This is a genomic window from Duganella sp. 3397, from assembly GCF_031456625.1.
GTDB lineage: Bacteria > Pseudomonadota > Gammaproteobacteria > Burkholderiales > Burkholderiaceae_D > Rugamonas > Rugamonas phyllosphaerae.
In genome coordinates this window covers 283,853-340,726 of sequence record NZ_JAVDVB010000003.1, presented here as the reverse complement: position 1 = coordinate 340,726, position 56,874 = coordinate 283,853, and the positions used below count along the sequence as shown (strand labels likewise).

Annotated in this window: 48 protein-coding genes, 2 tRNA genes and 1 pseudogene (2 of these 51 only partly in view); 25 read left to right on the top strand and 26 right to left on the bottom strand. The window is 64.9% G+C overall.

The annotated features are described in order from the left end of the window. Nucleotides 1-506: pseudogene (locus tag J2X54_RS10215) on the bottom strand (type II toxin-antitoxin system HipA family toxin) (its annotated part extends 487 nt beyond the left edge of the window); the annotation flags it as partial. A gap of 346 nt (nt 507-852) precedes the next feature. Then, nucleotides 853-2,007: an NAD(P)/FAD-dependent oxidoreductase gene (locus J2X54_RS10210; RefSeq protein WP_310180272.1), complete on the bottom strand. Its 1,155-nt coding sequence runs from the start codon at nt 2,005-2,007 to the stop codon at nt 853-855. 64 nt (nt 2,008-2,071) lie between these two features. Between J2X54_RS10210 and J2X54_RS10205 the strand changes: the two genes are divergently transcribed. Further along, entirely contained in the window at nt 2,072-2,755 is a 684-nt protein-coding gene (locus tag J2X54_RS10205; protein WP_310180270.1) for a TetR family transcriptional regulator, read from the top strand. 128 nt (nt 2,756-2,883) lie between these two features. Here J2X54_RS10205 and J2X54_RS10200 read toward each other — a convergent pair whose 3' ends face one another. From J2X54_RS10200 to J2X54_RS10165, 8 genes are all read right to left on the bottom strand, one after another. Then, on the bottom strand, nt 2,884-4,260 hold the full coding sequence (locus J2X54_RS10200) for an ATP-binding protein (RefSeq protein ID WP_310180267.1): 1,377 nt from the start codon (nt 4,258-4,260) through the stop codon (nt 2,884-2,886). 9 nt (nt 4,261-4,269) lie between these two features. Continuing rightward, the gene (locus tag J2X54_RS10195) at nt 4,270-4,950 is read right to left on the bottom strand and encodes a response regulator transcription factor (RefSeq protein ID WP_310180266.1); all 681 of its coding nucleotides are present in this window, start codon (nt 4,948-4,950) and stop codon (nt 4,270-4,272) included. A 16-nt stretch (nt 4,951-4,966) separates the two neighbouring features. Next, on the bottom strand, nt 4,967-6,430 hold the full coding sequence (locus J2X54_RS10190; protein WP_310180264.1) for an efflux transporter outer membrane subunit: 1,464 nt from the start codon (nt 6,428-6,430) through the stop codon (nt 4,967-4,969). Between the two features lies 1 nt (nt 6,431). Then, nucleotides 6,432-9,587: an efflux RND transporter permease subunit gene (locus J2X54_RS10185; protein ID WP_310180262.1), complete on the bottom strand. Its 3,156-nt coding sequence runs from the start codon at nt 9,585-9,587 to the stop codon at nt 6,432-6,434. 14 nt (nt 9,588-9,601) lie between these two features. Continuing rightward, entirely contained in the window at nt 9,602-10,825 is a 1,224-nt protein-coding gene (locus tag J2X54_RS10180; RefSeq protein ID WP_310180260.1) for an efflux RND transporter periplasmic adaptor subunit, read from the bottom strand. Nucleotides 10,826-11,008: 183 nt separating this feature from the next. Beyond that, nucleotides 11,009-11,084: transfer RNA gene (locus tag J2X54_RS10175), tRNA-Gly, on the bottom strand. Nucleotides 11,085-11,131: 47 nt separating this feature from the next. Beyond that, nucleotides 11,132-11,207 (bottom strand) — tRNA-Gly (locus tag J2X54_RS10170). A 48-nt stretch (nt 11,208-11,255) separates the two neighbouring features. Next, on the bottom strand, nt 11,256-13,418 hold the full coding sequence (locus J2X54_RS10165) for a TonB-dependent siderophore receptor (protein WP_310180258.1): 2,163 nt from the start codon (nt 13,416-13,418) through the stop codon (nt 11,256-11,258). A gap of 267 nt (nt 13,419-13,685) precedes the next feature. Here J2X54_RS10165 and J2X54_RS10160 point away from each other — a divergent pair, with 267 nt between their 5' ends. Then, nucleotides 13,686-14,612, top strand: a complete 927-nt coding sequence (locus J2X54_RS10160; protein WP_310180255.1) for a Gfo/Idh/MocA family oxidoreductase — start codon at nt 13,686-13,688, stop codon at nt 14,610-14,612. 61 nt (nt 14,613-14,673) lie between these two features. Here the strand turns inward: J2X54_RS10160 and J2X54_RS10155 are convergent, their stop codons facing one another. Further along, nucleotides 14,674-16,125, bottom strand: coding sequence for a polysaccharide lyase family 1 protein (locus J2X54_RS10155; RefSeq protein WP_070247459.1), 1,452 nt, complete (start codon nt 16,123-16,125; stop codon nt 14,674-14,676). 314 nt (nt 16,126-16,439) lie between these two features. On the opposite strand from J2X54_RS10155, the gene J2X54_RS10150 reads away from it, so the two are divergent. After that, nucleotides 16,440-17,459 carry a glycosyl hydrolase 53 family protein gene (locus J2X54_RS10150; RefSeq protein ID WP_310180252.1) on the top strand — a complete coding sequence of 340 codons (1,020 nt, stop codon included), beginning with the start codon at nt 16,440-16,442 and terminating at the stop codon, nt 17,457-17,459. A 24-nt stretch (nt 17,460-17,483) separates the two neighbouring features. Here the strand turns inward: J2X54_RS10150 and J2X54_RS10145 are convergent, their stop codons facing one another. From J2X54_RS10145 to J2X54_RS10135, 3 genes are all read right to left on the bottom strand, one after another. Further along, nucleotides 17,484-18,956, bottom strand: coding sequence for a chemotaxis protein CheW (locus J2X54_RS10145; protein ID WP_310180250.1), 1,473 nt, complete (start codon nt 18,954-18,956; stop codon nt 17,484-17,486). Between the two features lies 1 nt (nt 18,957). Further along, complete coding sequence (locus J2X54_RS10140; RefSeq protein ID WP_310180249.1) at nt 18,958-21,051, bottom strand: PAS domain-containing methyl-accepting chemotaxis protein; 2,094 nt, start codon at nt 21,049-21,051, stop codon at nt 18,958-18,960. A gap of 145 nt (nt 21,052-21,196) precedes the next feature. Continuing rightward, a complete protein-coding gene (locus J2X54_RS10135; RefSeq protein ID WP_070247456.1) occupies nt 21,197-22,078 on the bottom strand; it encodes a ZIP family metal transporter in 882 nt (293 codons plus the stop codon). Nucleotides 22,079-22,221: 143 nt separating this feature from the next. Between J2X54_RS10135 and J2X54_RS10130 the strand changes: the two genes are divergently transcribed. Beyond that, complete coding sequence (locus tag J2X54_RS10130) at nt 22,222-24,219, top strand: ATP-binding protein (protein ID WP_310180245.1); 1,998 nt, start codon at nt 22,222-22,224, stop codon at nt 24,217-24,219. Between the two features lie 24 nt (nt 24,220-24,243). On the opposite strand, the gene J2X54_RS10125 is transcribed toward J2X54_RS10130, so the two are convergent. Next, nucleotides 24,244-24,966 carry a Crp/Fnr family transcriptional regulator gene (locus J2X54_RS10125; protein ID WP_310180244.1) on the bottom strand — a complete coding sequence of 241 codons (723 nt, stop codon included), beginning with the start codon at nt 24,964-24,966 and terminating at the stop codon, nt 24,244-24,246. Between the two features lie 179 nt (nt 24,967-25,145). Between J2X54_RS10125 and J2X54_RS10120 the strand changes: the two genes are divergently transcribed. Continuing rightward, nucleotides 25,146-26,915 (top strand): EAL domain-containing protein, encoded by a 1,770-nt coding sequence (locus J2X54_RS10120; RefSeq protein WP_310180242.1) that lies wholly within the window; start codon nt 25,146-25,148, stop codon nt 26,913-26,915. Here the strand turns inward: J2X54_RS10120 and J2X54_RS10115 are convergent. Both J2X54_RS10115 and J2X54_RS10110 read right to left on the bottom strand, forming a co-directional pair. Beyond that, entirely contained in the window at nt 26,899-27,612 is a 714-nt protein-coding gene (locus J2X54_RS10115) for a succinate dehydrogenase iron-sulfur subunit (protein WP_070247453.1), read from the bottom strand. The two genes, J2X54_RS10120 and J2X54_RS10115, sit on opposite strands and share 17 nt — an antisense overlap. Before the next feature lie 9 nt (nt 27,613-27,621). Next, entirely contained in the window at nt 27,622-28,662 is a 1,041-nt protein-coding gene (locus tag J2X54_RS10110; RefSeq protein ID WP_310180239.1) for an SDR family oxidoreductase, read from the bottom strand. A gap of 207 nt (nt 28,663-28,869) precedes the next feature. On the opposite strand from J2X54_RS10110, the gene J2X54_RS10105 reads away from it, so the two are divergent. Further along, nucleotides 28,870-29,250 carry a hypothetical protein gene (locus J2X54_RS10105; RefSeq protein ID WP_310180237.1) on the top strand — a complete coding sequence of 127 codons (381 nt, stop codon included), beginning with the start codon at nt 28,870-28,872 and terminating at the stop codon, nt 29,248-29,250. Nucleotides 29,251-29,253: 3 nt separating this feature from the next. Here the strand turns inward: J2X54_RS10105 and J2X54_RS10100 are convergent, their stop codons facing one another. Continuing rightward, entirely contained in the window at nt 29,254-29,703 is a 450-nt protein-coding gene (locus J2X54_RS10100) for a MarR family transcriptional regulator (RefSeq protein ID WP_310180235.1), read from the bottom strand. A gap of 86 nt (nt 29,704-29,789) precedes the next feature. On the opposite strand from J2X54_RS10100, the gene J2X54_RS10095 reads away from it, so the two are divergent. The 5 genes from J2X54_RS10095 (at nt 29,790) to J2X54_RS10075 (ending at nt 35,709) form a co-directional block, all read left to right on the top strand. Beyond that, the gene (locus J2X54_RS10095) at nt 29,790-30,512 is read left to right on the top strand and encodes a siderophore-interacting protein (protein ID WP_310180233.1); all 723 of its coding nucleotides are present in this window, start codon (nt 29,790-29,792) and stop codon (nt 30,510-30,512) included. Between the two features lie 139 nt (nt 30,513-30,651). Next, the gene (locus J2X54_RS10090; protein ID WP_070247448.1) at nt 30,652-30,897 is read left to right on the top strand and encodes a hypothetical protein; all 246 of its coding nucleotides are present in this window, start codon (nt 30,652-30,654) and stop codon (nt 30,895-30,897) included. Nucleotides 30,898-31,196: 299 nt separating this feature from the next. Next, nucleotides 31,197-31,694 carry a gluconokinase gene (locus tag J2X54_RS10085; protein WP_070247447.1) on the top strand — a complete coding sequence of 166 codons (498 nt, stop codon included), beginning with the start codon at nt 31,197-31,199 and terminating at the stop codon, nt 31,692-31,694. Between the two features lie 91 nt (nt 31,695-31,785). Then, nucleotides 31,786-34,785, top strand: coding sequence for a TonB-dependent receptor plug domain-containing protein (locus tag J2X54_RS10080; RefSeq protein ID WP_310180231.1), 3,000 nt, complete (start codon nt 31,786-31,788; stop codon nt 34,783-34,785). 9 nt (nt 34,786-34,794) lie between these two features. Beyond that, nucleotides 34,795-35,709 carry an alpha/beta hydrolase gene (locus J2X54_RS10075; RefSeq protein ID WP_310180230.1) on the top strand — a complete coding sequence of 305 codons (915 nt, stop codon included), beginning with the start codon at nt 34,795-34,797 and terminating at the stop codon, nt 35,707-35,709. A 36-nt stretch (nt 35,710-35,745) separates the two neighbouring features. On the opposite strand, the gene J2X54_RS10070 is transcribed toward J2X54_RS10075, so the two are convergent. Both J2X54_RS10070 and J2X54_RS10065 read right to left on the bottom strand, forming a co-directional pair. Continuing rightward, the gene (locus J2X54_RS10070; protein WP_310180228.1) at nt 35,746-36,078 is read right to left on the bottom strand and encodes a coiled-coil domain-containing protein; all 333 of its coding nucleotides are present in this window, start codon (nt 36,076-36,078) and stop codon (nt 35,746-35,748) included. Between the two features lie 104 nt (nt 36,079-36,182). Beyond that, nucleotides 36,183-36,365, bottom strand: coding sequence for a DUF3606 domain-containing protein (locus J2X54_RS10065; RefSeq protein ID WP_070247443.1), 183 nt, complete (start codon nt 36,363-36,365; stop codon nt 36,183-36,185). Nucleotides 36,366-36,524: 159 nt separating this feature from the next. Here J2X54_RS10065 and J2X54_RS10060 point away from each other — a divergent pair, with 159 nt between their 5' ends. Genes J2X54_RS10060 through J2X54_RS10050 form a run of 3 tightly spaced genes read left to right on the top strand, consistent with a single transcriptional unit; the run spans nt 36,525 to nt 40,528 of the window. Continuing rightward, entirely contained in the window at nt 36,525-38,666 is a 2,142-nt protein-coding gene (locus tag J2X54_RS10060) for a TonB-dependent receptor (RefSeq protein ID WP_310180226.1), read from the top strand. A gap of 1 nt (nt 38,667) precedes the next feature. After that, nucleotides 38,668-38,997: a hypothetical protein gene (locus tag J2X54_RS10055; protein ID WP_310180224.1), complete on the top strand. Its 330-nt coding sequence runs from the start codon at nt 38,668-38,670 to the stop codon at nt 38,995-38,997. 1 nt (nt 38,998) lies between these two features. Continuing rightward, a complete protein-coding gene (locus tag J2X54_RS10050) occupies nt 38,999-40,528 on the top strand; it encodes a PepSY-associated TM helix domain-containing protein (RefSeq protein ID WP_310180221.1) in 1,530 nt (509 codons plus the stop codon). Here the strand turns inward: J2X54_RS10050 and J2X54_RS10045 are convergent. Together J2X54_RS10045 and J2X54_RS10040 are read right to left on the bottom strand one after the other, a co-directional pair. Continuing rightward, nucleotides 40,498-40,680 carry a DUF3606 domain-containing protein gene (locus J2X54_RS10045; protein ID WP_070247441.1) on the bottom strand — a complete coding sequence of 61 codons (183 nt, stop codon included), beginning with the start codon at nt 40,678-40,680 and terminating at the stop codon, nt 40,498-40,500. The genes J2X54_RS10050 and J2X54_RS10045 overlap by 31 nt on opposite strands. A gap of 138 nt (nt 40,681-40,818) precedes the next feature. Next, the gene (locus tag J2X54_RS10040; RefSeq protein ID WP_070247440.1) at nt 40,819-42,006 is read right to left on the bottom strand and encodes an ABC transporter substrate-binding protein; all 1,188 of its coding nucleotides are present in this window, start codon (nt 42,004-42,006) and stop codon (nt 40,819-40,821) included. 196 nt (nt 42,007-42,202) lie between these two features. Here J2X54_RS10040 and J2X54_RS10035 point away from each other — a divergent pair, with 196 nt between their 5' ends. After that, nucleotides 42,203-43,294: a porin gene (locus J2X54_RS10035; RefSeq protein WP_070247439.1), complete on the top strand. Its 1,092-nt coding sequence runs from the start codon at nt 42,203-42,205 to the stop codon at nt 43,292-43,294. 98 nt (nt 43,295-43,392) lie between these two features. Here the strand turns inward: J2X54_RS10035 and J2X54_RS10030 are convergent, their stop codons facing one another. Then, nucleotides 43,393-44,235, bottom strand: a complete 843-nt coding sequence (locus tag J2X54_RS10030) for an IclR family transcriptional regulator C-terminal domain-containing protein (RefSeq protein WP_310180216.1) — start codon at nt 44,233-44,235, stop codon at nt 43,393-43,395. A 144-nt stretch (nt 44,236-44,379) separates the two neighbouring features. On the opposite strand from J2X54_RS10030, the gene J2X54_RS10025 reads away from it, so the two are divergent. The 7 genes from J2X54_RS10025 to J2X54_RS09995 all read left to right on the top strand — a co-directional run bounded on the left by J2X54_RS10025 (nt 44,380) and on the right by J2X54_RS09995 (nt 50,366). Next, complete coding sequence (locus tag J2X54_RS10025) at nt 44,380-45,045, top strand: 3-oxoacid CoA-transferase subunit A (RefSeq protein ID WP_310180214.1); 666 nt, start codon at nt 44,380-44,382, stop codon at nt 45,043-45,045. Beyond that, a complete protein-coding gene (locus tag J2X54_RS10020) occupies nt 45,042-45,689 on the top strand; it encodes a CoA transferase subunit B (protein ID WP_310180212.1) in 648 nt (215 codons plus the stop codon). Before J2X54_RS10025 ends, J2X54_RS10020 begins: the two co-directional genes overlap by 4 nt. 11 nt (nt 45,690-45,700) lie before the next feature. Continuing rightward, nucleotides 45,701-46,903, top strand: coding sequence for a 3-oxoadipyl-CoA thiolase (pcaF, locus tag J2X54_RS10015; protein WP_310181157.1), 1,203 nt, complete (start codon nt 45,701-45,703; stop codon nt 46,901-46,903). A 116-nt stretch (nt 46,904-47,019) separates the two neighbouring features. Beyond that, nucleotides 47,020-47,886: a branched-chain amino acid ABC transporter permease gene (locus tag J2X54_RS10010; protein WP_070247507.1), complete on the top strand. Its 867-nt coding sequence runs from the start codon at nt 47,020-47,022 to the stop codon at nt 47,884-47,886. Beyond that, a complete protein-coding gene (locus J2X54_RS10005) occupies nt 47,883-48,920 on the top strand; it encodes a branched-chain amino acid ABC transporter permease (RefSeq protein WP_310180210.1) in 1,038 nt (345 codons plus the stop codon). Before J2X54_RS10010 ends, J2X54_RS10005 begins: the two co-directional genes overlap by 4 nt. Then, entirely contained in the window at nt 48,917-49,672 is a 756-nt protein-coding gene (locus tag J2X54_RS10000; RefSeq protein WP_070247434.1) for an ABC transporter ATP-binding protein, read from the top strand. The genes J2X54_RS10005 and J2X54_RS10000 overlap by 4 nt, the downstream gene beginning before the upstream one ends. Next, nucleotides 49,665-50,366: an ABC transporter ATP-binding protein gene (locus J2X54_RS09995; protein WP_310180208.1), complete on the top strand. Its 702-nt coding sequence runs from the start codon at nt 49,665-49,667 to the stop codon at nt 50,364-50,366. The genes J2X54_RS10000 and J2X54_RS09995 overlap by 8 nt, the downstream gene beginning before the upstream one ends. Nucleotides 50,367-50,375: 9 nt before the next feature. Here J2X54_RS09995 and J2X54_RS09990 read toward each other — a convergent pair whose 3' ends face one another. Continuing rightward, nucleotides 50,376-50,861, bottom strand: a complete 486-nt coding sequence (locus J2X54_RS09990; RefSeq protein ID WP_310180206.1) for a MarR family winged helix-turn-helix transcriptional regulator — start codon at nt 50,859-50,861, stop codon at nt 50,376-50,378. A 233-nt stretch (nt 50,862-51,094) separates the two neighbouring features. On the opposite strand from J2X54_RS09990, the gene J2X54_RS09985 reads away from it, so the two are divergent. The 3 genes from J2X54_RS09985 to J2X54_RS09975 are packed head-to-tail and all read left to right on the top strand — an operon-like array spanning nt 51,095 to nt 54,313. Further along, nucleotides 51,095-52,138 carry an aromatic ring-hydroxylating dioxygenase subunit alpha gene (locus J2X54_RS09985; RefSeq protein ID WP_310180203.1) on the top strand — a complete coding sequence of 348 codons (1,044 nt, stop codon included), beginning with the start codon at nt 51,095-51,097 and terminating at the stop codon, nt 52,136-52,138. Then, the gene (locus J2X54_RS09980; RefSeq protein WP_310180200.1) at nt 52,135-53,097 is read left to right on the top strand and encodes a PDR/VanB family oxidoreductase; all 963 of its coding nucleotides are present in this window, start codon (nt 52,135-52,137) and stop codon (nt 53,095-53,097) included. Before J2X54_RS09985 ends, J2X54_RS09980 begins: the two co-directional genes overlap by 4 nt. 19 nt (nt 53,098-53,116) lie before the next feature. Then, on the top strand, nt 53,117-54,313 hold the full coding sequence (locus J2X54_RS09975) for an ABC transporter substrate-binding protein (protein ID WP_310180197.1): 1,197 nt from the start codon (nt 53,117-53,119) through the stop codon (nt 54,311-54,313). 127 nt (nt 54,314-54,440) lie between these two features. Here the strand turns inward: J2X54_RS09975 and J2X54_RS09970 are convergent, their stop codons facing one another. Both J2X54_RS09970 and J2X54_RS09965 read right to left on the bottom strand, forming a co-directional pair. After that, on the bottom strand, nt 54,441-55,703 hold the full coding sequence (locus J2X54_RS09970) for an alpha/beta fold hydrolase (RefSeq protein WP_310180195.1): 1,263 nt from the start codon (nt 55,701-55,703) through the stop codon (nt 54,441-54,443). A 7-nt stretch (nt 55,704-55,710) separates the two neighbouring features. Further along, nucleotides 55,711-56,874 carry the 3' portion of a lyase family protein gene (locus tag J2X54_RS09965; protein ID WP_310180192.1) on the bottom strand. 213 nt of this gene lie beyond the right edge of the window, so the window shows 1,164 of its 1,377 coding nt (coding positions 214-1,377); its start codon lies beyond the right edge, outside the window; its stop codon occupies nt 55,711-55,713.

The window sequence follows — 56,874 nt, the reverse complement described above, 5'->3', positions numbered from 1 at the left end:
AATACCGATGCTGCCGATTGGTATGGGATGCGGCCGTCGTTGTCATCGCGATCAAAGCGGCGAATCACGGCAACTACAACTTCGGCGCCCTTGTCACCCAATAAGACGATGCGCGCAGAGGCAGCATCGATACCGGCCTTCGAGGCTAGTTTCAGTGCCAGCACTTCGCCCCGGGTCACGCTGCGTGCATCGTCCACGCTGGGGAATTTGCCTATCCCCAAGCATCCATCTTCATCCACGATCGTGCATTTCGGACGCATGCCGCCAAGCGAGGTGCCTCTGCCTTGCAGGTAGCGCAGGTCCTCGGCAGTCTCTCTTCCCCGCTCAACTGCGCGACTCGCTTCGTAGACGCGTGCCAGTTCGATCAGTGGCGGTGTCGTGCGGCACCCCTTGTTCACCGACCGCAACCAGGTGCCATCGGGGCCGCGCAAGCGGAGCGCGCCGACGCGGCTGAAGTCGTCCACGGCCAGCAAGTAGTCCAGCTCGGTCAGAGCAGGCAAACCTGGAGTCGTCATTGGCGGTGTCCAGCAATTGTTCCAGTGCCCTGATCTCGCCGAAGACATGCAGGGCGCGGGCGAAAAAATGCAATGGCACGCGCGCGTCGCCTTTTCCCATCCGCCGCACGGTGGAAATGGACGCACCCATGCGTTCGGCCAGTGACGCTTGTGAAATGTGGCGCCGACGGCGCGCCAGGGAGAGGTCGAGCCCGAATTTATGTATCGCCCGCTCGACCGGCAAGGGTAATGGCTGATCCATTAAAGTTCTCATCAGACTGTTTAATAGCTACAAGATCTCTGTATGGAACGGTTATAGGCCAGTTCCTAAAATGATTCACAAGCGTGCTACCGCATCTTACGAAGACAACCCATGAGTAGCGTCCTGCGCGAAGCTGCCAAACAACTCCAGCACCCCCCGCGGGGCCTGCGCATCAAAAAACATCGCCATATTCTGCGCCGATTCGCGCGCGCACGGTTCGCTGCGGGAAAACATAGCGGTCTCGTAACTGGCCAGCGCCGCCTCAAGGTCCTGGGGCCACGCTGCGATTGCCAGCCCCAGTTCGGCGCCATCGAGCAGCGCCAGGTTGGCGCCTTCGCCGGCGAACGGCGACATCAGGTGGGCGGCGTCACCGAGCAGCGTGACGCCCGGTACGCGATCCCAGCGGTGTCCGACCGGCAGCGCGTGGATGGGGCGTAGCAGCGGCGGGCCGTCGCAGCCGGTGATCAAGGCGGTGAGTGCCGGCGCCCAGTCTTCGAACTCGCGCGCCAGCAGGGCGGTTGCCTGCGCGGGGTTGGATAAATCGATGGCGGCCATCCACTGTTCGGAGCGATTGAGGGCGACATAGGAATGCAAACTGCCGTCGCCGTGCCGGTGCGTGAAGATGCCCTGGCCCGGTGCGGTGGCGATCATGGTGCCGTTGCCGGCCAGGCTGGCTCTGGCCCGATGGCGTTGTTCGGCATCTGCCATCGTGATCTCGACGAACGACGTGCCGCTGTAGGTGGGCACGTCCGCAGACACCAGCGGCCGTACGCGCGACCAGGCGCCGTCGGCGCCGACCAGCAGCGTGCTGACGACAGTGGCGCCGTTGGCGAACGTCACCTCGTGGCGACCTTCACCGGTGGCGCGTAAAGCGACGACCCTGTGGCCCCAGCGGATGCTCGCCGGCGGCAACGCATCGAGCAGCAGGCGCCGCAGCGCGCCCCGGTCCACCTCGGGCCGGTCGCCGTGGGCCAGGTCGGGCCGGTCGAGCAGTATGCTCCCGTTCTTGTCCACCAGCCGCTTGGCGTCCGCGCCGGCAATCACGATGCCGAGGAATTGCGCATGCAGCCCGGCAGCCTTGAGCGCGACCTGGCCGTTGTATTCGTGGATGTCGAGCAGGCCGCCTTGCACCCGGGCGTCGGGACCAGCTTCCGCTTCATAGATGGTGGCGGCGATGCCGTGCACGTGCAGCACGCGTGCGAGCATCAACCCGCCCAGGCCGGCGCCGATGATGGTGATCCGTGGTTGCATAAAAACCCCTTGGAATGACGTTCCATTATATTGGAATGTTATTCCATCTGTGTCAAGATGCGGCATGAACAAGAAAACCGCACCCAGGGCGCGGCGCGACTACATGCTCTCGCGCGAACGCATCATCGACGCCGCCATCGACCTGCTCGACCGTGAAGGCGAGCTCGGGCTGACCTTCCAGGCGCTGTCGGCGCAACTGGCCACCGGCCCCGGCGCGATTTACGGCCACATCGCCAACAAGGCCGACTTGCTGACCGCCGCCTGTGACGCCATCGTGGCGCGCGCCGTCGCCTCGCCGAGCGACGACGCCACGCCGCAGGCAGCGATCCGGGCGCTGGCGCTGGCGCTCTTCGACGCCATGGACGATCACCCTTGGGCGGGCGCCACCCTGATCCAGGCGGGCGGACAAATGCCGGTGGTGCGCATCCTCGAACGCGTGGGACAGCAGGTCAGCGCCCTGGGCGTGCCGCAGGTGGCGCATTGGGCCGGCGCCAGCGCGGTGGTCAACTACATCCTCGGCGTGAGCGGACAAAACGCCGCCAACGCACAACTGGCGCGCTCGCAGAAGGCCGACCGGGATACATTTTTAGCGGAAGTAGCCATTGCGTGGACCCGGCTCGATCCGGCGCAGTACCCGTTTACGCGCAGCGTGGCGGGGCAACTGCGGGGGCACGATGACCGCGAGGATTTTCTGGCAGGGGTGGACTTGCTGCTCGCTGGCCTGGTCTCGCAGGCGCAGATTTCGTAACTGGCGCGCCGGCATGGGATTCAACTTCCACTTCACTTTCGAGCCTGACTGGCGCGCCGCGCCGCTGGCGTTTCGGGTCCACGTGCCGTCGAGCGGGAGCAGACGCTACCGCTCGGCCACGCGTGGCATCACGCCCGCTGAACCGCCACCTGCAACGTCGCCCGCAACCCCGGCGCATTGTCCGCCAGCGTCAGGCTGCCGCCATGCAGCCGCGCCACCGCCGACACCACCGACAGCCCCAGCCCCACGCCCGGCGTACCGCGGCTGGCGTCTCCGCGGTAAAAGCGTTCCACCACTTTTGGCCGTTCATTTTCCGCCACGCCAGGCCCGTTGTCGGCCACCACCAGTTCGAGCGTATTGTTGGGGGCGTCGGCCAGACGGCAAGCGGTGATCGCGATCACGCCATGCTCGGGCGCGTACTTCAGGGCGTTTTCCACCAGGTTGCCCAGCGCCTGCGCCAGCAATACCGGGTCGCCCACGGTCGTCAAATTACCGGTAGGGACGAAGCTGAGCGCGATGTCCTTCAGTTCCGCCACCGGTAAATAAAACTCGGCCACCTCGGCGCCCAGGCGCGCCAGGTCCACGTCCACGAAACCGCCGCGGCGGCTGCCGCTGTCGATTTCGGCCAGCCGCAGCAGGGCGTTGAAGATACTCATCACGCGGTCGACGTCGTTGATGGCAGCGTCGATTTCGGCATAGGTTTCCTCGTCGGACGGGCGGGCCACCGACAGTTCCTCCAGCCGCGCGCGCAGTTCGGAGAGCGGCGTGCGCAGGTCGTGGGCGATGGCGTTGGAGACGTCCTGCACGCCGGTCACCAGGTGCTCGATCTGGTCGAGCATGCGGTTGACGGTTTGCGTGAGCAGCTGCAGCTCGTCGCCGTCACCCGGTTCTGCCAGGCGGCGCGAGAGCTGGCCTTCGATGATCGCCGACGTGGTCTGGCTGATGTTCTGCACGCGCGCGAGCAGGGCGCGCCGTATCATCACGCCGCCCAGTGCGGCCACCAGCAGTACCGCGACGGCGCAGCCCAGCAAGCCGTAGATGAACAGGCGTTCGAGCACGTCGAAGCGATTGAGGTTGCTGGCTACCAGCAGCCGGTAGCCCTTGGCCATGGTGACCTGCACCATCTCGATCCGGCGCGGCATGCCATCGACGTCGATGGTGGCCGAACTGCTGCCGTCCACGTGGGGCAGGTCGGCCGGCCAGCCGGGCAGGTTGCCGGCCAGCTTGACGCCGTTCGGCGCTGTAAACAGGATGATCTTGCGCACGCCGTCGTTGGTGCCCATGACCTGGCTGTCGATGGCGGCGGCCAGCGCGAACGGGCCGTTGCGGGCAAACAGGTTGCACATGCGGCGCGAATCGGCTTGCAGCAGGTCGGTGCGCACCTGCTCGATATTGGTGTTCCACGCCCACCACAGCGGCCCGGCAAACATGGCCAGCACCAGCAGGCTGATGACGGCGTAGCCGATGGCGATGGTGCGGGCGGAAAAGCCGGGCAGTTTCAGCATGGGGCCTGGTTACTCGCGGTCGGTCAGCATGTAGCCGGCGTTGCGCACGGTGCGCAGCAACGGCGTTGGAAAGCCGGCGTCGATTTTCTGGCGCAGCTTGCTGATGTGGACATCGATCACATTGGTCTGCGGATCGAAGTGGTAGTCCCACACGTTTTCCAGCAACATGGTGCGCGTCACCACCTGATTGGCGTGGCGCAGCAGGTACTCGAGCAGCTTGAATTCGCGCGGCTGCAAAGCTACCGGCTTGCCGGCGCGGACCACCTTGTGCGCCAGCAGGTCCATCGACAAATCGCCCAGTGTCAGCATGGTCTCCACCGACACGCTTTGTGAGCGGCGCATCAGCGCGTCCAGGCGGGCCAGCAGCTCGCCAAAGGCGAAGGGCTTGATCAGGTAATCGTCGCCGCCGCTTTTCAGCCCGCGAATGCGGTCGTCCACGCCGTCGAGCGCGGACAGGATCAGGATCGGCACCTGGTTGCCATGCATGCGCAGCGCTTCGATGATCGACAGACCGTCGATCCCTCCCGGCAGCATGCGGTCCATGATGATGGCGTCGTACGACGCGCTGACCGCGTGGTACATGCCATCCTTGCCATTGTCGGCGTGGTCCACCGTGTGCCCGGCCTCGGTGAGGCCCTTCTTGACGAAGCGGCCCACGCGTTCATTGTCTTCGACCAGTAAGAGCTTCACTGCTGTTCTCCGCCCGTCACGATGAAGGAATCGCGGCGCCGCTGTCGGCCGCTGCGGGAGCGTCGCCGGTGTGCTCGATCCAGCCGCCGCCCAATGCGCGGTACAGGCCGACTAACGCACTAAGCCGATTTTGGCGCGCCGTGATCAGGTTGATCTGGGCGTTATAGAGGTCGGTCTTGGCGGTCAGTACGCTCAGGTAGTCGTTGATGCCGTTGTTGTACAACATCTCGGCCAGGGTCACGCGGCGCTGCTGGGCATCGACGTTGCGCTGGCGTGCAGCGAGCTCGGTGTCATAGGTGCCGCGTGCGGCCAGGCCGTCGGCCACTTCGCGGAACGCCGTCTGCACGCTCTTGCGATATTCGGCCACGCCGATGTCGCGGCTGATGCGGGCGGTGTCGAGGTTGGCCTGGCGCGCGCCGCCATCAAAAATCGGCAGCAGCAGTTCGGGCGCGAATGACCAGGCGCCGGAGCCGGCCTTGAACAGGCCGCCCAGCGAATTGCTGGCCGTGCCGGCTGCGGCGGTGAGACTGATGCGCGGGAAGAACGCCGCGCGGGCCGCGCCGATGTTGGCGTATTCGGCGCGCAGCAGCGCCTCGGCTTGCTGCACGTCGGGACGGCGCAGCAGCAGGTCCGACGGCAGTCCGGTCGGGATATCGGCCAGCATGCTTTGCTGCGCCAGCGGCACCGCCGCCGGCAGGTTGTCAGGCAGCGGTTGGCCCAGCAGCAGCACCAGCGCATTCTCGGCTTGCGCGCGCAGGCGCACCTGCGCCGCGTGGTTGGCTTCGGCCTGCTGCAAGGTCACCTGCGCCAGCGATTCGTCCAGTTCCGACGTGGTGCCGGTGTCGTATTGCAGCTTGACGATGCGGTACGACTCGCGCGCGGCGGCCAGCGTTTCGTCGGTCACCTTGAGCTGTTCGTCGTACGCCAGCATGGTCAGATACTGCTCGGCCACCTGCGACACCAGCAGGATGTGCGCGGCCTGGCGCCCGTAGGCGCTGGCCAGGTACTGCTCGCGCGCGGAGTCGCTCAGGCTTTGCAGGCGCCCGAACACGTCGATCTCCCACGCGGTGTTCAGCATGACCGAATTGGTTTGCGTGGTGTTGCGGGTGTTGGCGGCGTTGCTGGTGGTCGAGGAGCGTCCACCTGAAGCTTCCGCGTTCAGGGTCGGCAAGGCAGCTGCGCGCTGCAACTGCAACGCGGCCTGGGCCTGGCTCACGCGCAGCAGGGCCACGCGCAAGTCCTGGTTGTTCTCGAGCGCGATGCGCACCAGCGTGTGCAGGCGCTCGTCGACCAGGAAGTTCTGCCAGCCGGTGTCGGCGGCGGCGGTCGCGTTCGTCGTGGTCGGCGCGTTGTACGCCGGGCCGGCAGGGTAGGCCGGCGTGGCGGTCGTGGCGTTGGTCGCGGGCTGCTGGTAAGTGGGCTGCAGCGAGCAGCCGGAAACCAGCGCCGCACCGAGAGCGAGTATAAAAATTTTATTCATGTCAGTGCGCCTCCGGTGTGGCGGCGACGGCAGTTGGCGAACCATCGCCTGACGGCTTGCGCTGCTTGATCTTGCCGGCGATGAGCACGAAGAACAGCGGGATCAGGAAGGTCGCCAGGAAGGTGGCGGTCAGCATGCCGCCGATCACGCCGATACCGAGCGCGTTCTGGCTGGCCGCGCCGGCGCCACTGGCAATCGCCAGCGGCAGCACGCCCAGCACGAACGCCATCGACGTCATGATGATCGGGCGCAGGCGCAGCTTGGCCGATTCCATCGCTGCATCGAGAATGGTGTAGCCCTGGATTTGCAGCTCGCGCGCGAACTCCACGATCAGGATGGCGTTCTTGGCCGAGAGACCGATCGTGGTCAGCAAGCCCACCTGGAAGAACACGTCGTTTTCCAGCCCGAACATGGTGGCCGCACCGAGCGCACCCAGCACGCCCACCGGCACCACCATGATCACCGAAACCGGGATCGACCAGCTTTCATACAGCGCGGCCAGGCTCAGGAATACCACCAGGATCGACAGCGCGTACAGCAGCGGCGCCTGCGCACCGGCCTGCGACTCCTGCAGCGAGATGCCGCTCCACTCGTAGCCGAAACCTTCGGGCAGCTGGGCGACCAGGCGCTCCATGATCTTCATCGCCTCGCCGGTACTGTGGCCCGGCGCTGGCTGGCCCAGGATCTCGGCCGACTCGATGCCGTTGTAGCGCGCCATGGCCGGCGCCCCCCACGACCACTGGGCGCTGGCGAACGCGGAGAACGGCACCATGTCGCCCGCCTTGTTGCGCACGTAAAGCAGCTTGATGTCGTCCGGGTTCATGCGGAACTGGGCGTCGGCCTGCACGTACACGCGCTTGATGCGGTTGTCGGTGTCAAAAAAATTGTTGACGTACCGCGAACCCCAGGCGGTGGAGAAGGTCTGATCGACGTCTGTGAGACTGACGCCCAGCGCCGCCGCCTTTTCGCGGTCGATATTGATTTTATAGGTCGCGTTGTCCGCCTGGCCCGTGTAGCGCACGCGGCCCAGCGAAGGTTCTTTCTTGGTCAGTTCCAGCAGCTGATCGCGGGCGCGGGCCAAAGCTTCGTGGCCGGCATTGCCGCGATCCTGCAACTGCAGCGAGAAGCCGGAAGCCGAACCGAGGCCGCGAATCGCCGGCGGTTCCACCGCCGTGATCTGGGCGCCCTGGAAGCTGGCGTAGCGCGCCGAGATGCGCTCGCTCAGCGCGGTCACACTGAGCTTGTCGTCTTCACGCTCGTCCCACGGTTTGAGGCGCACGAACAGGCGGCCCTGGTTCTGGCCGCGCTGCGGCTGGCTGGCGCCGTTGGTCAGGAAAGTCGATTCGACCATCGCTTTTTCGTCGGTGAGCAGGTAGTTGCTGATCTCGTCGAGCACCTTGCCGGTGGTTTCCAGCGTGCTGCCGGCGGGAGTTTGCACCTGCACGAACATATAGCCCTGGTCTTCCTTGGGCAGGAAGCCGCCCGGCAGGCGCAGGAACAGGAACAGCACTGCGGCGATCATCACCACGTACAAGGTCATCCACAGGCCACGGCGGCGGATGATGGCGCCCACGCTGCCCAGGTAGCGGTCGCGGGTTTTGTCGAAGCTGCGGTTGAACCAGCCGAAGAAGCCTTTCTTCTCGTGGTGATCGGGGTCGGGACGCTTGAGCAGCATCGCGCACAGCGCCGGCGTCAGGGTCAGCGCCACGAACACGGACAGCAACATCGACGCCACCACCGTCAGCGAGAACTCGCGGTAGATCGCGCCGACCGTGCCGCTGGAAAACGCCACCGGCACGAACACGGCGGACAGCACCAGCGCCACGCCGATCAGTGCGCTGGTGATCTGGCCCATGGCTTTTACGGTAGCCTCGTACGGCCCCAGGCCATCCTCGTGCATCACCCGTTCGACGTTTTCCACCACCACGATGGCGTCATCGACCAGCAGGCCAATGGCCAGCACCAGGCCGAACATCGACAGCGTGTTGACCGTAAAACCGAGCGCCGACATGATGCCGAAGGTCCCCAGCAGCACCACCGGCACCGTGATCGACGGGATCAGGGTGGCGCGGATATTTTGCAGGAACAGGTACATCACCAGGAACACCAGCACGATGCCTTCGATCAGGGTTTTCACCACTTCGTGGATCGACACCTTGATAAACGGCGTGATGTCGTTCGGGTACACCACGCGCAGGCCGTGCGGGAAGTAGGCTTTCAAGTCTTCCAGGCGTGCGCGCACGGCTTCCGCCGTGGACAGGGCATTGGAACCTGGCGCCAGCGAAATACCGAGGCCCGACGCCGGCTTGCCGCTGATGCGGACGTCGACGTTGTAGTTTTCTGGACCGAGCGCCACGCGCGCCACGTCGCCGATGCGCACGGCCGCGCCGTCGGGCTGCACCTTGAGCAGGATGCGCTTGAACTGTTCCGGCGTGCGCATCAGGCTCGCTTCGCTGATGGTCGCGCTCAGGGTCTGGCCCGGCACGGCGGGCGAGCCGCCCAGCTGGCCGCCGGAAATCTGCACGTTCTGTGCGACGATGGCCGCGTTGACGTCGAGCGGCGTGAGCGCATAGCTGCGCAGTTTCACCGGGTCGAGCCAGATGCGCATCGCGTACTGGGTGCCGAACAAGTTCATGCTGCCCACACCGGGAATGCGCGAGAGCGGATCCTGGATGTTCGATGCCACGTAGTTGGCGATGTCGAACTTGGTCATGCTGTTGTCGTCGGAGACGAACGCCGCCACCATCAGGAAGTCCGACGTCGATTTACTGACGCGCAGGCCCGATTGCTGGACATCGTTGGGCAGGCGCGGCACGGCCGATTGCAGCTTGTTCTGCACCTGCACCTGGGCGATGTCGGGATCGGTGCCGGCAGCGAACGTCATGGTGGTGGTGGACTGGCCGGTGTCGTCGCTGGTGGACGTCATGTAGAGCAGGTTGTCGATCGCGGTCATTTGCTGTTCGATCACCTGCACCACGGTGTTTTGCATGGTCTCGGCGGAGGCGCCGGAATAGGTGGCCTGGATCTGCACGGTGGGCGGCGAGACCGGCGGGTACTGCTCGACCGGCAGCTTCATCAGCGAGATGACGCCGACGAGCATGATCAGGAGGGCGATGACGATCGCGAAGATCGGACGCTGGATGAAAAATTTTGGCATTGTCGGTTCGTCCCTCAGCGCGCAGCGGCAGGGGCGGCGGTGCCAGTGGCGCCGGCGCCGGCGACGGCAGTGGCAGCCGGTGCAGCCGTGGTAGCAGGTGCGCCAGCCTTCACCTTGACCACGGCGCCGGGACGCAGTTTCTGGATGCCGCTAGTGACGATCCGCTCGTTATCCTGCAAGCCTTTTTCGACCAGCCAGTGGCCATCGACCAGCGCGCCGGTCTCGATGGTGCGTACCACCAGCTTGTTGTCGGCGCCGACCAGCATCACGGTCGCTTCGCCCTGGGCGTTGCGCGTGACCGCCGGCGCCGGCACGCGCATCACGTCCGGCCGCACGCCCTGGCTGACCGATGCGCGCACGTACATGCCGGGCAACAGCAGGTGGTCGGGATTTGGGAACTTGGCGCGCAACGTCACCGAGCCGGTGGCCGGATCGACGCTCACACCGGAAAACTCGAGCGAGCCAGTGCTCTTATAAGTGGTGCCGTCTTCGAGCTTGAGGGTGACGGTGGCGTGGTTGGCGCCATCGAGCTTGAGCGCGCCGGCGGCGATATCGCGGCGCAGCGCCAATCCTTCCACGCTCGACTGCTGCAAATCGACGTACATCGGGTCGATCTGCACGATGGTGGTGAGCAGGGTGGCCGAGCCGCCCTGCACGTAGGCCCCTTGCGTCACTTGCGAGACGCTGCTGCGGCCACTGATGGGCGCCGTCACGCTGGTGTAGCCGAGGTTGATCTTGGCGGTGGTGAGCGTGGCCTTGGCCGCTGCCACGTCGGCGGCGGCCTGCAACTGCGCCGCTTCGGCATTGTCGAACGCCTGCTTGCTGACGGCATTGCCGCCGACCAGCACCTTGTAGCGGTCCAGTTGTGCGCTGCTCGAGGCCAGGTTGGCCTGGGCGCGCTGCAAGGTCGCTTCGGCGCTGGCGACGGCAGCGCGGTACGGCGCGGGGTCGATCATGTACAGCGGTTGTCCCTGTTTGACGTCGGCGCCTTCCACGAAGCGGCGCTCCTGGACGATGCCATCGACGCGCGCGCGCACCTCGGCCAGCAGGAACGGCGCGGTGCGGCCGGGCAGTTCCACCTTAAGCGGTACGCTGTCGTGCCTGACCGCCATGACCGTCACTTCGGGAACGGGCGGCGGCGCGGGTTTTTTGTCTTCACCGCAGGCGGCGAGGGTGAGCGTGACGGTGGTAACGGCGGCAGCGAGCACGCAGCGGCGCGCAAGGGTGGTCAGGGGCATTGGTCGGTCCAGTTGGAATTTGGTCGTGGCGGTCGAAGTATTTCTGGTCGCACCGTACTATGCCGGGTGGCGGCTTAAATGGGCGTGTGCGATTCATTAAATATCGTTAATGTACCTGCGACAGTCGCAAAAAGACATCACCCAATGGCGACAGATGACACTAAAAACAAGTGGGGGGGAGACTGGAGCGGGAGAAGAGTCTCGAACTCTCGACCTCAACCTTGGCAAGGTTGCGCTCTACCAACTGAGCTACTCCCGCATTGGAGTGATGATTTACAGCGCCAACCCAGTCTTCCGAAAGAAAACTGGAGCGGGAGAAGAGTCTCGAACTCTCGACCTCAACCTTGGCAAGGTTGCGCTCTACCAACTGAGCTACTCCCGCATGGGGCGCTATTGTAACAACGTTTTTTAAAAGTTGCCAGAGCAAATTTTACCAGCGATACGTCACCGCCCCGATCACCTTGCGCGGCTCGCCGAAGAAGCAGCGGTACGGGCAGGCGGCGATGTAGTTCTTGTCGGCCAGGTTGCTGATGTTGACCGACAGGCGCCAGGGGCCTGCGGTGTAGCTGGCCATGGCGTCGAACACCGTGTAGTCGGGTGCCGGCACGTCGTGCCACTGGCTGGCGGTTTCACCCACGTAGCGCAGGCCGGCGCCCGCTTTCAGGCCCGGCGCGCCCAGGTCGTTCAGGGTGTGATCGAACCATAGCGAGAACTGGTTGTACGGGATGCCGGCGGTGCGTTTGCCCACCAGCTCCGGGTAAAGCGGGCTGGCTGCCGTGGTGCGGGCGTCGGTGTAGGTGTAGGCGCCCAGTACCTGGGTGTTGCGTCCCAGCTTGCCGCGTGCTTCGAGCTCCACGCCGCGCGAGCGCACTTCACCCTGTTGCGACTGGAAGCCACGGTTGCGCGGGTCGTCGCTCAGCACATTGCTCTGGGTGAGTTGGTACACGGCGGCCGCCAGCATCAGCTGCCTGCCGGTCGGCTGGTAGCGCACTCCCGCTTCGATCTGTTCCCCGCGCGTGGGCTTGAAGCGGTTGTTGCCGAAGTCCGCGCCGTTGGTCGGCGTGAACGACTGGCTGAAGCTGGCGAATGGCGCCAGGCCGTTCGGCGCCAGGTACACCACGCCCGCGCGGCCGCTGAAGGCCTTGGTCGCTTCGTTGCGCGCACTGCACAGCGCCGGGTTGTGATAGCTGCACAGCGATTGCCGCACCCAGTCCTGGCGCCCGCCCAGCAGCAGCACCCAGCGCTCGGCCAGTTTCATCTGGTCTTGCAGGTACAGGCCCCGCCGGCGGCTGTCGCCGCGCCAGCCACCGCCCGGCGTGGCCGGACCGATGGCGCTGCCATAGACCGGCGCATACAGGTCCAGTTGGCTCACCTCGCGGTCGTAGCGGCCGGTGTTCACTTTTTCGCGCACATAGTCGAAGCCGGCCAGCGTGGTGTGGCTGACCGCGCCGCTGCGCCACTGATATTGCAGCGACGTGTCGGAGGTGAGCTGGGAGTTGTCTTCCAGCCGGTCCTGGCCGGAGCGGTCGAGCGTGGTGCGACCGTCCGCTGCCAGTTCGAGGCCCACGTTGATGGCCGACCACTGCTGGTCCGACCGGTAGCGGCGCAGGCCGTGGCGCAGCGTCAGCTGTTCCGACAGCGCCTGCTCGAACAGGTAGCCTGCCGAGTAGCGGTTGACGTGGTAACGGTCGTAGCCCGGCTCGCCGACGAAGCGCTCGCGCGCAATGCGGCCGTTCGGGTTGGGGGAGGCGGTGCCGGACAGCGGCAGGCCATCGCTGCCGTACATGCTGCGGTCGCGCTGGTATTCGGTCAGCAGCGTGAGGCTGGTGCGGGCATTGGGCCGCCAGGTCAGCGCCGGGGCGATGAACAGGCGGTTGTCGGTGACGTAGTCGATAGAGGTGTCGCTGTCGCGTTTCAGTCCCGTGAGCCGGTACGACCACTGGCCGTCGTCGGTGAGCGCACCGGTGAAGTCGCCCGAGACCTGCTTGCGGTCGAACGAACCGAGTTCCACGTTCAGTTCGCGCATGGCGTCCACGCTGGGCCGCTTGCTCACGGTATTGAGTACGCCGCCCGGTTCGGCCGAACCGTACAGGATCGACGATGCACCCTTGAGCACTTCGATGCGTTCGAGGCCATAGGGCTCCTGCTGGCCGTCGAAGCGGTTGGCCTGGTAGCGCATGCCGTCGCGCAGGGTGGTGGGGATGGAAAAACCGCGCAGCAGTATTTCGTCACCGGTGCGTTCGGTGTAGGGCGGACGCAGCGCGCCGATCGAATAGGCGACAGCGTCGGTGATGCTTTGGGCGCGCAGGGTTTCGATCTGCTCCGCGCCGATCACGGTAACCGACTGCGGCGTTTCCAGCAGTGCGGTGTCGGTCTTTGTGCCGGTGGCGCTGCGGCTGGCCACGTAGCCTATCACCGGCCCGGCGGCTTCCTCTTGTTGGGCGGTGGCGGAAATTTGCGGCAGCGTGGCAATGGGCTGGTCGGCGGCGACGGTTTGTGCGCCAGCCAAGGTGGTAAGAGCGGAGAGGGCGCCCAGCAGGGCGAGTGCGCCCGCGCGCAAGCCGCTGCGCGGCAGGTGACGATAATTGTGCATGATGTTGTCAGGTCAGGTTCGGTAGGGCAGCGTGTGCTGCGAGCATTTCACCGAAGTCATGCGGGGCTGGGAGGGGCGCCGTGCTGGGCGAGACTGGGTTCGGACGAATATAATAGCAGCTTCCATATCAAATGTTCAACAGTTACGCAGGCATATCGATTTGGTTATGTATAACTGTGCAAAAGTCATTGGTCCGGCATCGCGGCGTCCCTTAGCATAGCGGTAGCTTGCATTACTGCGCCTCACTCACATCAAGAAAGAGACACCATGTCCGCTATCAAACTCGCCATCGTCGGCGTCGGCAAGATCGTGCACGACCAGCACCTGCCTGCGATCGCCGCCAATCCAGATTACCAGTTGATCGCCTCGGCCAGCCGCAACCACACCGTGGACGGCATCCCTGGCTTCAAATCGATCGAAGAGATGCTGGCGCAGATGCCGGAAATCGAAGCTGTCTCGCTGTGCATGCCGCCGCAATACCGCTACAGCGCCGCCCACGCCGCGCTCACCGCCGGCAAGCACGTGTTCCTTGAAAAGCCGCCCGGCGCCACCTTGTCGGAAGTGGCCGACCTCGAAGTGCTGGCCGCGTCCAAAGGCTTGACCCTGTTTACCAGCTGGCATTCGCGCTACGCGCCGGGCGTGCAGCCTGCCAAAGCCTTCCTGGCCGCCAACGCGCCGACGAGCATGCACGTGATCTGGAAAGAAGATGTGCGCCACTGGCACCCGAACCAGGACTGGATCTGGCAAGCCGGTGGTCTCGGCGTGTTCGATCCGGGCATCAATGCGCTGTCGATCGTCACCGAGATCCTGCCCGAGCGCATTTTCCTGTCCGGCGCCAGCCTGGAGTTCCCCGACAACCGCGAAGCGCCGATCGCCGCCGACCTGCACTTCCAGAGCGCGGGCGCACTGCGCGTGCACGCCGAATTCGACTGGCGCCAGACCGGCAAGCAAAGCTGGGACGTGCTGGTGGAAACGGCCAAGGGGCAAGTCAAGCTGTCCGACGGCGGCTCGCGCCTGTGGATCGACGGCGTCGAACAGCCGCTGGAAAAAGAAGCCGAATACCCGTCGCTGTACCGCGTGTTCGCCGACCTGGTCAAGGCCGGCAAGTCGGATGTCGATGTAGCGCCACTGCGCCACGTGGCCGATGCGTTCATGCTCGGTAAGCGCAAAGTAGTAGACGCCTTCCACGATTAAGTAGTACTTTCGCCATCAATAAAACACGGCCCGCGCTCATCACGCGGGCCGTTTTTTTACATCAAGGCAGCTTGCCCGCCCCCGCACTGGCCGGCACCGCGGTCAGCACGGCCGCTGCCGTTTGCAGCGCGTACGCATACGGCGGCGTCCACACGTTGTTGCCGGTCGGGGGCGCGTAGCCGCACTGGCCGTCGATGGCGCTGGTACCAGACTTGTCGCTGGTGAAGATGTGGCCCGACGAGCGGAAGCCGATGAAGTCCTTGCCCTTGATCGCCTTGCCGCACACTTCCGTCACTTTCAGGCCGGTGAAGTTGTAGTAGTGATTTTCCAGCAGCATGTTGGAGCGGTAGCGGGCATCGGTGCCGCCCTCGAACTTGACGTCGGCGACCTTGGTGCTGGTGCTGCCGGCAATCAGGTTGTTGAACATGTGGACCTGGCCGTACCGGTTGAGCGGCAGGCGCGTGTTGGCGCCGTCGTACCAGTTGCCCGAGAAGGTCACGTGCATGCGGCCTTCGTCGCTCCAGGCGCGGCCGGCGTCGCCATTGCCCACCAGCGTGGTCTTGGCGTGCTTGTTGAACACGTTGCTGGCGATGGTCACGTAGTCGCTGCCGCGCACCACGTCGAGCGCGCCGTCGTGGCGGGTCTTGTTGGTGGAGCCGGCCAGCGAATCGGGCGTGTCGCCGTCACTGATCGACAGGTGCGAGATGTAGACGTTCTGCGCGCGCGAGAGCGTGATGCCATCCGCGTACGCATTGGCCGAGTCTTCGGGATTGACATCCCACGGCGTATCGAAGGCGATATTGCGCACGATGACGTTGCGGGTCCAGGTCGGGTAGTCGTCGCCATCCTTGCCATCGGCGATCCACTTCTTGAAGTCGGACTGCTCGTCGCCGGTGGCGCTCAAGGCCAGTTCGCCGCCGATCAGGATCGAGGTGCCGGTCATCCGCGCCGGACGGCCCTGGGCGTCGTTGATGCCGACCAGCGTGGTGTTCGACGGCAGGCTGATCGAGCCGCCGAATTTCTGGTCGCGGTAGCTCGTGTATTCGCGGAACACGGTGTTGTTCTGGCTCCAGCGCAGGTCGATGTGGCCGATCACGCGGATGATTTTCGGCTCGTTGCCGGCCTGGTTGATGGCGGCGATCAGCTGCTGGCCGTTGTACACGGTGTACACGCGGTCGGCGCGCGCATTGCCGCCACCGGTCACCAGCACCGCGCCCTTGCGCGACCAGGCATGCCAGCCGTTCGGGGGCGCCGGCTGGCGCTCGAAGGTGAGCACGCCGCCGGTCGGATCGGCCTGGGCGAAGCGCCACACCGGCAGCGCCGGCGCGGCCATGTAGTTGGCGGGCGAATGCAGGCCGTCGATGGTCACCGGCGCAGAGTAGTTGCGCACCCCGTACTGGGCGGTTTGCAGCGGCGTGCTGGCGCCGGTGAGGGTGGCGGCGTCGATGACGGCGTTGGCGTTGGCGGCAGCAAGCCACCCTGCGGCAGCAAGGATCGTTAAAGCGAATTTCATGGTTGTCTCCACTATTTTTTATAAATGATATGGACCGTTTCCGGGACCGCGATGCTGACGGGGGAACACGGGTACTGAAGCAGGCACCTTGCGTACCTGCGGCCTTTACGACGAGGGCTTGGGGGAAGCCGAGGTCGGTCAGGTGGCGACGACCGATGAATAGTAGTCCTCGGAAATAAAATACGCAACCGACAATGTTGGATCGGCGTCATGCGATTTATGTATACTTTTTCACGGAAAAATGATTGGTCCGCCGACGTGCTCGTCAGTAGCATATCGCTAGTTTTTAACAGACCACCATCACGAGAGACAATATGAAAAACATCCTTGGCGCCGCCATCGCCACCCTGGCCAGCGCACTGCTGGCCGGCATGCAGCCCGCCAGCGCCGCCACGCCGGGCGCCTTTGCCAAAGGCGCCGACATCAGCTGGATCACCGAGATGGAAGACGCGCGCCGCATCATGCGCAACCGCGACGGCAAGCGCCAGAACCTGCTCACCACGTTGCAGGAGCAGGGCATGGATGCGGTGCGCCTGCGCGTGTGGGTCAATCCGGTGGACGGCTACAACAACCTGCGCGATACGCTGGTGAAAGCCAGGCGCGTCAAGGCTGCCGGCATGCGCCTGATGATCGACTTTCATTACAGCGACGACTGGGCCGATCCGGCCAAGCAGTTCAAGCCGGTCGCCTGGAAGGACTACAGCGTCGATCAACTGGCCACCGCCGTGGCCGACCACACCCGCAGCACGCTCACCGCGCTGCGCGAGGCCGGCATCACCCCAGAGTGGGTGCAGGTCGGTAACGAGACCACCAACGGCATGCTGTGGCCCGAAGGGGAGGCCAGCAAGAACATGAAGAACTATGCGCGCTTTGTCACCGCCGGCTACGACGCGGTCAAGCAGGTGTTCCCGCAGGCGCTGGTGATCGTCCACGTCGATAACTGCCACGATGGCGCGCAGTTCCGCTGGAACTTCGACGGCCTGGTCGAGAACGGCGGCAAGTTCGACATCATCGGCGCATCGTCGTATCCGACCACTGCCAAGAACATCAGCTGGCAAGCGGCCACCGCCGCCTGCCTGAACACCATGAACGACGTCACCGCCCGCTACCACAAGCCGGTGATGCTGGCCGAAGTGGGCGCGCCGTGGGACCACCCGGACGGCGAGGCCATCATCGCCGACCTGCTGGCCAAGGTGCGTGCGGTCAACAACGGCATGGGCGTGGGCGCGTTCTACTGGGAACCGCAAGCCTATGACTGGAAGGGCTACCCGATGGGCGCGTTCGACCACCAGGGCAAGCCGACGCCGATGCTCGACGCGTTCATGGAAAAATAAAGCACACCATGCCGGTGGCGTGCGTTACCGCGACAGTCGTGCGGTCGTGGTGCGTCGCGCCAGGTCCATGGTGCGGTAGCTGGCCTGCTCGGTGGCCGCGCCGGTGGTGATGAATTCCACCAGTCCCACGCCGGCCAGTGCCATGCGGTACAGCTTGCCGGTATTGGGCGGAATCAGCAGCACCACCTGTTTGACCACGTAACCGGTGCAGCCAGCGTCAGCGCCATCAGGGCTGCGCGCGACGATGATGCGTGCGCCGCAGCCGGGCGGGGTAGGCGTGCCCGGCGGGCGCAGGTCTGTCAGCGGCAAGGGCTGGCCGCGCCAGGCAATGATGGGCAGCAGCTGCTCGTGGGCGTCCACGTGCACCGCTGCCAGCGCCAGAATTTCCTCGATCGCGTCGATTGCCGTGGCGTGGTGCTGGTCGGTCTGGAACACGATGTAGGCGTGGCTGTTGAGGCGCTGCGCGGTGGCCGCACCATCTGCCGGTGCGGTGGCGCGGCTGATGCTCGCTTCCGGTACCCGCGCCAGCAGCGCTGCCGTGTCGATCACCTCGATGGCGGCGCCATCTTCGCCGATCACGGTGGTGGCGACCGCCGCGCCTGCAGGGGTGACTGGCACCGCCAGCATGCGCAACTCGAGCGCCGCGCGCACCATCAGGCCCAGCGCCAGGTCGCCGTGCTCGACGATGGCCAGCAGGGCTGGCGGCGGTGCGGCGGGCAGGCCCAGCAACCTGGCAGTATCGATCACGGCCACGTTGCGCTCACCCCAGCTGCAATAGCTGCTGCTGCCGCCGGCGGGACCGATGGGCCGCAGCGCCGGCATCCTGACCACCTGCGCCAGTTCTGTCGCACGGATCGCAATGCGGGTGTCGCCGACCGCCAGCAGCGCGTAGAGGGTGGCGGTGTTCGCCGTGACACCCGCGCCTTGCGCCAGCAGCGCGGCGGCGCCATCGGCACCGCTGTCGCCACCGCCCTGACGTCCGGCATCGTCCGCGATGCCAGCAGTGCTGTCACTGTCATCACCGCCATGCCACGCCCCCGCCAGCGCAATCATCCGTGCCACATCGAGCACGCTGACCACGCGCCCCAGTTCGTCCGATTTGACCACGCTGTCGAAGACTTCGTCGGGATCCTGGTCGTGCAGCACCCGGGTGGGTGCCGGCACGTCGGTCATGCCCACCACGGCGTCCACCCGCAGGCCGATGCTGCGCCGGCCATCGCCGAGCACCAGGATGCGCGCGGTCTTGTCACGCGCTGGCGCATTATTGAGAACCTCGCCAACATCGACCCAGCGCGCCAGGTCCACCACCGGCACCAGCGCCCCCGCGTGTTCGGCCACACCGCACAGCGCGCCCTGGCGGCGCGGCAGCGGGTGCAGGGCGCCGGCCAGCGGCAGCGCCTGCAGCACTGCCCCCACCGGCACCCCCACCGTCACCGTCCCGACCGTGGCGATCGCCAGCCGGACCGTGGCAATCGCCGTTTCGCGCACAGCTGCCATGTCAGTGCTTGGGCGTGATGGTTTCAAGCTCGGTCAGCAGTGCCGAGGCATCGTGCGTGGCGCTGGCCTGCGCCGAGGTCGATGCATGGATCTGGCCGATCGACTCGCTGGTGCGGGCCACCGACCGCACGATGCGCTCGAACGCCGCCTCCACCTCGCCCGACAGGCGCGTGCCTTCGTCCACGCGGTTGACGGTTTCGTTGATCAGCTTGGCGATTTCGCGGGTGGCCACGGCCGACTTTTCGGCCAGCTTGCGCACCTCGTTGGCCACCACCGAAAAACCGTAACCATGTTCGCCGGCGCGCGCCGCCTCGATGGCGGCGTTGAAGGCCAGCAGGTGGGTCTGGCTGGCGATGTCGCTGATGGTATCGATGATCTCGTGCACATCACCCGACGACTTCTGGATCGCCACGATGGCGTCCTTCGAGCGCGTCAGCAGCTCGCTGCCGTCGGCCGCTTCCACCTGGGTCTGGCCGGCCATGCCGGCGGTCTGCTGCGAGCCGTCGGCAATCTCGCCGATCGACTGGGTGAGCTTGGACAGCACGCTGGAGATGGCCTGCACCTTTTCACTGACCAGCATTTCGCGCTGCACCTGGTCGGTCACGTCCATGGCGAACTTGACCACCTTGTAGGCCTTGCCGTTGATGTCGAGGATGGGGTTGTAGGTGGCGAGGATCCAGATGTCGGCGTTGTGCTTGCCGCGCCGCTTGAACAGCCCGGACTGGAACTCTCCCTGGCCCAGCGCCGCCCAGAAATTGCGGTACTGCGCGCTCTTGACCAGGTCCTCCTCGCAGAACAGGCTGTGGTGCGCGCCCACCACTTCGTCCTCGGTGTAACCCATGGTGCGCAGGAAGTTGTGGTTGACCGACAGTACGTGGCCGCGCATGTCGAATTCGATCACGGCCTGCGAGCGGCCCAGCGCTTCGAGCTTGCCGCGCGACTCGCCACTGAGTTTCTTCTGCTCGGTGATGTCGGTGGCAAATTTGACCACCTTCATCGGCTTGCCCTCGGCGTCGAAAATCGGGTTGTACGAGGCCAGTATCCACACGTCCTTGCCGCTCTTGGTCACGCGCCGGTATTCGCCGGCGTTGAACTCGCCGCGTCCCAGGCGCTCCCAGAACGCCAGGTAGTCGGGCGAGTGCACGAAGGCGGTGTCGCAGAACATGCGATGGTGCTGGCCGCGCACTTCGTCGAGTCCATAGCCCATGATGTTGAGGAAGTTGTCGTTGGCGGTGAGGACCTTGCCCTGCAGGTCGAATTCGATCACGGCCTGCACCCGGTTGACGGCCAGGTTCTTGCCTTCGAAGTCGGCGTTGCGGGTTTTTGCCTCGGTGATGTCGGTGGCAAACTTGACGACCTTGAAAGGCTTGCCGTTGGCGTCGAAAATCGGGTTGTAGGTGGCCTGTATCCATACCGTGCGGCCGGTCTTGGACATGCGCTTGAATTCGCCGGCGTGCAGTTCGCCCGAAGCCAGGTGCTGCCAGAAGGCGCGGTATTCGGCCGAGCGGCTGAAGGCCGGCTCGCAGAACATGGCGTGCTGCTGGCCAACCACTTCATCGAGCGTGTAGCCGAGCGCGTTCAAAAAATTGTTGTTGGCGTGGAGGATCTTGCCGGTCAGGTCGAATTCGATCACGGCCTGGGCGCGGTTGACGGCGTCGCGCTTGCCCTGGAATTCGGCAGCCGCGAACTTCTGCGCGGTGATGTCGGTGGCAAACTTGATCACCTTGACCGGCTTGCCGTCCGGTCCCAGCACCGGGTTGTACGAGGCGGCAATCCAGATATCCTTGCCGCCCTTGGCGCGGCGCTTGAATTCGCCGGAGTGAAATTCGCCGTCGCCGAGGTGCTGCCAGAATTCCTGGTATTCGGCCGAGGCGGCGTAGTCGGCTTCGCAAAAGATGCGGTGGTGCTTGCCGACGATTTCCTCGAGCGTGTAGCCGACCGCGGCCAGGAAGTTGGCGTTGGCGTGCAGGATGGTGCCGTCGAGCTGGAATTCGATCACCGCCTGCACGCGGTTGATCGCGTCCAGCACCGACATGGCGGTAGCCAGCCGGGTTTCCTGGTCCAGGCAGGTCAGCTCTTCAGTCGAATTCTTCATCGCAAGTCTCTCATAGGTAAAACGGGCGCAACCAGTGTAGCGCCGCGCCTTCACCTGTGAGAACAAAGCTGACAGGGCAACAACAGAAATGTGTCGCGCCCGTTGTGTTATTGCATCAGAGTATTAACTTCCCAACTCGAAGTCATTAGCCCATCGCCGTATCGAGCACCATCATGATGATGAAGCCGACCACCAGCGAAAATGACGCCGTGCCGTAATTGCCGCGACGTTGGGCCTCCGGCACCACGTCGTGGCAGATCACGTACAACATGGCGCCTGCCGCACCCGCCAGGCCCCATGGCAGCAGGGCGGCCGAGGCCTCGATCAGCAACGCGCCGATCACCGCGCCGATCGGCTCCACCACGCCGGACAGGGTGCCCAGCGCGGCCGAAAACAAGCGCCCGTAACCGGCCACGCGCAGCGCCATCGCCACGACCATGCCTTCGGGAATATCCTGGATGGCGATGCCGGTGGTGAGGGCGTTGGCCTTGCTCAGGTCCACCCCGGCGTAGCCGACGCCGATGGCCATGCCTTCGGGAATATTGTGGATGGCGACGGCGCCGACGAACAGCCAGGCCCGCACCAGGGTATTGGCTTGGTCGGACTTGCTGTTGTCGAGCACATTGTCGGAGCGGACCAGGCGTTCGAGCAGCATCACCACCAGCATGCCGAGCAGGATGCCGCCACCCACCATCAGGCTGGCGGCCATCGGCGTGTTGCCGGCGCCCTTGCTGGCGGCAATCGCCGGCAGCACCAGCGAGAACGAGGTGGCGGCCAGCATGATGCCGCCGCCCAGGCCCAGCGCGGCATCATAGGTGCGGGGCGAAAAACTTTGCGACAGCAAGACCGGCAAGGTGCCGACCGCCGTGGCGGCAGCGGCCCACAGGCCGCCGATCAGCGCGTGGTACACCGGCGGCGGCATGGCGGCCAACAGGTCCGGGCTGCGCATGGCCACCAGCGCGCACAGGCCGGCGATCAGGGCGGCGGTCAGCAGGCGGCCCGGCGTGAAGGAAATGGATCTGGGCATGAAAGATTAAAGTTGTTCGTTGGTACACACAGTGTACATGCTCCATGGTGTGCACGGCGCATCGCTTTCATCGACCAACTGTCTCACAATCGTGCGCTACCGCACGGATGTTAAAATTGCAAAAACCATTTCCACAGAGCGCGATGACCGTTGAAACCTCCCTCGTAGTCCAGGCCCTGCCGTTCGCCATCCTCGTGCTCGATGCGTCGCCCGAGTTTGTCATCCTGCATGGCTCCGACGAATACCTGGCCGCCACCATGACGTCCCGCGCCGACGTCATCGGCCGGCCGCTGTTCGACGCCTTTCCGGCTTCCTCCAGCGAAGCGGACGGTCCTGACCGCCTGCGCGTCTCGCTGAACGAAGTGCTGCGCACCGGGCGCATGCACACCATGGACTTGCAACGCTACGACGTGCCCAACCGCAAGGGCGATGGCTTCATCGTCAAATACTGGCTGCCCACCAATTTGCCGGTGCTGGGTGCGGACGGCCAGGTCAAGGCCATCGTCCACCGCGTGTACGACATGACGTCGCTGGTGCAGGGTTCGAATGGCGAGAACGCCTTGCCGGCCGGCGATCCGTCGGAGTACGTCAAGCGTTCGTTCGACGACCTCAAGCGCGTGATCGAGGTCGTCAAGGAAGGCGAACGGCGCCGCAGCGCGGCCGAGGCCCGCGCCACCGAGGCCGGCGAGCGGCTCGACCTGGCGGTGCAGGCCGGCGAGCTCGGTACCTTCTACTGCCCGATGCCAATGGGTAAAATCTACTGGAATGACAAATGCAAGGAACATTTTTTCGTGCCGCTCGATACCGAGGTCACGTTCGACCTGTTCTACCAGCTGATTCATCCTGACGACCGCGCCCACACCCGGGCCGCCGTGGAGGCGAGCGTGCGCGACAAGCAAATGTACGACGTCGAGTACCGCGCCCTGGCACCCGATGGGCGTGAACGCTGGCTGCGCGCCAAGGGCCGCACTTATTTCGACGCCAGCGGCGCGCCCACCCGTTTCGACGGCATCACGCTCGACATCAGCCGGCAAAAGCAGGTGGAAGCCGAGCTCTCGCGCAGCAACCGCCAGAAGGACGATTTTCTCGCCATGCTGGCGCACGAGCTGCGCAACCCGCTGGCGCCGATCAGCGCCGCGGCCGACCTGCTGGCGCTGGCGCCGCTCGAACCGGCCCGCATCGCCCGCATGAGCGAGGTGCTGTCGCGCCAGGCGCGCCACATGTCGGGCATGCTCGACGACCTGCTCGATGTTTCGCGCGTCACGCGCGGCATGGTGGAGCTCGACCGCACGGTGGTCGACTGCAAGCAAGTGGTGGCGGCCGCGCTGGAACAGGTGGCGCCGCTGATCGCGCAGCGTGGCCACCGCGTGCACACGCAGATTACCCACGAAGGCGCGCTGGTGCACGGCGACGACAAGCGCCTGGTGCAGGTGCTGGCCAACCTGCTGGGCAACGCCGCGCGCTACACGCCGGTCAACGGCAGCATCGACGTGGCGCTGCGGGTGGAAGGCGACGACGTGGTGGTGTCGGTGGCGGACAATGGGGTGGGACTGGACCAGGAGCTGGTGCCGCGCATCTTCGATTTGTTCGTGCAGGGCGCGCGCACGCCCGACCGCGCCCAGGGCGGCCTGGGACTGGGGCTGGCGCTGGTGCGCAGCATGGTCGAGCTGCATGGTGGCCGGGTGGCCGCCACCAGTCCGGGCGAGGGCATGGGCGCCACGTTGACGGTGTGGCTGCCGCGCCACCTGGCCGCGCCGCTGGCAGCAGCTCCTGCCGGCGGCCACCGTTACGACGCCACGCAGCCGTTGAAAATCGTGGTGGTGGACGACAATGTCGATGCCGCCTGGACCCTGGCCACCTGCCTGCGCGCCATCGGCCACGACGTTATCGAGATCAACAGCCCCCGGGCCGCGTTGGCGCTGGCGCCCGAACACACGCCCGACGTGTTCCTGCTCGACATCGGCATGCCCGAGATGGACGGGCGCGAGCTGGCGCGCCGCCTGCGTGCGCAGGCGCATACGGCCGGCGCGCGCCTGATTGCCGTCACCGGCTACGCCAACTCGGAGGAAGCCGATTCGCCGTTTGACCGCTACCTGGTCAAGCCGGTCGATTTCTCGGCGCTGGCGCGCCTGCTCGATTAGCGCCCAGGTGCCGGCGCGGACGATCTACCCGGCCATGGCAATCCCCCGCAACCGTTCCCGGTCCAGCAAGTCGATACGCCGGTTGTGCACCGCCAGCAAGCCGGCCACACGAAACTGCGACAGTTGCCGGCTCACGCTTTCCAGCGCCAGGCCCAGGTACGAGGCGATGTCGTCGCGCGACATGCGCAGTGTCACCGTATCGGCCGGGCAGCCATCGTCCCCGCCACCATCGGCCAGGTCGAGCAGCAGGGCCGCCAGCCGCTGTGGCGTCTTGGCCGTGCCCAGCATCAGCATGCTGGTTTGTTGGCGGTCGAGTTCGGCGCCGACCAGCTGGTGAAAACGCCGCGTCAGCGCCGTGTATTGCTTCATCATGCGCGTCAGGCTCGGGTACGAGATAGCGCAGACGGTGCTGTCGCACAGGGCCAGGGCGTCGCAGCGATGGCTGTTGGCGCCCAGCGATTCCAGGCCGAGCAAGCGGCCCGGTTGATGGAAGCCGATCACCTGGCGGCGGCTGCCGTCCGGCATGGCGCGCTCGGTTTTCAGCTGACCCTGCTGGACCGAGTACAAGGTGTCGAACGGCGCGCCGCGCGCGACCAGGCGCTGGTGGCGCTTGAGCACGTGGCGCCGCAGCACCACCTGGTGCTCGAAGGCGTCCAGCCCGGTGGCGTCGAGGCCGGCGGCCAGGCAGTGGCGGCGCGTGTCGCAGTCGAGGCAGCGGGGCGGCCGGTGGGTTGAAGTTGATTGCATGGCTGTGGCCCAAGTCACGATGGGCCGAGACTATCAACTCTTAACCGAAAAATATTTGATCCACGTCAAGTTTTTCAAGGTGAGCGGTAACAGTCAAATTCAAATTTGACTTGGATCAATTTTAATGTTGATGAAAATCATTATCCTTTGCCTTTCCGATTTATCGCCTAGGAAAATTAATGAGAACTGCGCCGCCTGCCGTCAGCACGGGCGCCATCGACGCCCTGAACCGACGCATTGCCGCGCTCGAAGCGGAACTGCGCGTGGCCACCGCCGCGTTCGAGACAGCGGAAGGCATGCTCGTGACCGATGCCCACGGCATCATCCTGCGCGTGAACCAGGGCTTTAGCCGCATCACCGGCTACGCCGCCCGGGAAGCGGTGGGCCAGCGGCCTGCCATGCTCAGCTCGGGCAAACACGATGCCGCTTTCTACCGCAAGATGTGGGACAGGATCCGCCGCGACGACCGCTGGGAAGGCGAAATCTGGAACCGCCGCAAGGACGGCCAGCACTATCCGCAGCACCTGAGCATTACCGCCGTGCGTGACCAGGGCGGTGATCTGACCAATTACGTGGCGGTGCTTACCGACATCACCCAACGCAAGGCGGCCAGCGAGGAGATCGAGATGCTGGCCTTTTACGATCCGCTCACGCGCCTGCCCAACCGCCGCCTGCTGCTCGAGCGGCTGCGCCAGATACTCAACGCCAGCCGCCTGCACGACCGCTACGGCGCGCTGATGTTCATCGATCTCGATAATTTCAAGACCCTCAACGACACGCTGGGGCACAACGTGGGCGACCTGTTGCTGCAGCAGGTGGCCGGGCGCCTGCAGGCGGCGCTGCGCCACGGCGACACGGTGGCGCGCCTGGGCGGCGACGAGTTCGTGGTGCTGCTCGAAGGCTTGAGCAGCGACCAGGACGAGGCGGCCGCCCACACAGAGATGCTGGCCACGGCCATTCGCAACGCGCTCAACCTGCCTTATCTGCTGGGTAGCCACACCTGTCACAGCACGCCGTCGATCGGCGTGACCCTGTTCCACAACGGCCATCCGCCGCAGCCCGACGAACTGTTGATGCAGGCCGATATCGCCATGTACCAGGCCAAGCAGGGCGGGCGCAACGGCATGCGTTTCTTCGACCAGGGCATGCAGGACCATATCAACGCGCGCGCTGACATGGAACGTGCGCTGCGCATCGCCATCGACCTGCACCAATTCGAATTGCACTACCAGATCCAGGTGGATCAGCACGGCCGCGCGCGCGGCGCCGAGGCGCTGGTGCGCTGGCGCGCCGATGGCAAGATGATGTCGCCGGCGCAGTTCGTGCCGCTGGCCGAGGAGACCGGCCTGATCCTGCAACTGGGTAGCTGGGTGCTGGAGGAAGCGTGTGCGCGCCTGCGCGCCTGGCAGGAAGATCCCGGCCTGCGCGCCTTGACCCTGGCAGTGAACGTGAGCGCAGCACAATTCCACCAGGCCGGGTTTTGCGAGCAGGTGCGCGGTGCCGTGGCGCGCCATGCGATCGATCCGCGCCTGCTCAAGCTGGAGCTGACCGAGGGCATCGTGCTGAAAAACGTGGAAGTCGCGGTGCAGAGCATGGCCGCGCTGCGCGCCATGGGCGTGCGTATTTCACTCGACGATTTCGGCACCGGCTATTCGTCGCTGCAATACCTGAAGCGCCTGCCGCTGAGCCAATTGAAAATCGACCAGTCCTTTATCCGCGACCTGGTCAACGACCGCAGCGACCAGGCCATCGTCACCACCATCATCGCCATGGCGCGCAGCCTGGGACTGGACGTGATTGCCGAAGGAGTGGAAACGCCCGACCAGCGCGCACTGCTGCAAAAGCTCGGCTGCTTCCACTACCAGGGCTACCTGTACGGCCGGCCGGTGGCGGTGGCCGACTTCGAGCAGCTGGTGTTGGGTCCACCGTCGGCTACACCGCGCGCTTGACCAGCAGGTTGCGGATTTCGCTGATCGCCAGGGCCGGGTTGAGGCCCTTGGGGCAGACATCGGCGCAGTTCATGATGGTACGGCAGCGGAACAGCCGGTAGGCGTCGTTGAGATCGTCGAGCCGCTTGTTGGTGTCCAGGTCGCGCGAGTCGGTGATGAAACGGTAGGCCTGCAACAGGCCGGCCGGGCCCACGAAGCGGTCCGGGTTCCACCAGAACGTGGGGCAGGCGGTGGAGCAGCACGCGCACAGGATGCACTCGTACAGGCCATTGAGCTGGTCGCGTTGCTCCGGGCTTTGCAGGCGCTCGCGCTCGGGCGGCGGGTCGTCGTTGACCAGGTAGGGCTTGATCGAGTGGTACTGCAGCCAGAATTCGCTGAGGTCGACGATCAGGTCGCGCACCACCGGCACGCCCGGCAGCGGACGCAGCACGATGGGCTGCGCCAGCTCGGCGATGGTGGTCACGCAGGCCAGCCGGTTCTTGCCGTTGATGTTCATCGCGTCGGACCCGCACACGCCTTCGCGGCACGAGCGGCGAAACGACAGGCTGTCGTCGAGATGGTCCTTGATATGGTTGATCAGGTCGAGCACCATGGTGCCGCGATAGCCTTCCACCACGTAGTCGCGCATGGCGGGGCGGCTGTCGGTGTCGGGATCGTAGCGGTAGATCGAGAGTTTGACCGGTGCGTTGGCGGGCATGGTGCGCTCCTAGTTCCGCGCCGACGCGGGCCGCGCCAGCAACTTGTACATGGCGTATGCGGCGCCGCCCCACAGCAGCGCCTTTTTGGCCGGCCCGACGCGCAGAGATAAAGCCGTGTACGGCGAACTTTCCCACACCGGATACGGCTGCAGGCCGCTGCGCTGCTGCAAGGCGCTGCCGTTGGGGGCGTGATGCGGGGCGTACAGCGCATCCTGGCGGTCGGCTGGGGCAGGGCGGTCGGACTGCTGCTGGCGGAACATGGTGGCCTCCGCATAGCGGTCGAACAGGCGCGGCATGTGGAAGCTGCCAACCGACATCAGCTTCGACGCGCCGCCTACGTAGATGTCGCGCTGCGGATGGCAGGCCGCGTGCAGGATCGCCTGCGCCACCAACTCCGGCGCGTACAGCGGCGGCGGCAGTTGCGGCTCGTGCGGCAGGTAGTTTTTTGCGTGCACGGTAAACATGGTGTCGATCGCGGCCGGCTTGATCAGGGTGACGGACATGGGCACCTTGTCCTTTTCGATCTCCATGCGCAGCGAATCGGTAAACCCTTTTACCGCGTGCTTGGACGCCGCATACATGCCCTGCAGCGGCACCGTGCAGTCGGACAGCTCGCTGCCAAGGTTGATCAGCGCGCCGCCACCGGCGCGCAGGTGTTTGAGCGCCTCGAGCGAGCCATGCACCACGCCCCAGAAATTGGTCTGGAACAGGCGGTGCCAGTCTTCTTCGGCCACCTGTTCGTGGCGCCCGAAAATCGACACGCCGGCATTGTTGACCCAGGTATCGATGCGGCCAAAGCGGCCGATGGCAGCCTGGCCCAGCTGCTCGACCTCGGCGCGCACGCCCACGTCGGTAGGCACGGTGAGTACCTGCGCGCCGCCCGCTTCCAGCTCGGTGGCCAGTTGCGCCAGGGCATCGCCGTCACGCGCAGCCAGTACCAGCGCGACACCTTCGGCAGCCGCCATGCGCGCGGTGGTCAGGCCGATGCCGCTGGTGGCGCCGGTGATCACCATCACTTGTTCCGGTAGTTTTTTTAATGACACTTTCATCGCTTGCTCCCATAGTGAGTTAGCGATGATTGTTGCAAGGCAGGCAGCCGTCATGTGTAGGACGAGGCCGCAGAGGCGAGTCGGATTGCCGGCGTATAAATTAAAATCTTTCCAGCGCGAATCCGACCTCCACAATGGTCATGGTCCTACAAGCGAACCCGCCCATCAGTGGAACAATAAGCGTTTTAGCGCTAGCAAGGAGTCATCATGTCCAAATGTACTTTCGCCACCGTCTTCGGCGTCGCTGCCTTGTGCCTGGCAGCACTGTCGCATGCCCAGAACACAACGCCGGTGCAACCGACCGGCACCACCGGCGCGACCGCCTTCCATCCTGCCGGGCAGGGCAAGGCTGAGGCCAACGCCAATACCACGTCCACTACCGACCAGGCTGGTAACGCGGGCATGCAGCAGCCGGCCAAGCCCGGCTTCGACAACAAGCCACCCAAGGGCGCCAAGGAAGACTGCCAGCGTCCGCAGGGCGGCGTCGATGCCAGCGGCGGCGAAAACCTGACCGCCACCGGCAAGCACAATACCTCGTGCACCGGCAAGGGCAAGTCGGACCAGCCTGTCAAGGCAGCCAAAGGCTAGCGGCTAATCGGCAGCCGGGGCGGCTCCCGCCTCGGCTTCCAGGTTGCCCTTGATGCGCATGAGCAGCGCCAGCAGCTGCGTGCATTCTGCGCCGCTCATGCCTTGCACCGCCAGGTTCGACACCTGCGCACCCATGCCTTGCAGGCTGTCAATCACTTGGTGGCCGAGCGGCGAGAGCCGCAGGCGCGTGCTGCGGCGGTCGCTTTCATCCACCTGGGCGTCGAGCAAATGGCGGTCGCGCAGGCCCTTGATCAGGCGCGCCACTTGCGCCTTGTCGCGCCCCGAATGGGCCACCAGCTCGCGCTGGCTGGCGCCCGGATGGCGGGCAAAAAATCCCAGCACCTTGTATTCCATGTGGGTCAACTCGTGTGCAGCTTCGCACGGCGTGTCGCGCAGTCCGCGCAACTGCATCGAGCGGTACAGGTGCATCACATTGTGGACGGCGTCGAACACGGCATCCGCTGGCTTGTCTTGCGATTGGTTGACAAGATCAACTGTTTTCGGTAAATTGGGGGACATTGTCAACTAAGGTGAACATCATGAGTGAGAATAATCGCATACAACGCGTGCGTCACGAAACCCGGATGCGCGAGGTGACGGTGGCGAAGGTGGAGCAACTGGCGCCGGATTTCGTTAGCGTAACATTCGAGGGCGAGAGCCTGGCCGATTTCGTCTCGTCCTCCTATGACGACCATGTCAAGTTCGTGCAGGAAGTGGCTGGCGAACGCGTGATGCGCGACTACACGCCGCGCCGCTACGACCGCGCCGCGCGCCAGCTGACCATCGAGTTCGCGCTGCACGCGCAGGGCGCCGCTTCCGACTGGGCCCGCGGCGTGGCCGTGGGCCAGCCGGCCATCATCGCCGGCCCGCGCGGCTCGATGATCATCCCGATGGATTACGAATGGCAATTACTGGCCGGCGACGACACCGCCTTGCCGGCGATTCGCCGCCGCCTGGAAGAATTGCCGGCCGGCGTCAAAGTGCAGGTGCTGGTGACGGGGCAAGCGGCCGAGCAGCTCGATTTTACCAGCGCCGCCACGGTGGAATTGCGCATCGTGGCCGATGCCGCAGCACTGGTGCAAGCCTTGCGCGACCTGTCCTTGCCTGAGGGCGACGGCTTCGTCTGGTTTGCCGGCGAAGCGGCAGTTGCCAAGCAGGTGCGCGACATTGTGTTCGTGGAGAAAGCCTTTCCGCGCCAGGCGGCGCGCATTTCGGCGTACTGGAAAGAAGGCGCCCTGGGCCACCACGAGAATCTGGAGTAGAACAGGTGGACACGTCCAAAAACCGGGCAATGACAAGGAGCAAAATAAAGTCGTTGCATTATTGCCGAAACGTTAGATTGCGCGCTTGTGCGCGGTGTGGGTAGTGCGACAATCGAGGCCTTCTTCAAGGAGATTCACGATGTCGAGCAGCCATACCTATCGTCCCGACCTGGTATCGTCGGAAATAGTCCAGACCGGCATCGAGCTGGCGGACAAGAACGGACCGGCCAGTGCCGCCGCCTACCTGAGCGGGCGCGGCGTGCTGGAACCGGTCATCAACCGCGTGCTGTCGGAGCCGGCGCAGCGCCGCAACATGGGGCGCCTGCGTGGCAAGGATGAACACGCGCTGGCCGAAGAAGCGTCGCGTTATAAATTCATGTTGTGATGTTGTTGCTTTGCCACGGACGGCGGCCACCCAGGCAGGTGGACGGCGCCGTGGCGTTTCCCCATCCTGCGCGGGTGGCGGCCATGGTTCCCGGCATTTTCTGATCCCTCGTATGTTGCGATGCAATACGGATAAATCTTTACAAAATCCGCCATTCCGCTAAAGTTCAGTCAGCAATGATAACGCTAACTTTTGATCTACCGGCGTCATCTACCATCTTTCCCAATAATGAACAGAGTCAAGCACATGCAATCATCGGTTTTGAGAATGGAAATGTTAGCGCTAACTTGGTGGCGAGTATGAGCGTGGTGCGCTGGGTGGTGATGGGCGTGAGTGGTTGCGGCAAGAGCACCGTGGGCCAGGCGCTGGCTACGCGCCTGCAAGTAGCGTTTGTCGAAGGTGACCAGTTTCACCCGCCGGCCAACGTGGCCAAGATGTCGGCGGGCCTGCCGCTGGACGACGACGACCGCGCCGGCTGGCTGCTGGCCCTGCAGGCGGAATTGCGGCGGGCGGCCGAAGAGGGCGTGGGGCTGGTCGTGTCGTGCTCGTCGCTCAAGCGCCGCTACCGCGACCTGCTGCGTGCTGGCGACCCGGCGCTGCGTTTCGCCCACCTCGACGGCCCGCGCGAATTGATCGCGGCCCGCATGCAGGCGCGCCATGACCACTATATGCCGCCGTCGCTGCTCGACAGCCAGTTCCGCGACCTGGAGCCGCTGCAGGCCGACGAGGCGGGAGTGACGCTCTCGATCACGGTGGCGCCGGAGCAGCTGGTAGCGCGCATCCTGGGCGACGAATAACTGTAACAGGCATCAAAACATAACCACAGCAGCGGACCGTCAATAGTACCGCGCGGACAACACACACAAACAAAAGAAGATCGGAGACACCATGCAACATCCAACCCCTACCCGTCAAACCATCATGCGCCTGGCCGTGGCCAGCGCCTGTGCCTGTTTCGCCCTGTCGGCCCAGGCGCAGCAAGCCGCCGCCGAGCCGCAAGCAGCACCTGCCGAAGCGACACCGGTCCCAGCTCCGGCCCCGGCCCCGGAACCGGCTGCCGAAGTGGCGAAGGAAAACGTGGTGACCGTTTCCGGTTCGCGCATCGCCGCACGCGGCTTCACGCAACCGACGCCCACCACGTCGCTCGGCGCCGACGACCTGGCCAAGACCGCCAAGCCCAATTTGTTCAATGCGATTGCCGAATTGCCGGCCCTGCAAGGCAGCACCGGCCGCACCACCAGCACCAACAGCACCAGCAGCGGCGTGCAGGGTTTGAGTTCGCTGAGCCTGCGCGGCCTCGGTGCGATCCGCACCCTGACCCTGCTCGACGGCCAGCGCGTGGTGGGCGCCAACGTCACCGGCGTGACCGACGTCAGCCAGTTTCCGCAACTGCTGATAAAGCGGGTGGACGTGGTGACCGGCGGCGCCTCGGCCTCGTACGGTTCGGACGCCATCGGCGGCGTGGTCAACTTCATCACCGACAAAAAATTCGAGGGCTTCAAGGCCAATGTCGAAGGCGGCATGACCAAGTACCACGACGACAAGAACGGTTCGCTGCAAGCGGCCTGGGGCAAGGCCTTCCTGGACGATCGCCTGCACGTGACGGCCAGCGCGGAATACGGCCGCGAGAAGGGCATCGAATCGCCGGGCTTCGGTGAAGTGGGTCCGAACGGCCGCAACTGGTACAAGAACCCGGCCTTCCAGGTGCGGCCATTGAGCCAGACCAACGACGGCAAGCCGCAGTACACAGCGATCGAACACGCGCAGCAATACCAGTATTCGAAATTCGGCCTGATCACCAGCGGCCCGCTGCAAGGCACGGCGTTCGGCGCCAATGGCCAGCCGTACAAGTTCAATTACGGTTCCAACGGCGTGCCGACCGGCACTGGTGCGGTCACCAACTGCGTCAACCCGTTCTGCGTGGGCGGTGACCTGAGCGGCAGCGTGGGCGCCGGCACCAACCTGGCCATGGACCTCACGCGCCAGGTGGCTTACACCCGCGTGGGCTTCGATCTCAGTCCCGACCACGAAATCTATTTCACTGCCAATTACGGCAAGGTGAAATCGGAGTTTTCGCCCAATCCCGGCGCGGCCAAGAACGCCAACCTGACTATCCAGTGCGACAACCCCTATTTGCCGGCATCCATCGCTGCCGCCTGCGCTGCCAACAACATCACCAGCTTCCAGTACGGCACCGCCAACGCTGTGTTCCCGCAAAACATCAACGTCCATCCGACCCGTGAAATGAAGCGGGTGGTGGTGGGCGCCAACGGCAAGTTCCAGCTGGGCGGCAAGGAATGGTCGTACGACACGTATGCCGAACACGGCGTCAACCGCACCGACATCATCGTCCACGACATGACGCTCAATGCGCGCTATAACGCCGCCATCGACGCCGTGCGCGCACCGGATGGCAGCATCGTCTGCCGCAATGCGGTGGCCGCCGCTGCCGGCTGCCGGCCGTTCAACATCATCGGCGACGTGCCGGTGGACCAGGCCGCCTGGCGCTACATCGCGCCGGAAAACGGCCCGCAGCAGCACACCCGCCAGACCCAGGACGTGGCCAGCATCAACTTCAACGGCGAAGCGTTTTCGTCGTGGGCCGGCCCGATCGCGATCGCCACCGGCGCCGAGTACCGTCGCGAGCACTACAAGGTGACCGGCGACCCTTACGGCAACGGCATCTTTGCCGACAGCCCCAACACCGCCGACTACCCGGCCGACCCGTTGCTCAATACCACGGTGGGCAACAACTGGTACGCCGGCAACTACCACAACGCCCAGGGCACGTACAACGTCAAGGAAGCGTACGTGGAGCTGAATGTGCCGGTGCTCAAATCGGCCACCTGGGGTGAGGCCAACGTCAACCTGGCCGACCGCCACACGAAGTACAGCACCTCGGGCAACGTGGAAAGCTGGAAGCTGGGCGCCAGCTGGAAAACCGGCCTCGACGGCTGGCGCCTGCGCGCGGTCACGTCCAAGGACGTGCGCGCGCCCAACCTGAGCGAGCTGTATGCGGCGCAGGTGGTGGTCAACAACATCGTGCAGAGCCAGGGCAACACGGTGGCGATCCAGCAGCGCACTGTGGGCAACACCCGCCTGCGTCCGGAAATCGCCCGCAACACCATCGTCGGCATCGTGCTGTCGCAGCCGTCGTGGGCGCCGGGCTTCTCGGCCTCGATCGATTACTTCGACATCAAGGTCGATGGCGTGATCTCGGCCCTGACCGCGCAGCAGGAAGTCGATCTGTGCGCGGCCGGCAACCAGGAAATCTGCGGCGCCGTCTCGCTGAACAATCCGGTAGCCACCAATAACTTCGTCACGGTGCAGGCATTCAACCTCGCTTCGCTGCGCAGCAAGGGCTACGACCTGGAAGGCTCGTACCGCATGAACCTGAAGGACTGGGGCCTGCCGGGCCGCCTGACGCTGCGTGCACTGGTCACCCGCAACATCAGCTTCCTGACCGATCCGGGCGTGGTGGGCACCATTCCGTCGGAAGGCGCTGGCGCCAACCTGGGCACCACGCCGCGCTGGAAGGGCCTGGCCTCGCAGTCGTGGGATACCGACAAGTACAGCCTGACGTTGTCCCAGCGCTGGATCAGCAAGGGTGTGTACAGCAACGAGTACATCGAGTGCCAGACCGATTGCCCGGTTTCCACCATCATCCACCCGACCATTGCCGACAACAAGATGAAGGGCGCGTTCTACGTGGACCTGGGCGGCAGCTACAAGTTCAGCGACAAGCTCACCGGCTTCTTCAAGATCGACAATATCGGCGATGTCAATCCGGCGCCGGCGCCACAGACCAACCTGAGCTTCGGCATCAACCCGCAGCTGTACGATGTGCTGGGCCGCGTGTACCGCGCCGGTATGCGCTACAACTTCTAAGGGGACGGCATGCGGCTCGCATTCAAGCTCGGTTGGCTGGCGGCGTCGCTGTGGTGCGCGACCTGGTGCGCGGTGGCCGCTGCCCAGCCGGCTGCCGGTCCCGTGCACCTGTTGTGGCCCGACGGCGCGCCTGGCGCCGAGCGCCGCCACGGCGAACCGGAGACCGTGCACGACACCTACGTCTCCAACATCCACGATCCGTCGGTCACGGTGGTGGCGGCCGATCCGCGTCACGCCAACGGCGCGGCAGTGGTCATCGCCCCCGGCGGCGGCCATCGCATGCTGGTGTGGATGAACGAGGGCATGGTGGCGGCGCGGGCCCTGAACCGGGTGGGCGTGACCGCCTTCGTGCTGAAGTACCGTTTGGCGCGCGACGAAGGTTCCACGTATTCGATCGAGCGCGACGCGGCAGCCGATATGCGGCGCGCGGTGCGCTGGGTGAGGGCGCATGCAGCAGAATACAAGATCGATCCACAGCGGGTGGGCGTGATGGGCTTTTCGGCCGGCGGCGAACTGGCCACGCTGGTGGCCGACCACGCCGCACCGGCGCCGGCCGGCAAGCCCGATGCGGTGGACCGGTATAGCGCCCGACCGGACTTCCAGGTGCTGGTGTATCCGGGGCCGTTGGGCGTGCCGGCGACCGCCGCCACCGCCGCGCCGCCGGCATTCATCGTGGCTGGCTCCAACGACAAGTGCTGCGCGCCGCCGTCGATCGCGCTGTATCAACAGCTGATCGCGGCCGGCGTGTCGGCCGAGCTGCACCTGTATGCCGATACCGACCATGCATTCAATATGGGGCAGCGTTCGGAGCGGTTGTCCGATGTGCATTGGCCGGACCGCTTGGCCGACTGGCTCGCTGATGGGGGCTGGCTGGTGCCGGGTGGGGGCAAGACGGGTGTGCCGTCACCAGCGGTGGTGAAATAACGGCTGCCATCCCGGCAAGTGCGGGATGGCAGGTATTTAGTGTGTGAGCTTGAGTATCAAGGCGGCGATCAGTGCCATTTGCAGCACGCCCACCGAGACCACCCAGCGGATCAACTCGCTCTTGACCTCGGCAGCACTGCGGTCGATTTTCAGGTTGAGGGTCGTACCCAGCGACTCAATCGAGGCCTTGACGCCACTCAGTTCCTGCGCAACGTCCTGCTTGCTCGAATAGCGCTCGGCCACATTGGCGCATTCCTTGCCAATGACTTCGGCAAGGACTTCAGACTGGACTTTGGCCTGCGCATTGGTAAAACCGGCGCTTTCCAGGCGCTCCATCATTTTCAGGGTGTCGAACGGTATCGTGGTCATGGGATCCTCCAATAGACAATGCTGACCTGGCTGCATCGCATATGCCTTGACCCCAATCATATCACCGCTTAAAACTGGTGTCTGCGCCTTCCCGGCGCGACACCTTATCGCGACAACTGGCGCCGCACCTCGCCGACATTGCGTCCCACTTCGCGCACCACGGCGATCAGCTTCGATGGCGTGACGCGAAATTCCTGCGCCCAATATGCCACCGCCTGGGCAAGGTTCGGGTTGATGTAGGCCTGGTGGCGGAAGTCTCCGGTATTGTTGTGTTGTTGGGTGTTCATGATGTCTGTCCGATAATTCCTGGGGCGATCATGATGTCAGTTTATTATGCAGCACTCCGTGCAGTTGCTCACATAACTGAATATAGCCGATGTTTTCTTGACGCAAGGCCAAGCTATCACGATAATAGCAATCATTCTCAATTACTATCAGGCCTTGCTGTGAAATCTACGTTTTCCGCGCCCAACCCCCGCGCGTTTGCCGTGCTCGTTGCTGCTGCATTGACCGCCTGGGCGCCTGCCGCCCAAGCCCAAGCTCAAGCCCAGGATGCAAGCGACGCCAACACCGTGATCGTCGCCGCTTCGCGCTCCAACATCGCCGCCAACCAGGCGCCGCAAACGGTGGTCATCATCAAGCAGGAAGACATCGAACAGCAGCTGGCCATTTCCGGCAATTCGTCCGACGTGTTGTCGAGCATCCTGCCGTCGTACACCCCCAGCCGGGGCAAGATGAACGGCTCGGGCGAGACGCTGCGCGGCCGCACGCCGTTGATCCTGGTGGACGGCGTGCCGCAATCGAACCCGATGCGTCCCACCGGCCGCGAAGCGCACACCATCGATTTTTCGATGGTCGAGCGGATCGAGATCGTCCAGGGCGCCAACGCCATTAACGGCCTGGGCGCCACCGGCGGCACCATCAACATCATTACCAAGCGTCCGCAAAAGGGTACCGTCAACCAGTCGTTCGAAGTGCAGACCACGCTGCCCACCACCGACGTCGGCAGCGACACCGCCAGCTACAAGACCTCGTACAACGTCAGCGGCCGCAATGACAAGTTCGAATACCTGTTCGGACTCAGCTATGAAGACCAGGGCCTGTACCTCGACGGACGTGGCCGCTCGATCGGTGCCGACACCACCCAGGGCGACCTGATGGACTCGCGCAGCTACGACGCGCTGGTCAAACTGGGCTACTGGTTCGACGACAACCAGCGCCTGCAACTGTCCGTCAACCGCTACAAGATCAAGTCCAAGGCCAACTACCAGGTGGTGGCCGGCGACCGCGCGCTGGGCATCCCCAGCACCTCGGTCAAGATTACCCCGGAAGGCACGCCGCCGTGGAACGACGTTTGGACGTCGAGCCTGAGCTACCGCCACGCCAACCTCGCCGGCATGGAACTGACCGCGATGATCTTCAACCAGGAGTTCGAAGGCCTGTTCGGCGCCGATATCTCGGCCACCTTCCAGGACCCGCTGATCGCGCCCACCGGCACCCTGTACGACCAGTCGCGCTCCGTGGCGTCGAAATACGGCAGCAAGGTGGGCCTGGGCCGTGATGATTTGCTGAATGGCCGCCTGAAGCTCACCGTCGGTTTCGACACCCTGTTCGACAAGGGCAAGCAGGACCTGTACCTGACCGGCCGCACCTACGTGCCCAACTCCGAATACCGCAATTACTCGCTGTTCGCCCAGGGCGAGTACAAGCTGCTCGACAACCTGACCATGCACGCCGGCGCGCGCAAGGAAAAGGCCGACCTCACGGTGGACACCTACCGCACCCTGGCCCAGTACCGCCGCGTGCTGGTCCAGGGCGGCAAGCTCGATTTCAGCGAAGAGCTGTACAACGCCGGCCTGGTATGGAATCCGGCTGCGGGCCTGACGCTGTTTACCAGCTACTCGGAAGGCTTCGGCATGCCCGACATCGGCCGCGTGCTGCGCTCGATTAACACGCCAGGGCAGAGCGTCGCGAACATGCGCGACCTGGCGCCTATCCTGACCCGCAACGTGGAACTGGGCGGGCGTTACCACAAGGGCGCGTGGGACCTGGACGCCGCTTACTTCCGCGCCAACTCCGACTTCGGCACCCGCGTGATCGCCGTCAACGGCGCCTTCATGATGGCGCGCGAGAAAACCCGTACCGAGGGCCTGGACCTGGGCGCGGCCTACCGCATCAACGCCGCGCACCGCGCCAAGGTGTCGTACGCGTACACCAAGGGCCGCTACGACACCAACGCCGATGGATCGCTCGACGGCAAGCTCGATGGCCTCAACGTGGCGCCCAACCGCGTGATCGCCACCTGGAACGCCGACTGGAACGACCGCTGGTCCACCTTCGTGCAGGCGCAGCACGCGTTCAGCCAGTCGTTCGACGAGGCCGCCAAGGAGTTCAGCGGCTATTCGCTGGTCGATGCCACCACCAGCTACAAGCTTGGTAAAGGCAACGGTGAACTGCGCCTGTCGGTGGCCAACCTGTTCGACAAGGACTACATCACCTATTACTCGCAAAGCGCGCTGATCGAACCGAAGCGCTATTTTGCGGGCCGTGGCCGCACGCTGAGCCTCGGCTACGCGCTGCGGTTCTGACGTGACGCAGCCCGGCGCCAACGCCGCCGCCCGCGCCGGCTCGCCTGGCGCGACGCAATTGCCGGCATGGCCGTCCATGGCATTGCGTATTGTCGGCGCCATTGCCGGCGGCTACGCAGTGACTGCCCTGGCCGTAGCGGCGTGCAGCGCCGCGCTCGCGCACGCCGGCATGGCGCGGTCCGAGGCGGTAGCCTTGTGCGCCATGCTGGGCTTCGTGGTGTACCTGGTACTGGCGCTGTGGGCTTTTGCGGTGCGCAGCGTGGTCCGCCTTTGGCTGGCGCTGGTCGCTGGCGCAGCGCTGCTGGCGTTGCTCTGGTGGGCGGTGGCCTGACATGGGCGGCACGTTTACCAAGTCGATGGCGCTGCTGCACACGTGGGCGGGCGTGATCATCGGCAGCCTGCTGTTCGCCATCTTCTGGTTCGGCACCCTCAGCGTGTTCGGCAGCGAGATCGATCGCTGGATGCTGCCGCAAACCCGCATCGCAGTTGCGACCGTGCCGCTGTCGCTGGACCGGCTGGCGGCAACGGCAGCGCCCGAAATCCCTGCCGGCGCCAAACAATGGCGTATCGACCTGCCCACCAGCCGCAGCCCGGTGGCCGAGCTGACCTGGCGCGGTGGCGACGGCGCCGAGCATGGCCGCTTGATCGACCCGAATCGCTACACCTTGCTGGCGCCGCAGCAGTCCGATGCGGCCACCGGTTTCCTGGTGCCGTTCCACTATTCGCTGCACATCAAGTGGCTGGACCTGGGTAAATGGCTGGTTGGCCTGGCCGCCATGAGCATGCTGGCGCTGCTGGTCTCCGGGGTGGTGATCCACAAGAAAATCTTCAAGCAGTTTTTCACGTTCCGGCCGCACAAGCGTCTGCAGCGCAGCGCGCTCGATTTGCACAACCTGACCGGGGTGGTGGCGCTGCCGTTTCACTTCATGATCACGCTCACGGGCCTGATCATCTTCATCACCATCTACTTCCCGCAACTGCACGCGGGCGCCTACGGCGAGGGCGCCAAGGCCAAGGCCACGTTCATGGCCGAGGCCTACGGCAAGTACACGCGCAAGCCGGCCAGGGCGCCGGGCCAGCTGGGCTCCATCGACGCCATGCGCGCGACCGCGGAAAAAACCTGGGGCGGCGGTGCGCCGTACTTCGTGCGCGTGTTTCACCCCGGTGACGCCAACAGCTACGTCGAGCTGCGCCGGTCGTACGCCAGCGACGTCACCATGAACCTGGACCAGATTTACTTCGACGCGCAAACGGGCCGCGTGCTGGCGCGCTTCGAGGCGGGCCCGGTGATGACGGCGCAGCGCTTCATCTCCGGCATGCACTTCATCCGCTTCGACCATGCGCTGCTGCGCTGGCTGTACTTTGCTGGCGGCCTGGCCGGGTGCGTATTGATCTGCACCGGCTTCCTGTTCTGGATCGAGGGGCGGCGCGCACAGCACGCGAAGAAGGGACTGGCCGGCGTACGCGTGGTGGAGGGACTGGCCATCGGCAGCGTCGCCGGCATCGTGCTGGCCACGCTGGTGTTCATGGTGGTCAACCGATTACTGCCGATATTGGGTGACAATGCGGCGGCCAGCGCCCTGCACGAAGTGCAGGCGTTCTACGGCGCGTGGGTCGTCACGTTCGCGCACGCGTGGTGGCGCGGCCGCGCCGCTTGGCGCGAACAGGCGATGGTCATCGGGGTGCTGGCGGTACTAGCGGTGGCGCTCAATTGGGCCATGACCGGCGGTCATTTGCTGACAGCCCTGGTGCAGGGCCAGCCTGGCGGCGCCGGGGTCGTGGGCGTCGCGGGAGTCGATACTATGTTGCTGTGCGTGGCGCTGGGCGCCGCTTACATTGCCAGGCGTTTGCGCACTTCGTAGAGGTTGCGGCCCACTTCGCGCACGACTGCGATCAGGCGCGCGGGCGGAATATGGAATTCCTCGGCCCAGTAGCGCACTTCCTGCACGTGGTTGGGATTGATGAAACCCTGGCGGGTCGCTACGGTGGCATTGGTATTTGAATATGCTTGCATGATCGTCCAGCTCCATTCTGCGTAAGGGTGTCTCAGCCGTACTACTGTGCCACTGCTGGCATTCGGTGTCGAGACATACCCTTAACGCACGAAGTGCGCCGGCGGTTGACACCGGCAGGGCCATCAGACAAGTGTTGCTTATTTGCCCGGATCCTTCATGTTCGGGAACTGGTCGAACTCGATGTTATAGACCTCGTTGCCAACCTTTTCCACTTTGCGCACGTAAACCGTCTGGACGATGTCGCGGGTGGCCGGGTCGATCGCGATCGGGCCGCGCGGGCTGGCCAGCTTGATCGTCTTGAGCACTGCCATGGCCTGGTCGCCATCAATTTTGCCGTTCAATTTGCGTGCCACCTCGTAAATCGCGGCCATGCCGTCGTAGGCGGCCACCGCCATGAAGTTGGGCCGGCCGCCGCCCGGATTGGTGGCCGCAAAGCTTTTCAGGAAGGCGGCGTTTTCCGCCGACTTGTGGGCGGCGGAATAGTGGAACGTGGTGATCACGCCCAGCGTGGCGTCGCCCATGGCCGGCAGCACGTGGTCGTCGGTCAGGTCGCCGGTGGCGATGACCTTGATGCCGGCTGCGGCCAGGCCGCGCTCGCGGTAGCCCTTCATGAAGGCGATGCTTTGTTCGCCGGCCGGCACGAAGATGAACACGGCGTCGGGCTTGGCGTCCTTGATGCGCTGGATGTACGGCGCAAATTCCGGATTACGCAGCGGCACGCGGATCGCCTCGGTGACGGTGCCGCCGCCTTTGACCAGTTCCGCCTTGAAGGCGGCTTCCGCATCGATGCCGGGGCCGTAGTCGGCCACCAGGGTCACCACTTTCCTGATATTGTTTTTGGCAGCCCATGTGGCCATCGGCGCCGAGACCTGCGGCAATGTCATCGAAAACCGTGCGATGTAGTCGGACTTGGTGGTGATCGACGACGTGGCCGCGTTCATGATGATCATCGGCTTTTTGGCCTGCTGGGCGATCGGCGCCACCGCCAGTGCCTCGGGCGTCAAACCGAAGCCGGCCAGGAAATCGACCTTGTCGCGCACCACCAGTTCCTGCGCCAGGCGCTTGGCGATTTCCGGCGCCGGGCCGGTGGTGTCCTTGACGATGATCTCGATTTTTTTACCGGCCACGATGGCCCCGTGCTGCGCCATATAGGCCTTGATGCCACCCTCGATCTGCTTGCCGTAGTCGGCAAAGGGACCGGAGAACGCCGCAATCACGCCGATCTTGATGGTGTCCTGCGCATAGGCGTTGGGGCCGATGGTCAGCGTCAGCGCGGCCAGCGCGATCGTGGTCAGGCCAGTCTTTACAAAATTTTTCCTGTTCATGCCGTCTCCTGTTTTTGTCTATGAAATACGTGGCGTGGCGCGGTTCATAACGTTGCATCGTCGCCCGACGATGATATCAGGCAGCTTGACATCATCGCGCGACAATCATAGTATCGAATTTATGTGCGATTAACAACCAGTTGTTCGATAATCGCACATGTTCATAAAGAGACAATAAAACCAACAGGAGACAGCAATGAAAAACAGTATCCGTGGCGCGGTGGCGCTGATGGCATGCGTAGGTGCTTCCGCAGCGATGGCCCAATCGAGCGTAACGGTGTATGGACTGCTCGACACCGGCGTGGTCCATACCACCAACGCCAACGCCGCCGGCGACTCGGTCACCAAGATGCCATCGCTGACCGGCTCCTTCCCGTCGCGGATCGGTTTCCGCGGCGCCGAGGACCTCGGCGACGGTCTGCAACTGGTGTTCACGCTCGAAGCGGGACTGACCATGGACAGCGGCGCGATGGGGCAGGGCAACCGCCTGTTCGGCCGCCAGGCGTCGGTAGGATTGAAAGGCGCCTTTGGCACTGTTACCCTGGGCCGGCAAATCAACATGACCTATATCGCCGGCATGAAGTCGGACGTGATGGGCCCCAACCTGTTCGCCATCGGCAGCATCGACCCCTACCTGCCGAACGCCCGCAGCGACAACGCCATCGGCTACCTGGGCAACTTCAACAACGTCGTGATCGGCGCCACTTACAGCACCGGGCGCGATGTATCGGCCGCCGGCGGCCCGGCAGCGACGGGCTGCCCCGGCGAAGTGGCCGGTAACGCCAAGGCCTGCCGCCAGATCACCGGCCTGTTCGGCTACGAGACGCCGGCCTGGGGTCTGAACACGTCTTACGACATCATGTACGGCAACGTCGGCGCGGCTGGCGGTTTGACCAGCAGCGACAACAGCGACAAGCGCGTGACCGTCAACGGCTACGTCAAGGTGGGCGAGGGCAAGATCGGCGCCGGAGTCGTCGACCGCACCACGCGCGCGGTGACCGGGCTGTCGGAATCGGACCTGTATTACCTGGGCCTGAGCTATCCGGTCACGCCGCTGACCACGCTCGACACCCAGGTGGCGCGGCGCGACCTGAAGAACAGCAATGCCGACGCCACCATGCTGGTGGCCCGCCTGACCTACTACCTCTCCAAGCGCACCGCCAGCTACGTCGGCATCGGCCGCATGAAGAACAGCGGCCTGTCGGCGATTGCGCTCGACGCCGGCGGCAGCGTCGGCGTGGGTAAAACCCAGAATGGCGTTATGGCCGGCCTGCGCCATTCATTCTAAAAGGTCATTTAAGCGGGGGCAGGGCTAGGCGCAGCGACGAAGACAGTGCGTGAGCACGGCGCGGAGCTGCAACGACGCCATGGCCCCGGTTAAATGGCCTACGGCAGCAAGATGGAGAGTTCCTGCGCCCCTTTCAGCAGCACCGGCAGGAACTCCTTCTCGAGCTGCCTGACACTCACGCGGGCCGCCTGGGCGCCGACGTTGAGGGCGGCCAGCACCGCGCCCGAGGCGCCGCGAACCGGCACCGCGATCGACCGCAAGCCCAGTTCCAGTTCCTCGTCGTTGATCGCATAACCCTGCTCGCGCACGCCGGCCAGGATCTCGCGCAGGCCTTTCTGGCTGACGACCGTGTTCTTGGTCATGGCGCGCAGCTTGGTGCTGGCCAGGTACTGGTCCAGTTCTGCGGGCGGCAGATGGGCCAGCATCACCCGGCCCAGCGAGGTGCAGTAGGCGGGCAGGCGGCTGCCGGTGTTCAGCGCCACCGACATCACGCGCGACGTGGCGGCGCGGGCCACGTACAGCACCTCGCCATCATCGAGCACCGCCAGCGAGCTCGATTCGTTGAGCGTGCGGCTGATGTTGTTCAGGTAAGGCTGGGCCGACACCGTGAGCGGCGTCGAGGACAGGTACGAGTAGCCGAGCGTGAGTACCTTGGGCCGCAGCGAGAAGTTGTTGAGCTCCGCGTCCACGTAACCGAGCTCGCGCAGCGTGTGCAGGCAGCGGCGCACGGCGGCGCGCGGGATGCCGGTCTTCTGGCTGATGTTGGCAATCGTTTGCGGCTTGCGCGAATCGCTGAATGCCTGCACCACGGCCAGGCCGCGCGCGAGCGACGTCATGAAGCTGGGATCGGTCATGGCGTCTATCTGCTCGGCGATGGTGGGCTCGCGGTCCTCGTCAATGGCAACGGCAGCGGCGGTTTCGGTTGGTTTGGCTTTTGACATGGCGTGATTTTAATCCAGGCGATCGATTCGATAGACGGTTTTTCTTGACCACCGCCGGAGCAAGTCATACACTGTTTGTGCGGTAATCAATCATTAGTTCGATTATCGCACAAACCGACACAAGAAGAATCACGAAAGCACACGATGATTGACAAAACTTTTGAATCACTGGAGCGCGCGGTGGCCGACATTCACGACGGCGCCACCGTCATGATCGGGGGCTTCGGCAACGCCGGCATGCCGTCGGCGCTGATCGACGCGATGATCGCGCAGGGCGCGCGCGAACTCACCATCGTCAACAACAACGCCGGCAATGGCGATACCGGCCTGGCCGCGCTGTTGAAGGCCAAGCGGGTGCGCAAGATCATCTGTTCGTTCCCGCGCCAGGCCGACTCGCAGCATTTCGATGCCTTGTACCGCGCCGGGGAAATCGAACTCGAACTCACACCGCAAGGCAACCTGGCCGAGCGCATCCGCGCCGCCGGCGCCGGCATCGGCGGCTTCTTCACCCCCACCGGCTACGGCACGCTGCTGGCCGAAGGCAAGGAGACGCGTTTGATCGACGGCCGCCACTACGTGCTCGAGTCGCCGATCCACGCCGACTTCGCGCTGATCAAGGCGCTGCGCGGCGACCGCTGGGGCAACCTGGTGTACCGCAAGACCGCCCGTAACTTCGGCCCGATCATGGCCATGGCGGCCAAGGTGGCCATCGCCCAGGTGCGCGACGTGGTGGCGCTGGGCGAACTCGATCCCGAAGCGATCGTCACGCCTGGTATATTTGTACAGCGGGTAGTCAAGGAGGCAGCATGACCGATTCCAACAAACGTTTTACCCGCGACCAGATCGCCGCGCGCGTGGCGCAGGACATTCCTGAAGGCGCTTACGTCAACCTCGGCATCGGCCTGCCGACCAAGGTGGCCAACTACCTGCCGGCCGAACGCGAAGTGTTCCTGCACAGCGAGAACGGCCTGCTTGGCATGGGCCCCGCGCCGGCGCCGGAAGACGAGGACGAAGACCTGATCAACGCCGGCAAGCAGCCGGTCACGCTGCTCACCGGCGGCGCGTACTTCCACCATGCCGATTCGTTCGCGATGATGCGTGGCGGCCACCTCGACGTGTGCGTGCTGGGCGCGTTCCAGGTCTCCGAACATGGCGACCTGGCCAACTGGCACACCGGCGCGCCCGATGCGATTCCCGCCGTGGGCGGCGCCATGGACCTGGCCATCGGCGCCAAGCAGGTGTTCGTGATGATGGACCACGTGACCAAGACCGGCGAAAGCAAGATCGTCGAGGCGTGTACCTATCCGCTCACCGGCGTGGCCTGCGTCAATCGCATCTACACCGACATGGCGGTACTCGATGTCACCCCGAAGGGCTTGACGGTGCTGGAAATGGCGCCGGGCCTGACGTTTGAAGAACTGCAGGCGGCCACCGGCGCCACGCTCTTGCCATGAAAGGATTGATGATGACCGATGCTTATATCTGCGATGCGATCCGCACCCCGATCGGCCGCTACGGCGGCGCCCTGAAAGATGTTCGTGCCGACGACCTGGGCGCGGTGCCGCTGCGCGCCCTCATCGAACGCAATCCCGGCGTGCAGTGGGACCAGGTGGACGACGTGTTCTACGGTTGCGCCAACCAGGCCGGCGAAGACAACCGCAACGTGGCGCGCATGTCGTCATTACTGGCCGGCCTGCCGGTCGAAGTGCCCGGCACCACCATCAACCGCCTGTGTGGCTCCGGTATGGATGCCGTGGGCACGGCGGCGCGCGCCATCCAGGCCGGCGACGCCAGCCTGATCATCGCCGGCGGCGTGGAGTCGATGACGCGCGCGCCGTTCGTGATGGGCAAGGCCGACAGCGCCTTCTCGCGCAATGCCTCGCTGCAGGACACCACCATGGGCTGGCGCTTCATCAACAAGGCGTTAAAAGATGCCTATGGCGTGGACACCATGCCCGAGACGGCGGAGAACGTCGCCACGGATTTCAATGTGAGCCGTGTCGATCAGGATGCCTTCGCGCTGGCCAGCCAGAACAAGGCCGCCGCCGCGATTGCCGCAGGCGTATTTGCGCGCGAGATCGTGCCAGTGACCATCCCGCAGAAGAAGGGCGACCCGGTGGTCTTCGCCCAGGATGAACACCCGCGCGCCACGACCATCGAGGCGCTGGCAAAACTCAAGGGCGTGGTGCGGACTGACGGCAGCGTTACCGCCGGCAATGCGTCCGGCATCAACGACGGCGCCTGCGCGCTGTTGATCGCCAGCGCCGAAGCTGCGCAGCAGCACGGTTTGACACCGCTGGCGCGCATCGTCGGCATGGCCACCGCCGGCGTGGCGCCGCGCGTGATGGGTGTCGGTCCGGTACCGGCGGTACGCAAGCTGCTGCGCCAGACCGGACTCACGCTCGAGCAGATGGACTGGATCGAGTTGAACGAGGCGTTCGCGTCGCAGGGCCTGGCCGTGCTGCGCGAGCTGGGGCTGTCCGACCTTGACCCACGCGTCAATCCCAACGGCGGCGCCATCGCGCTTGGCCACCCGCTGGGCATGAGCGGCGCGCGCCTGGTGACCACGGCCACCTGGCAGTTGCAGAACCACGGCGGGCGTTACGCGCTGTGCACCATGTGCATCGGCGTGGGGCAGGGCATCGCGATCATCATCGAAAAGGTCTGAAACGGTGTGATCTGATGTAAGACCGAGAATGTAAGACTGAGAATGGCAGGAGACAAAATGAACCAACAATACCAATACGGCGCCCCAGAGCGCCTGGAAATGAAATGGGGGCAGCCATGCTAGGCAATTTCGCTGGCGTGCTGTTCGACGGCATCGCTTATGGCAGCCTGCTGTTCCTGATCAGCGTGGGCCTGTCGGTCACGATGGGCATGATGAACTTTATCAACCTGGCTCACGGCGCCTTTGCCATGCTGGGCGGGTACGTCAGCGTGACTTTATTGTCCGCGTTGGGCGTGCCGTTCCTGGCCACGCTGCCGCTGGCGTTCATTGCCTCGGCGGTGGTGGGGCTGGTGCTCGAACGCCTGCTGTACCGCCGCCTTTACAAGGCCAGCCACCTGGACCAGGTGCTGTTTTCGATTGGCCTCACCTTCATGTCGGTGGCAGCCGCCACCTACTTCTTCGGACCTACCCAGCAGCCGGTCACGCTGCCGGAATGGCTGCGCGGCCAGGTGCATATCCTCGGCCTGGACGTGGGCGCCTACCGCGTGTTCCTGATCGGCGTGGTGGTGCTGGTGACGATTGCCCTGGGCCTGCTGATCGAGCGTACCCGCTTCGGCGCGCAGATCCGCGCGTCCGTCGATAACCAGACCGCATCGGCCGGCCTTGGTATCAATGTAAGCCTGGTGTTCAGCCTGACCTTTGCGCTCGGTTCCGGCCTGGCCGGCCTCGGTGGCGGCCTCGGTATCGACGTGCTGGGGCTCGACCCCAGCTTCCCGGTCAAGTACATGGTGTACTTCCTGCTGGTGGTGGCCGTGGGTGGCGCCGGCACCATCAAGGGCCCGCTGGTGGCGGCGCTCATTCTCGGCGTGTTCGACGTGGCCGGTAAATACTATGTGCCGGAAATTGGCGCCTTCGTGATCTACGCGCTGATGGTGGTGCTGCTGATCGTGTTCCCTGCTGGCCTGATCCGGAGGAAGGCATGAACGCCATGACCGACACCTTGAAACCTGACGTTGCGAAGACCGCCATGACGCCTATCCCGACCGCACACCTGAACCTGCCCAACGACCGCTGGAAGCCGCTGGAAATCGTGTTCTGGCTGCTGCCGATTGCCGCCTACTTTGCCTTCCCAGGCTACCTGGTCCTGATCAGCCAGATCATGATCATCGGCCTGTTCGCGCTGTCGCTCGACCTGATCCTCGGTTACGCCGGCATCGTCTCGCTCGGGCATGCCGCCTTCTTCGGCCTCGGCGCCTATACCGCCGGTTTGCTGGCCGTGCATGGCTGGGGTGAACCGATCAGCGGCTTGCTGGCCGCCGCCGTGGTGGCCGGCATCTTCGGCTTCATTGTTTCGTTCCTGGTGGTGCGCGGCCAGGACCTGACCCGCCTGATGGTCACGTTGGGCATCTGCCTGATGCTGCACGAAGCGGCCAACAAGGCCTCGTGGCTGACCGGCGGCGTCGATGGCCTGTCGGGCATGATGGTCGGTAACCTGTTCGGCAAGTTCGAATTCGACCTCAATGGCACGGTGGCTTACTGGTACAGCTTTGCGGTGCTGTTCATCCTGTTCGTGGTGCTGCGCCGGCTGGTCAAATCGCCATTCGGCCTGAGCCTGATCGGCATCCGCGAAGGCGTGCGCCGCATGCCCTCGCTCGGCGTCAACGTCAACCGCCGCCTGATCGCCATCTACACCGTGTCGGCCGTGATTGCCGGTATCGCTGGCGGGCTGCTGGCGCAGACCACGCAGTTCGTCGGCCTCGATTCGCTCGGTTTCCCGCGTTCGGCCGAACTGCTGATCATGCTGGTGCTGGGCGGCACCGGCCGCCTGTACGGTGCGCTCATTGGCGCGGCCGTGTTCATGGTGGCGCAGGATTACATCTCGGGTCTCAATCCCGCGTACTGGCAGTTCTATATCGGCCTGCTGCTGGTGCTGATCGTGCTGTTCGCGCGCGGCGGCATCCTCGGTGGCCTGGAAAAACTGGCTGGCGGTTTCAAATCGAAGAAGGGGGCGGCATGAGCGATATCACCTTGCGTACCGAAGGGCTGTCCAAGCGCTGGGGCGCGTTCCTGGCCAACAGCGATGTGAGCCTGACCTTCCAGCCCGGCGCGCGCCATGCGCTGATCGGCCCCAATGGCGCCGGCAAGACCACGTTCATCAACCTGCTGACGGGCAGCTTCATGCCCAGCAGCGGCAAGGTGTTTTTCGGCGGCGAAGACATCACCCAGCTGCCCCAGCATGAACGCGTCCATCGCGGCATGACGCGCACGTTCCAGCTCAACACCCTGTTTGCCGGCATGACGGTATTGGAGTCGGTAGCGCTGGCGATCTCCGAGCGGCGCGGCCTGCAGTCGGTGTGGTACAAGACCGTGGCCAACCACCCGGACGTGATCGCCGAGTCGATGGAACTGCTGGCCACTTTGAAACTGACCGACCAGGCCAACAGCATCACGCGCAGCATGGCTTACGGTAAACAGCGGCTGGTGGAGATTGCGCTGGCGCTGGCCACCAAGCCGCGCATCCTGCTGCTCGATGAACCTGCCGCCGGTATTCCGTCGGCCGAGAGCCGCGAATTGTTCGAAGTGCTGGCCAACCTGCCGCGCGACGTCACGGTGCTGTTCATCGAACACGATATGGGACTGGTGTTCCGCTTCGCCGACCGCATCACGGTCATGGTGGGCGGCAAGGTGCTGACCGAAGGCACGCCGGAAGAAATCGCGGCCGATCCGCGCGTCAAGGAAGTGTACCTGGGGGAGGCGGAACATGCGTGAACTACTCAAGCTTGATAAAGTCACGGCCGGCTACGGCGAATCGATCGTCCTGGAAGACGTGTCGTTTACCATGAACGAAGGCGACAGCCTGGCGCTGCTGGGCCGCAATGGCGTCGGCAAAACCAGCCTGCTGGTGACCTTGATGGGACTCACGCGCCTGCACGGCGGCGGCATCCACTGGGACGGCGCCGATATCGGCCGCATGACCACCCACAAGCGCGCCCGCGCGGGCCTGGGCTGGGTGCCGCAGGAGCGCCACATGTTCCCGTCGCTCACGGTCGAGGAACACCTGACCGTGGTGGCGCGCCCGGGGCCATGGAACCTGCAAAAGATCTACCAGATATTCCCGCGGTTGTTCGAGCGCCGCACCAACATGGGCAACCAGCTCTCCGGCGGCGAGCAGCAGATGGTGGCGATTGCGCGCGCCTTGATGACCAATCCGCGCATCCTGCTGCTGGACGAACCGATGGAGGGCCTGGCGCCGATCATCGTGCAGGACCTGGTGCGGGTGATCCGCAAGCTGGTGGAAGAGGAGGGCATGTCGGTGATCGTGGTGGAGCAGCACGCGCGCCTGGCGCTATCGCTGACCAGGCGCGCCATCGTGCTCGATCGCGGCCGCATCGTGCACGATTCGGACAGCGCCAGTTTGCTGGCCGATGGCGACAAGCTCGATCGGCTGGTGGCGGTGGCCTGACCTTCTGTTTTACCTGCTGCTGTTCGGTGAGGGCGTGAGCGGCGCCCGGCTCTGTTCATTGTTTTCCTGCACCAGCTTGGTCAGCAGCGCCATGAACTGCAACTGTTCCGGCCCTGTCAGCGGCGCCAGCAAGCGGCGCCGCAGGCGCTGGGCGCCGGGGATCATGTCCTCAAGCTGCTGCTCGCCGGCGCAGGTGATGGTGAGTGCGCGCTGGCGGCGGTTGGTCGGGATCACCTTGCGCTCGAGCAGTCCCTTTTCCTCGAGCCGCGCACACACGGTGGCGCCGGTCGAGGTGTCGATGCCGGTCAGCGCCGCCAGCGACACCTGGTCGGTGCCCGGATGGGCGGCCAGGTTGCGCAGCACCGCGTACTGGATCGGCGTCAGTTCGCTGCCCATTTCATCGTAAAAAATCGACACCGAGATCTGCTGCGCGCGCCGCAGCAAGTGGCCCGGGTGTTCGTACAAGTCGTTCAAGGTGCTTTCGGTTTCTGGCATGGCGTTTCCCGGCGGCGCTGGTGCGGCGCAATATGAAAAGAGTTGGAGGCGGAGGTTTACTTCCGCGTTTTCAGGACTATACTTTACGATATTCAGTGTACTGAATATTTATGAGCGCCTAACAAAACCTTCAGAACAAGGCGCAGCGACGAAGACAGTACAAATGTACGGCGAGGAGCTGCAACGCCGTTCTGGAGGCTTTGGTCGGCGCTCAATTCACTTAGGAGACAAAGATGTACCCAAAAAATACCTGGTACGTGGCCTGCTCGCCCGACGAGATTGATGGCAAGCCGCTTGGACGCCAGATCTGCGGCGAAAAGATCGTGTTCTATCGCGGCGCCGGGGGCAAGGTGGCGGCGGTGGAGGATTTCTGCCCGCATCGCGGCGCGCCGCTATCGCTCGGATTTGTCCGCGACGGCAACCTGGTCTGCGGCTATCACGGCCTGGAAATGGGCTGCGACGGCAAGGTGGTCAGCATGCCGGGCCAGCGCACGCGCGGCTTCCCGTGCATCGGCAGTTACGCGGTGGAAGAGCGCCACGGCTTCATCTGGGTGTGGCCCGGCGACCAGGCGCTGGCCGACCCCGCGCAGATCCCTTACCTGGAATGGGCCGAGAGCCCGGAATGGGCGTACGGCGGCGGCCTCTATCACATCAACTGTGAATACCGCCTGATGATCGACAACCTGATGGACCTCACGCACGAGACGTACGTCCACGCGTCGAGCATCGGCCAGAAGGAGATCGACGAGGCGCCGGTGACCACGCGCGTCAATGGCGAGGAAGTGATCACCAGCCGCTACATGGAAAACATCATGGCGCCGCCGTTCTGGCGCGCGGCCCTGCGCGGCAACGGCCTGGCCGACGACGTGCCGGTCGACCGCTGGCAGGTATGCCGCTTCACGCCGCCGAGCCACGTGATGATCGAAGTCGGTGTGGCCCACGCCGGCAACGGCGGTTACGACGCCGCGCCGCAGTACAAGGCGTCGAGCATCGTGGTGGACTTCATCACGCCCGAAACCGAAACCTCGCACTGGTACTTCTGGGGCATGGCGCGCAACTTCAAGCCCGAGGACAAGGAACTGACCGCCACCATCCGCGAAGGGCAGGGCAAGATATTCAACGAAGACCGCGAGATGCTGGAACTGCAGCAGGCCAACCTGCTGCGCCATCCCGAGCGCAAGCTGCTGGCGCTGAACATCGACGCCGGCGGCATGCAGTCGCGCCGCGTGCTGGAACAATGGATGGTCAAGGAAAATACGCCGGAGCAGCCGGCATGAGCGCCGACCTGCTGAGCGTCCGGGTGGAGCGCCGGACCAGCGAGGCGGACGATATATGCAGCTATGAACTGGTGAGCGCAGACGGCAGCGACCTGCCGCCGTTTGCTGCCGGTGCGCATATCGACGTCCACGTGGCGCCCGGCCTGGTGCGCCAGTACTCGCTGTGCAATCCGCCGCACGAGCGCCATCGCTACCTGATCGGCGTGTTGCGGGATCCGGCCTCGCGCGGCGGCTCGCAGGCCATGCACGATGCCATCGTGGCAGGCGCCACGCTGCACATCAGCGCTCCGCGCAACCTGTTCGCGCTGACCGACGCGCCACGCAGCCTGCTGCTGGCCGGCGGCATCGGCGTCACGCCGATCCTGGCGATGGCCGAGGCATTGTCCGCACAGGGTGCGCAGTTCGAGCTCCACTACTGTGCGCGCTCGCCCGAGCGCATGGCGTTCCGCGACCGCATCGCAGCATCGAGTTTTGCCGCCGTCTCGCACCTGTACTTCGACACTGGCGACCACGCCCGAAAGCTGGACTTGCCGGCACTGCTGGCGAGCCTGGACCGCAGCACCCATATCTATTTTTGCGGACCGGCCGGCTTCATCGAGCATGTGAAGACATGCGCCGCGCAACAGCAATGGCCGGCCGCCCAGCTGCACCTCGAGTACTTCGGCGCTGTCGTCGAGGAAGCAGCAGGCGACCAGCCGTTCGAGGTGCAACTCAAATCGACCGGCGCCGCCTACACCATCCCGGTCGGCGTGACCGTCATGAAAGTGCTGCAGGACGCCGGCGTATTCGTGCCGGCATCGTGCGAGCAGGGCGTATGCGGCACGTGCCTCACGCGCGTACTGGAAGGCGTGCCCGATCACCGCGACCAGTACCTGACCGAGGAGGAGCAGGCCGCCAACGACCAGTTCACGCCGTGCTGTTCCCGTTCCAACACCCCCACGCTGCTGCTCGACCTATAAAAATACCCAAGGAGACACCATGACCTACCCTGTCAATCAGCCCCGCCGCCGCATCCTGCGGGTTACAGCTTCATTGTCTGCTGCGGTCACTACCGGCCTGCTGCCGCTGTCCGCGTTTGCCGCCGACCCGCTCAAGGTGGGCCTGATCCTGCCGATGTCCGGACCGTTCGCCTCCACCGGCAAGCAGATCGAAGCGGCCGTCAAACTGTATATCGCCCAGAACGGCGCCACGGTCGCGGGAAGGCCGGTGCAAATCATCGTCAAGGACGACGGCGGCGTCTCGCCTGATGTGACCAAGCGCCTGGCGCAGGAGCTGGTCTCACGTGACAAGGTACAGGTGCTGGCCGGCTTCGGCCTTACACCGCTGGCGTTTGCGGCGGCGCCGGTGGCCACGCAGGCCAAGGTGCCGATGATCGTGATGGCGGCCGCCACGTCCGTGATTCCGCAACGCTCGCCTTACATCGTGCGCACCGGCTTCACCTTGGCGCAGGTGACAGCGCCCATGGCCCAGTGGGCCGCGAAGAACAAGATCCGCACGGTGGTGACGCTGGTGAGCGATTACGGTCCCGGGCTGGATGCCGAAAAAGTGTTCGTCAAGGGCTTTACGGAAGGCGGCGGCAAGGTCGTGCAAACCATCCGTGCGCCGCTGCGCAACCCCGACTACGCGCCTTTCCTGGCCAAGGTGCGCGACCTGAAACCGGACGCCTTGTTCGTGTTCGTGCCATCGGGCGAAGGCGCGGCGGTGCTCAAGCAGTTCACCGAGCGCGGACTGGCGGCAGCCGGCGTGCGCCTGATCTGCACCGGCGATGTGCTCGACGACGATTTGATGGCGAGCATTGGCCCTGCGGCAGCCGGCGTGGTGAGCAGCCACCACTACTCGGCGGCGCATCCGTCGGCCGAGAACAAGGCCTACGTGGACGCGTTCCAGAAAGCGAACAAGGGAATGCGCCCGAACTTCCACTCGGTGGGCGCGCACGATGGCATGCATTTGCTGTACCAGGCCCTGAAAAAGACCGGTGGCGACAGCAATGGCGACAAGTTGCTGGCGGCCATGAAGGGCATGGCATGGACCAGCGTGCGTGGCCCGGTCAGCATCGATGCGGCCACGCGCGATATCGTGCAGACGGTTTATATCCGCAAGGCGGAGCAGGTGGGTGGGGGGTACTACAACGTGGAGTTCGACCAGGTGGATAAAGTGCGCGATCCCGGTGTTTAACGATAGCCGCCAACCTTAAAAATCGTCATCCTCGCGAATGCGGGGATCCATGGAGCGTTTGTGCCGCGGTATATTCACGCTCGGTATGGATCCCCGCCTGCGCGGGGATGACGGATTTAACGGCAGCTTAAAGAGTCCCAATGAAGCTGTGCACCGCGCTGCTGAACATCTCCGGTTGTTCGATATAGCTCAAATGCGAAGCCTCCTGCAACACCTCCAGCCGCGCACCGTCGATGCCGTCGGCCAGCACCTGCGCCATCGCCACTGGCGTGCCCTGGTCCAGTTCCCCCGCAATCACCAGGGTCCGCGCCTTGATCTGTCCCAGTCGCGCCGTGGTCTCGACCGTGCCCACCGCGTGGCAGCAGCCCGCATAGCCGACGTTATCGGTTGCCACCACCCGGCGCCGGAAGCGCGCCACCGTGCCCGGATGGGTGGCACGGAAGCCGTCGTGGAAGTAGCGGGCCATCACGGCGTCGGCGATCGGTTCGATGCCCTGGGCCTGCACCGTGGCGATGCGCTGGCGCCAGACTTCCTGCACCGGCGCCGGGTAGCCCGACGTGGTGTTGGCCAGTACCAGTGCGCGCACCAGCGACGGGTGGCGCAGCGCCAGTTCCTGACCGACCATGCCGCCCATCGACAAGCCTATCCACACCACTGGCCCGGTATCGAGTTCGCGCAGCAGCGCGGCTGCGTCGTCGGCCAGTTCGGCCATGCCGTAGGCGCCAGGCGGCGACTCCGAGCTGCCGTGGCCGCGATGGTCGTAGCAAATGACGCGGCTGTCCAAAGCCAGTTCGTTGGCCAGCCGGTCCCACATGGTCAGGTCGCAGCCCAGCGCATGACTGAGCACCACCGTGTGGCGCGGCGCCTTGCCGCTGCGCGGTTCACGCACCGTGTAGTGCAGGGCGGGCCTGCCGCTGCTGCGTCCCTCGCGGCCCACGCCCGGGTGGCTGGCGACCAGCGGCGCCGAAGGTTCGAGCTCGTAGCCGATCTGCGGGCCCACTTCGCGCAGGATGACCATGGCGTGGGTGAAAGCGGTATTCGCGGCCGGAACGCCGGCATAGATGGCCGACTGGATCAGTACTTCCTTCAGTTCGTCAGGCGTGAGGCGGTTGCTGTCGTCGCCCAGCAGGGCTGCGCGCACGTGCAGGTCGAATTCTTCCCAGCGGCCCAGCGCAATGGTGATCGACAGGACGATGGCGCGGCGGGTCTTTTGTTCCAGGCCGGGCCGGCCCCAGATCTCGTTCCAGGCAAAGCGCGTGATCAGGTTCTGGAAGTCGGCATTGAAATTGTTGGCGTTGCCGAGCGAACGCTCGACCCACGCGTCGCCGAGGATGGTGCGGCGGTTGCCCAGTCCACGCTCGAAGTCGTGGTCGATCGGATCGAAACTCATGCGGTGCTCACTTGGTGAATTGGTTGATGTCGTCGCGCAGGCGGCGCAATTGTTCCTGCGCCAGTCGCTGCGCCGGCGCGGTGGCAGCCACCGGATCGAACAGCGTGCGCAGGTGCGCCAGGTCAACGGCGGCCTGCAATGGCGGATCAAGCGCAATCGCCGCTGCCAGCACATCGGCCAGGTGGCCGCCAGTGGACAGGGCTTCGCCGGTCATTTTTTCCAGCAGCGCGTGGGCGGCCGATTTGCCGATGGTCGCTGCCAGGTAGCTAGCCGCCGCTTCCGCGAACACCAGCCCCTGCAAGGCGTCGATATTGCGGCGCATGCGGGCGGTGTCCACGTGCAGTCCGGCGAATGCTTCGTCGAGCGCCTGCAAGGCGCCGTGCGCACTGAGGAACAGGCCGGGCCACTCGGCCAGTTCGGCCTGCCAGTTGCCCAGGCCACGTTCGTGCTGCTGGCCCATGGCGGCCAATAGCGCGGCGGCATGTTGCGGCGTGCGGGTGGCGGCGGCCAGCGCGATCATCGCCGACACCGGGTTGCGCTTGTGCGGCATGGCCGACGAGCCGCCGCGGCCGTTGCCGGACGGTTCGGCCAGTTCGGCGATTTCTCCCTGCGCCATCAGGCTCAGGTCCGTGGCCAGCTTGCCCAGGCTACCCGTGAGCACCGCCACTTCCAGGCCCAGGCGCACCCACTCGTCGCGCTGCGTGTGCCATGCCGCATCGGCCACGCGCAGCTCGAGCGCGCTGGCCATGCGGGTGCCCACCGCCGGGCCTTGTTCGCCCATCACCGCCAGCGTGCCCACCGCGCCGCCCAGTTGCAGCTGCAAGGCGCGTTCGGCGCACTCGCGCAGGCGCGCGCGCGACCGCACCAGCGGCGCCAGCCAGCCGGCCAGCTTGAAGCCGAAGCTGGTCACCTGGGCCGGCTGCATCAGGGTGCGCGCCAGCACCGGCGTGGCCAGGTGTTCGCCGGCCAGCAGCAACAGGCGGCCGGTGAGGTCGTGCAGGCCGTCGTCGAGCAGTTGCAGGGCGTCGCGTGTGGCCAGCACCATCGCGGTGTCGATCACGTCCTGGCTGGTGCTGCCCCAGTGGACCTTGCTCGCTGCTTCCTGGTCGTACAGGGCCACGGTCCTGGTCAGTTCCTTTACCAGCGGAATGGCCAGGCTGCCGGCGCGGCG

Coding starts and splice junctions, on each gene's coding strand:
- J2X54_RS10210 (WP_310180272.1), bottom strand. CDS start 2,007: ATGCAACCACGGATCACCATCATCGGCGCCGGCCTGGGCGGGTTGATG.
- J2X54_RS10205 (WP_310180270.1), top strand. CDS start 2,072: ATGAACAAGAAAACCGCACCCAGGGCGCGGCGCGACTACATGCTCTCG.
- J2X54_RS10200 (WP_310180267.1), bottom strand. CDS start 4,260: ATGCTGAAACTGCCCGGCTTTTCCGCCCGCACCATCGCCATCGGCTAC.
- J2X54_RS10190 (WP_310180264.1), bottom strand. CDS start 6,430: ATGAATAAAATTTTTATACTCGCTCTCGGTGCGGCGCTGGTTTCCGGC.
- J2X54_RS10185 (WP_310180262.1), bottom strand. CDS start 9,587: ATGCCAAAATTTTTCATCCAGCGTCCGATCTTCGCGATCGTCATCGCC.
- J2X54_RS10180 (WP_310180260.1), bottom strand. CDS start 10,825: ATGCCCCTGACCACCCTTGCGCGCCGCTGCGTGCTCGCTGCCGCCGTT.
- J2X54_RS10165 (WP_310180258.1), bottom strand. CDS start 13,418: ATGCACAATTATCGTCACCTGCCGCGCAGCGGCTTGCGCGCGGGCGCA.
- J2X54_RS10160 (WP_310180255.1), top strand. CDS start 13,686: ATGTCCGCTATCAAACTCGCCATCGTCGGCGTCGGCAAGATCGTGCAC.
- J2X54_RS10155 (WP_070247459.1), bottom strand. CDS start 16,125: ATGAAATTCGCTTTAACGATCCTTGCTGCCGCAGGGTGGCTTGCTGCC.
- J2X54_RS10150 (WP_310180252.1), top strand. CDS start 16,440: ATGAAAAACATCCTTGGCGCCGCCATCGCCACCCTGGCCAGCGCACTG.
- J2X54_RS10145 (WP_310180250.1), bottom strand. CDS start 18,956: ATGGCAGCTGTGCGCGAAACGGCGATTGCCACGGTCCGGCTGGCGATC.
- J2X54_RS10140 (WP_310180249.1), bottom strand. CDS start 21,051: ATGAAGAATTCGACTGAAGAGCTGACCTGCCTGGACCAGGAAACCCGG.
- J2X54_RS10135 (WP_070247456.1), bottom strand. CDS start 22,078: ATGCCCAGATCCATTTCCTTCACGCCGGGCCGCCTGCTGACCGCCGCC.
- J2X54_RS10130 (WP_310180245.1), top strand. CDS start 22,222: ATGACCGTTGAAACCTCCCTCGTAGTCCAGGCCCTGCCGTTCGCCATC.
- J2X54_RS10125 (WP_310180244.1), bottom strand. CDS start 24,966: ATGCAATCAACTTCAACCCACCGGCCGCCCCGCTGCCTCGACTGCGAC.
- J2X54_RS10120 (WP_310180242.1), top strand. CDS start 25,146: ATGAGAACTGCGCCGCCTGCCGTCAGCACGGGCGCCATCGACGCCCTG.
- J2X54_RS10115 (WP_070247453.1), bottom strand. CDS start 27,612: ATGCCCGCCAACGCACCGGTCAAACTCTCGATCTACCGCTACGATCCC.
- J2X54_RS10110 (WP_310180239.1), bottom strand. CDS start 28,662: ATGAAAGTGTCATTAAAAAAACTACCGGAACAAGTGATGGTGATCACC.
- J2X54_RS10105 (WP_310180237.1), top strand. CDS start 28,870: ATGTCCAAATGTACTTTCGCCACCGTCTTCGGCGTCGCTGCCTTGTGC.
- J2X54_RS10095 (WP_310180233.1), top strand. CDS start 29,790: ATGAGTGAGAATAATCGCATACAACGCGTGCGTCACGAAACCCGGATG.
- J2X54_RS10090 (WP_070247448.1), top strand. CDS start 30,652: ATGTCGAGCAGCCATACCTATCGTCCCGACCTGGTATCGTCGGAAATA.
- J2X54_RS10085 (WP_070247447.1), top strand. CDS start 31,197: ATGAGCGTGGTGCGCTGGGTGGTGATGGGCGTGAGTGGTTGCGGCAAG.
- J2X54_RS10080 (WP_310180231.1), top strand. CDS start 31,786: ATGCAACATCCAACCCCTACCCGTCAAACCATCATGCGCCTGGCCGTG.
- J2X54_RS10075 (WP_310180230.1), top strand. CDS start 34,795: ATGCGGCTCGCATTCAAGCTCGGTTGGCTGGCGGCGTCGCTGTGGTGC.
- J2X54_RS10070 (WP_310180228.1), bottom strand. CDS start 36,078: ATGACCACGATACCGTTCGACACCCTGAAAATGATGGAGCGCCTGGAA.
- J2X54_RS10065 (WP_070247443.1), bottom strand. CDS start 36,365: ATGAACACCCAACAACACAACAATACCGGAGACTTCCGCCACCAGGCC.
- J2X54_RS10050 (WP_310180221.1), top strand. CDS start 38,999: ATGGGCGGCACGTTTACCAAGTCGATGGCGCTGCTGCACACGTGGGCG.
- J2X54_RS10045 (WP_070247441.1), bottom strand. CDS start 40,680: ATGCAAGCATATTCAAATACCAATGCCACCGTAGCGACCCGCCAGGGT.
- J2X54_RS10040 (WP_070247440.1), bottom strand. CDS start 42,006: ATGAACAGGAAAAATTTTGTAAAGACTGGCCTGACCACGATCGCGCTG.
- J2X54_RS10035 (WP_070247439.1), top strand. CDS start 42,203: ATGAAAAACAGTATCCGTGGCGCGGTGGCGCTGATGGCATGCGTAGGT.
- J2X54_RS10030 (WP_310180216.1), bottom strand. CDS start 44,235: ATGTCAAAAGCCAAACCAACCGAAACCGCCGCTGCCGTTGCCATTGAC.
- J2X54_RS10025 (WP_310180214.1), top strand. CDS start 44,380: ATGATTGACAAAACTTTTGAATCACTGGAGCGCGCGGTGGCCGACATT.
- J2X54_RS10020 (WP_310180212.1), top strand. CDS start 45,042: ATGACCGATTCCAACAAACGTTTTACCCGCGACCAGATCGCCGCGCGC.
- pcaF (WP_310181157.1), top strand. CDS start 45,701: ATGACCGATGCTTATATCTGCGATGCGATCCGCACCCCGATCGGCCGC.
- J2X54_RS10010 (WP_070247507.1), top strand. CDS start 47,020: ATGCTAGGCAATTTCGCTGGCGTGCTGTTCGACGGCATCGCTTATGGC.
- J2X54_RS10005 (WP_310180210.1), top strand. CDS start 47,883: ATGAACGCCATGACCGACACCTTGAAACCTGACGTTGCGAAGACCGCC.
- J2X54_RS10000 (WP_070247434.1), top strand. CDS start 48,917: ATGAGCGATATCACCTTGCGTACCGAAGGGCTGTCCAAGCGCTGGGGC.
- J2X54_RS09995 (WP_310180208.1), top strand. CDS start 49,665: ATGCGTGAACTACTCAAGCTTGATAAAGTCACGGCCGGCTACGGCGAA.
- J2X54_RS09990 (WP_310180206.1), bottom strand. CDS start 50,861: ATGCCAGAAACCGAAAGCACCTTGAACGACTTGTACGAACACCCGGGC.
- J2X54_RS09985 (WP_310180203.1), top strand. CDS start 51,095: ATGTACCCAAAAAATACCTGGTACGTGGCCTGCTCGCCCGACGAGATT.
- J2X54_RS09980 (WP_310180200.1), top strand. CDS start 52,135: ATGAGCGCCGACCTGCTGAGCGTCCGGGTGGAGCGCCGGACCAGCGAG.
- J2X54_RS09975 (WP_310180197.1), top strand. CDS start 53,117: ATGACCTACCCTGTCAATCAGCCCCGCCGCCGCATCCTGCGGGTTACA.
- J2X54_RS09970 (WP_310180195.1), bottom strand. CDS start 55,703: ATGAGTTTCGATCCGATCGACCACGACTTCGAGCGTGGACTGGGCAAC.